Annotated in this window: 54 protein-coding genes, 1 tRNA gene, 2 rRNA genes and 1 pseudogene (2 of these 58 only partly in view); 42 read left to right on the forward strand and 16 right to left on the reverse strand. The window is 63.5% G+C overall.

Going from position 1 to position 54,500, the window contains the following annotated elements; genetic code table 11:
* Positions 1 to 1,224: ribosomal RNA gene (locus RB2654_RS14870) — 23S ribosomal RNA — on the forward strand (it extends 1,606 nt beyond the left edge of the window).
* A gap of 88 nt (positions 1,225 to 1,312) precedes the next feature.
* A 5S ribosomal RNA gene (rrf, locus tag RB2654_RS14875) occupies positions 1,313 to 1,427 on the forward strand.
* 104 nt (positions 1,428 to 1,531) lie between these two features.
* On the opposite strand, the gene RB2654_RS24080 is transcribed toward rrf, so the two are convergent.
* Both RB2654_RS24080 and RB2654_RS14885 read right to left on the reverse strand, forming a co-directional pair.
* Positions 1,532 to 2,143 carry a WD40/YVTN/BNR-like repeat-containing protein gene (locus RB2654_RS24080; RefSeq protein WP_342779686.1) on the reverse strand — a complete coding sequence of 204 codons (612 nt, stop codon included), beginning with the start codon at positions 2,141 to 2,143 and terminating at the stop codon, positions 1,532 to 1,534.
* Between the two features lie 609 nt (positions 2,144 to 2,752).
* Positions 2,753 to 3,970 carry a glycosyltransferase family 2 protein gene (locus RB2654_RS14885; protein ID WP_008333326.1) on the reverse strand — a complete coding sequence of 406 codons (1,218 nt, stop codon included), beginning with the start codon at positions 3,968 to 3,970 and terminating at the stop codon, positions 2,753 to 2,755.
* A 74-nt stretch (positions 3,971 to 4,044) separates the two neighbouring features.
* Between RB2654_RS14885 and RB2654_RS14890 the strand changes: the two genes are divergently transcribed.
* Positions 4,045 to 4,584, forward strand: coding sequence for a dTDP-4-dehydrorhamnose 3,5-epimerase family protein (locus tag RB2654_RS14890; RefSeq protein ID WP_040885043.1), 540 nt, complete (start codon positions 4,045 to 4,047; stop codon positions 4,582 to 4,584).
* Positions 4,585 to 4,668: 84 nt separating this feature from the next.
* A tRNA-Met gene (locus RB2654_RS14895) sits at positions 4,669 to 4,745 on the forward strand.
* A 163-nt stretch (positions 4,746 to 4,908) separates the two neighbouring features.
* Here the strand turns inward: RB2654_RS14895 and RB2654_RS14900 are convergent.
* Entirely contained in the window at positions 4,909 to 6,927 is a 2,019-nt protein-coding gene (locus RB2654_RS14900; RefSeq protein ID WP_008333333.1) for a TonB-dependent receptor plug domain-containing protein, read from the reverse strand.
* 211 nt (positions 6,928 to 7,138) lie between these two features.
* On the opposite strand from RB2654_RS14900, the gene RB2654_RS14905 reads away from it, so the two are divergent.
* From RB2654_RS14905 to RB2654_RS14940, 8 genes are read left to right on the forward strand one after another with little or no spacing between them, the layout of a single operon-like run.
* Positions 7,139 to 8,188, forward strand: coding sequence for a hemin-degrading factor (locus RB2654_RS14905; protein ID WP_008333334.1), 1,050 nt, complete (start codon positions 7,139 to 7,141; stop codon positions 8,186 to 8,188).
* Complete coding sequence (locus tag RB2654_RS14910) at positions 8,185 to 9,018, forward strand: heme/hemin ABC transporter substrate-binding protein (RefSeq protein ID WP_008333335.1); 834 nt, start codon at positions 8,185 to 8,187, stop codon at positions 9,016 to 9,018. The genes RB2654_RS14905 and RB2654_RS14910 overlap by 4 nt, the downstream gene beginning before the upstream one ends.
* A gap of 1 nt (position 9,019) precedes the next feature.
* Entirely contained in the window at positions 9,020 to 10,090 is a 1,071-nt protein-coding gene (locus RB2654_RS14915) for a FecCD family ABC transporter permease (protein ID WP_008333337.1), read from the forward strand.
* Position 10,091: 1 nt separating this feature from the next.
* Positions 10,092 to 10,850, forward strand: a complete 759-nt coding sequence (locus RB2654_RS14920; RefSeq protein ID WP_008333342.1) for a heme ABC transporter ATP-binding protein — start codon at positions 10,092 to 10,094, stop codon at positions 10,848 to 10,850.
* A 9-nt stretch (positions 10,851 to 10,859) separates the two neighbouring features.
* The gene (locus RB2654_RS14925; RefSeq protein ID WP_008333346.1) at positions 10,860 to 11,528 is read left to right on the forward strand and encodes a MotA/TolQ/ExbB proton channel family protein; all 669 of its coding nucleotides are present in this window, start codon (positions 10,860 to 10,862) and stop codon (positions 11,526 to 11,528) included.
* Positions 11,525 to 11,911 (forward strand): ExbD/TolR family protein, encoded by a 387-nt coding sequence (locus tag RB2654_RS14930; protein ID WP_008333347.1) that lies wholly within the window; start codon positions 11,525 to 11,527, stop codon positions 11,909 to 11,911. The genes RB2654_RS14925 and RB2654_RS14930 overlap by 4 nt, the downstream gene beginning before the upstream one ends.
* The gene (locus RB2654_RS14935; protein WP_008333349.1) at positions 11,912 to 12,286 is read left to right on the forward strand and encodes a biopolymer transporter ExbD; all 375 of its coding nucleotides are present in this window, start codon (positions 11,912 to 11,914) and stop codon (positions 12,284 to 12,286) included. It abuts the gene before it with no gap.
* A gap of 1 nt (position 12,287) precedes the next feature.
* Positions 12,288 to 13,100, forward strand: coding sequence for an energy transducer TonB family protein (locus tag RB2654_RS14940; protein WP_008333350.1), 813 nt, complete (start codon positions 12,288 to 12,290; stop codon positions 13,098 to 13,100).
* 68 nt (positions 13,101 to 13,168) lie between these two features.
* On the opposite strand, the gene RB2654_RS14945 is transcribed toward RB2654_RS14940, so the two are convergent.
* Complete coding sequence (locus tag RB2654_RS14945) at positions 13,169 to 16,597, reverse strand: indolepyruvate ferredoxin oxidoreductase family protein (RefSeq protein WP_008333351.1); 3,429 nt, start codon at positions 16,595 to 16,597, stop codon at positions 13,169 to 13,171.
* Positions 16,598 to 16,716: 119 nt separating this feature from the next.
* On the opposite strand from RB2654_RS14945, the gene RB2654_RS14950 reads away from it, so the two are divergent.
* The 11 genes and pseudogenes from RB2654_RS14950 to RB2654_RS23720 all read left to right on the forward strand — a co-directional run bounded on the left by RB2654_RS14950 (position 16,717) and on the right by RB2654_RS23720 (position 26,818).
* Positions 16,717 to 17,187: an Lrp/AsnC family transcriptional regulator gene (locus RB2654_RS14950; protein WP_008333352.1), complete on the forward strand. Its 471-nt coding sequence runs from the start codon at positions 16,717 to 16,719 to the stop codon at positions 17,185 to 17,187.
* Between the two features lie 370 nt (positions 17,188 to 17,557).
* A pseudogene (gene urtA / locus RB2654_RS14955) lies at positions 17,558 to 18,842 on the forward strand (urea ABC transporter substrate-binding protein).
* 60 nt (positions 18,843 to 18,902) lie between these two features.
* Positions 18,903 to 20,882 (forward strand): urea ABC transporter permease subunit UrtB, encoded by a 1,980-nt coding sequence (gene urtB / locus RB2654_RS14960; RefSeq protein ID WP_008333362.1) that lies wholly within the window; start codon positions 18,903 to 18,905, stop codon positions 20,880 to 20,882.
* Positions 20,883 to 20,885: 3 nt separating this feature from the next.
* On the forward strand, positions 20,886 to 22,115 hold the full coding sequence (gene urtC, locus RB2654_RS14965; RefSeq protein WP_008333363.1) for an urea ABC transporter permease subunit UrtC: 1,230 nt from the start codon (positions 20,886 to 20,888) through the stop codon (positions 22,113 to 22,115).
* Positions 22,112 to 22,855, forward strand: coding sequence for an urea ABC transporter ATP-binding protein UrtD (urtD, locus tag RB2654_RS14970; protein ID WP_008333364.1), 744 nt, complete (start codon positions 22,112 to 22,114; stop codon positions 22,853 to 22,855). The genes urtC and urtD overlap by 4 nt, the downstream gene beginning before the upstream one ends.
* A 2-nt stretch (positions 22,856 to 22,857) precedes the next feature.
* Positions 22,858 to 23,553, forward strand: a complete 696-nt coding sequence (urtE, locus tag RB2654_RS14975) for an urea ABC transporter ATP-binding subunit UrtE (protein WP_008333365.1) — start codon at positions 22,858 to 22,860, stop codon at positions 23,551 to 23,553.
* A gap of 58 nt (positions 23,554 to 23,611) precedes the next feature.
* Complete coding sequence (locus RB2654_RS14980) at positions 23,612 to 24,253, forward strand: O-methyltransferase (RefSeq protein ID WP_008333366.1); 642 nt, start codon at positions 23,612 to 23,614, stop codon at positions 24,251 to 24,253.
* Positions 24,250 to 24,873 carry a DUF924 family protein gene (locus RB2654_RS14985; RefSeq protein ID WP_008333367.1) on the forward strand — a complete coding sequence of 208 codons (624 nt, stop codon included), beginning with the start codon at positions 24,250 to 24,252 and terminating at the stop codon, positions 24,871 to 24,873. Before RB2654_RS14980 ends, RB2654_RS14985 begins: the two co-directional genes overlap by 4 nt.
* 246 nt (positions 24,874 to 25,119) lie before the next feature.
* A complete protein-coding gene (locus RB2654_RS23595; RefSeq protein ID WP_161600698.1) occupies positions 25,120 to 25,311 on the forward strand; it encodes a hypothetical protein in 192 nt (63 codons plus the stop codon).
* Complete coding sequence (locus RB2654_RS14990; protein WP_008333368.1) at positions 25,308 to 26,618, forward strand: type IV secretory system conjugative DNA transfer family protein; 1,311 nt, start codon at positions 25,308 to 25,310, stop codon at positions 26,616 to 26,618. The genes RB2654_RS23595 and RB2654_RS14990 overlap by 4 nt, the downstream gene beginning before the upstream one ends.
* Before the next feature lie 32 nt (positions 26,619 to 26,650).
* The gene (locus RB2654_RS23720; protein WP_008333370.1) at positions 26,651 to 26,818 is read left to right on the forward strand and encodes a hypothetical protein; all 168 of its coding nucleotides are present in this window, start codon (positions 26,651 to 26,653) and stop codon (positions 26,816 to 26,818) included.
* On the opposite strand, the gene RB2654_RS14995 is transcribed toward RB2654_RS23720, so the two are convergent.
* Positions 26,815 to 27,198: a nuclear transport factor 2 family protein gene (locus RB2654_RS14995; RefSeq protein WP_008333372.1), complete on the reverse strand. Its 384-nt coding sequence runs from the start codon at positions 27,196 to 27,198 to the stop codon at positions 26,815 to 26,817. The two genes, RB2654_RS23720 and RB2654_RS14995, sit on opposite strands and share 4 nt — an antisense overlap.
* A gap of 71 nt (positions 27,199 to 27,269) precedes the next feature.
* Entirely contained in the window at positions 27,270 to 28,943 is a 1,674-nt protein-coding gene (locus tag RB2654_RS15000; RefSeq protein WP_040885044.1) for an acyl-CoA dehydrogenase family protein, read from the reverse strand.
* Positions 28,944 to 29,088: 145 nt separating this feature from the next.
* Here RB2654_RS15000 and RB2654_RS15005 point away from each other — a divergent pair, with 145 nt between their 5' ends.
* Entirely contained in the window at positions 29,089 to 29,865 is a 777-nt protein-coding gene (locus tag RB2654_RS15005; RefSeq protein ID WP_008333376.1) for a sulfite exporter TauE/SafE family protein, read from the forward strand.
* Between the two features lie 3 nt (positions 29,866 to 29,868).
* Here the strand turns inward: RB2654_RS15005 and RB2654_RS15010 are convergent, their stop codons facing one another.
* Together RB2654_RS15010 and RB2654_RS15015 are read right to left on the reverse strand one after the other, a co-directional pair.
* Entirely contained in the window at positions 29,869 to 30,435 is a 567-nt protein-coding gene (locus tag RB2654_RS15010; RefSeq protein ID WP_008333378.1) for a DUF3859 domain-containing protein, read from the reverse strand.
* The gene (locus RB2654_RS15015) at positions 30,435 to 32,033 is read right to left on the reverse strand and encodes a phosphoenolpyruvate carboxykinase (RefSeq protein ID WP_040885046.1); all 1,599 of its coding nucleotides are present in this window, start codon (positions 32,031 to 32,033) and stop codon (positions 30,435 to 30,437) included. The genes RB2654_RS15010 and RB2654_RS15015 overlap by 1 nt, the downstream gene beginning before the upstream one ends.
* Before the next feature lie 365 nt (positions 32,034 to 32,398).
* Here RB2654_RS15015 and RB2654_RS15020 point away from each other — a divergent pair, with 365 nt between their 5' ends.
* From RB2654_RS15020 to RB2654_RS15050, 7 genes are read left to right on the forward strand one after another with little or no spacing between them, the layout of a single operon-like run.
* Entirely contained in the window at positions 32,399 to 33,100 is a 702-nt protein-coding gene (locus RB2654_RS15020; protein ID WP_008333383.1) for a response regulator transcription factor, read from the forward strand.
* Between the two features lie 31 nt (positions 33,101 to 33,131).
* Positions 33,132 to 34,910: a sensor histidine kinase gene (locus RB2654_RS15025; protein ID WP_008333385.1), complete on the forward strand. Its 1,779-nt coding sequence runs from the start codon at positions 33,132 to 33,134 to the stop codon at positions 34,908 to 34,910.
* Positions 34,907 to 35,350: an HPr kinase/phosphorylase gene (locus RB2654_RS15030; RefSeq protein ID WP_008333387.1), complete on the forward strand. Its 444-nt coding sequence runs from the start codon at positions 34,907 to 34,909 to the stop codon at positions 35,348 to 35,350. The genes RB2654_RS15025 and RB2654_RS15030 overlap by 4 nt, the downstream gene beginning before the upstream one ends.
* Positions 35,347 to 36,240, forward strand: a complete 894-nt coding sequence (gene rapZ / locus RB2654_RS15035) for an RNase adapter RapZ (RefSeq protein WP_008333390.1) — start codon at positions 35,347 to 35,349, stop codon at positions 36,238 to 36,240. Before RB2654_RS15030 ends, rapZ begins: the two co-directional genes overlap by 4 nt.
* Before the next feature lie 30 nt (positions 36,241 to 36,270).
* Positions 36,271 to 36,678, forward strand: a complete 408-nt coding sequence (locus RB2654_RS15040; protein ID WP_008333392.1) for a PTS sugar transporter subunit IIA — start codon at positions 36,271 to 36,273, stop codon at positions 36,676 to 36,678.
* On the forward strand, positions 36,675 to 36,953 hold the full coding sequence (locus tag RB2654_RS15045) for an HPr family phosphocarrier protein (RefSeq protein WP_008333394.1): 279 nt from the start codon (positions 36,675 to 36,677) through the stop codon (positions 36,951 to 36,953). Before RB2654_RS15040 ends, RB2654_RS15045 begins: the two co-directional genes overlap by 4 nt.
* Before the next feature lie 42 nt (positions 36,954 to 36,995).
* The gene (locus RB2654_RS15050) at positions 36,996 to 37,934 is read left to right on the forward strand and encodes a lysophospholipid acyltransferase family protein (RefSeq protein ID WP_008333396.1); all 939 of its coding nucleotides are present in this window, start codon (positions 36,996 to 36,998) and stop codon (positions 37,932 to 37,934) included.
* A gap of 35 nt (positions 37,935 to 37,969) precedes the next feature.
* On the opposite strand, the gene RB2654_RS15055 is transcribed toward RB2654_RS15050, so the two are convergent.
* Positions 37,970 to 38,845, reverse strand: coding sequence for a 3-hydroxybutyryl-CoA dehydrogenase (locus tag RB2654_RS15055; protein WP_040885048.1), 876 nt, complete (start codon positions 38,843 to 38,845; stop codon positions 37,970 to 37,972).
* Between the two features lie 172 nt (positions 38,846 to 39,017).
* On the opposite strand from RB2654_RS15055, the gene RB2654_RS15060 reads away from it, so the two are divergent.
* Positions 39,018 to 39,845 (forward strand): DUF6473 family protein, encoded by an 828-nt coding sequence (locus RB2654_RS15060; RefSeq protein WP_008333399.1) that lies wholly within the window; start codon positions 39,018 to 39,020, stop codon positions 39,843 to 39,845.
* Between the two features lie 94 nt (positions 39,846 to 39,939).
* On the opposite strand, the gene RB2654_RS15065 is transcribed toward RB2654_RS15060, so the two are convergent.
* On the reverse strand, positions 39,940 to 40,866 hold the full coding sequence (locus tag RB2654_RS15065) for an electron transfer flavoprotein subunit alpha/FixB family protein (protein WP_008333404.1): 927 nt from the start codon (positions 40,864 to 40,866) through the stop codon (positions 39,940 to 39,942).
* Positions 40,866 to 41,624 carry an electron transfer flavoprotein subunit beta/FixA family protein gene (locus RB2654_RS15070; RefSeq protein ID WP_008333406.1) on the reverse strand — a complete coding sequence of 253 codons (759 nt, stop codon included), beginning with the start codon at positions 41,622 to 41,624 and terminating at the stop codon, positions 40,866 to 40,868. The genes RB2654_RS15065 and RB2654_RS15070 overlap by 1 nt, the downstream gene beginning before the upstream one ends.
* Positions 41,625 to 41,792: 168 nt before the next feature.
* Between RB2654_RS15070 and RB2654_RS15075 the strand changes: the two genes are divergently transcribed.
* Positions 41,793 to 42,158, forward strand: a complete 366-nt coding sequence (locus RB2654_RS15075) for a VOC family protein (RefSeq protein ID WP_008333407.1) — start codon at positions 41,793 to 41,795, stop codon at positions 42,156 to 42,158.
* A 50-nt stretch (positions 42,159 to 42,208) separates the two neighbouring features.
* The gene (locus RB2654_RS15080; RefSeq protein ID WP_008333408.1) at positions 42,209 to 42,682 is read left to right on the forward strand and encodes a GyrI-like domain-containing protein; all 474 of its coding nucleotides are present in this window, start codon (positions 42,209 to 42,211) and stop codon (positions 42,680 to 42,682) included.
* On the opposite strand, the gene smpB is transcribed toward RB2654_RS15080, so the two are convergent.
* Complete coding sequence (smpB, locus tag RB2654_RS15085; protein WP_040885747.1) at positions 42,683 to 43,159, reverse strand: SsrA-binding protein SmpB; 477 nt, start codon at positions 43,157 to 43,159, stop codon at positions 42,683 to 42,685.
* A gap of 92 nt (positions 43,160 to 43,251) precedes the next feature.
* Here smpB and RB2654_RS15090 point away from each other — a divergent pair, with 92 nt between their 5' ends.
* Positions 43,252 to 44,115: a hypothetical protein gene (locus tag RB2654_RS15090; RefSeq protein ID WP_148912572.1), complete on the forward strand. Its 864-nt coding sequence runs from the start codon at positions 43,252 to 43,254 to the stop codon at positions 44,113 to 44,115.
* A gap of 22 nt (positions 44,116 to 44,137) precedes the next feature.
* Here RB2654_RS15090 and dapA read toward each other — a convergent pair whose 3' ends face one another.
* Positions 44,138 to 45,010: a 4-hydroxy-tetrahydrodipicolinate synthase gene (gene dapA, locus RB2654_RS15095; RefSeq protein WP_008333415.1), complete on the reverse strand. Its 873-nt coding sequence runs from the start codon at positions 45,008 to 45,010 to the stop codon at positions 44,138 to 44,140.
* A 156-nt stretch (positions 45,011 to 45,166) separates the two neighbouring features.
* Here dapA and RB2654_RS15100 point away from each other — a divergent pair, with 156 nt between their 5' ends.
* Positions 45,167 to 47,119, forward strand: a complete 1,953-nt coding sequence (locus RB2654_RS15100; protein WP_008333416.1) for a lytic transglycosylase domain-containing protein — start codon at positions 45,167 to 45,169, stop codon at positions 47,117 to 47,119.
* Here the strand turns inward: RB2654_RS15100 and RB2654_RS15105 are convergent.
* A complete protein-coding gene (locus tag RB2654_RS15105; protein WP_008333417.1) occupies positions 47,094 to 47,990 on the reverse strand; it encodes a DMT family transporter in 897 nt (298 codons plus the stop codon). The genes RB2654_RS15100 and RB2654_RS15105 overlap by 26 nt on opposite strands.
* On the reverse strand, positions 47,990 to 48,655 hold the full coding sequence (mnmC2, locus tag RB2654_RS15110) for a tRNA (5-methylaminomethyl-2-thiouridine)(34)-methyltransferase MnmC2 (protein ID WP_040885058.1): 666 nt from the start codon (positions 48,653 to 48,655) through the stop codon (positions 47,990 to 47,992). The genes RB2654_RS15105 and mnmC2 overlap by 1 nt, the downstream gene beginning before the upstream one ends.
* Before the next feature lie 61 nt (positions 48,656 to 48,716).
* Here mnmC2 and RB2654_RS15115 point away from each other — a divergent pair, with 61 nt between their 5' ends.
* Complete coding sequence (locus tag RB2654_RS15115; protein WP_008333419.1) at positions 48,717 to 49,745, forward strand: NAD(P)/FAD-dependent oxidoreductase; 1,029 nt, start codon at positions 48,717 to 48,719, stop codon at positions 49,743 to 49,745.
* 19 nt (positions 49,746 to 49,764) lie between these two features.
* Here the strand turns inward: RB2654_RS15115 and RB2654_RS15120 are convergent, their stop codons facing one another.
* Positions 49,765 to 50,319, reverse strand: a complete 555-nt coding sequence (locus RB2654_RS15120) for a DNA-3-methyladenine glycosylase I (protein ID WP_008333421.1) — start codon at positions 50,317 to 50,319, stop codon at positions 49,765 to 49,767.
* 84 nt (positions 50,320 to 50,403) lie between these two features.
* On the opposite strand from RB2654_RS15120, the gene RB2654_RS15125 reads away from it, so the two are divergent.
* The 5 genes from RB2654_RS15125 to yddG all read left to right on the forward strand — a co-directional run.
* Complete coding sequence (locus RB2654_RS15125) at positions 50,404 to 51,240, forward strand: EAL domain-containing protein (RefSeq protein WP_008333422.1); 837 nt, start codon at positions 50,404 to 50,406, stop codon at positions 51,238 to 51,240.
* A 151-nt stretch (positions 51,241 to 51,391) separates the two neighbouring features.
* Positions 51,392 to 52,567: an acetyl-CoA C-acetyltransferase gene (locus RB2654_RS15130; protein WP_040885060.1), complete on the forward strand. Its 1,176-nt coding sequence runs from the start codon at positions 51,392 to 51,394 to the stop codon at positions 52,565 to 52,567.
* Positions 52,568 to 52,612: 45 nt separating this feature from the next.
* Positions 52,613 to 53,446, forward strand: a complete 834-nt coding sequence (locus RB2654_RS15135; RefSeq protein ID WP_008333424.1) for a patatin-like phospholipase family protein — start codon at positions 52,613 to 52,615, stop codon at positions 53,444 to 53,446.
* 74 nt (positions 53,447 to 53,520) lie between these two features.
* Complete coding sequence (gene phbB, locus RB2654_RS15140) at positions 53,521 to 54,243, forward strand: acetoacetyl-CoA reductase (RefSeq protein ID WP_008333425.1); 723 nt, start codon at positions 53,521 to 53,523, stop codon at positions 54,241 to 54,243.
* Positions 54,244 to 54,310: 67 nt separating this feature from the next.
* Positions 54,311 to 54,500, forward strand: the beginning of a protein-coding gene (yddG, locus tag RB2654_RS15145) for an aromatic amino acid exporter YddG (protein WP_040885748.1). Its footprint extends 680 nt past the window's final position; the window shows 190 of its 870 coding nt (coding positions 1-190); its start codon is at positions 54,311 to 54,313; its stop codon lies beyond the right edge, outside the window.

Raw genomic sequence — 54,500 nt, forward strand, 5'->3', positions numbered from 1 at the left:
ACCAAGGCGCTTGAGAGAACGATGTTGAAGGAACTCGGCAAAATACCTCCGTAAGTTCGCGAGAAGGAGGCCCAGTTTCTAGGCAACTAGTGGCTGGGGGCACAAACCAGGGGGTGGCGACTGTTTACTAAAAACACAGGGCTCTGCGAAGTCGTAAGACGACGTATAGGGTCTGACGCCTGCCCGGTGCCTGAAGGTTAAAAGGAGGGGTGCAAGCTCTGAATTGAAGCCCAGGTAAACGGCGGCCGTAACTATAACGGTCCTAAGGTAGCGAAATTCCTTGTCGGGTAAGTTCCGACCTGCACGAATGGCGTAACGACTTCCCCGCTGTCTCCAACATCGACTCAGCGAAATTGAATTGCCTGTCAAGATGCAGGCTTCCCGCGGTTAGACGGAAAGACCCCGTGCACCTTTACTACAGCTTCACACTGGCATCAGGCCAAGCATGTGCAGGATAGGTGGTAGGCTTTGAAGCAGTGACGCCAGTCGCTGTGGAGCCTTCCTTGAGATACCACCCTTGCTTTGCTTGATGTCTAACCGCGGTCCGTTATCCGGATCCGGGACCCTGTGTGGTGGGTAGTTTGACTGGGGCGGTCGCCTCCCAAATAGTAACGGAGGCGCGCGAAGGTTGGCTCAGAGCGGTCGGAAATCGCTCGTTGAGTGCAATGGCAGAAGCCAGCCTGACTGCGAGACTGACAAGTCGAGCAGAGTCGAAAGACGGCCATAGTGATCCGGTGGTCCCGAGTGGAAGGGCCATCGCTCAACGGATAAAAGGTACGCCGGGGATAACAGGCTGATGGTGCCCAAGAGTCCATATCGACGGCACCGTTTGGCACCTCGATGTCGGCTCATCTCATCCTGGGGCTGGAGCAGGTCCCAAGGGTACGGCTGTTCGCCGTTTAAAGAGGTACGTGAGCTGGGTTTAGAACGTCGTGAGACAGTTCGGTCCCTATCTGCCGTGGGTGTAGGATACTTGAGAGGAGTTGCCCCTAGTACGAGAGGACCGGGGTGAACGATCCACTGGTGGACCTGTTGTGGCGCCAGCCGCAGTGCAGGGTAGCTATGATCGGAAAGGATAACCGCTGAAGGCATCTAAGCGGGAAGCCCCCCTCAAAACAAGGTATCCCTGAGGGCCGTAGCAGACTACTACGTCGATAGGCCGGAGATGTAAGTGCAGTAATGCATTCAGTTGACCGGTACTAATTGCCCGATAGGCTTGATTTGATCCAGTAGAAGCGAGGTTTCGACCCGCTTGGATAATCAAGAGCATACTATCTACACAACTCTTGACTTGGACGTGTCTCTTTCTTGGTGTGGTGGTCATAGCGCGAGCAAAACACCCGGCTCCATCCCGAACCCGGCCGTTAAGTGCCGTAGCGCCGATGGTACTGCGTCTTAAGACGTGGGAGAGTAGGTCACCGCCACACCTAGTAAGAGACATGTTCGTATCTCTCTGACGATGCTTCAGACGAAAAACCGCCGGCCCTCGAGGCCGGCGGTTTTCGTTTTCAGACCAACGACTTCCGGTACATCACGCTGTTTCGAGTGTCTCCACGCTCAATACGGTCGGCAAATGCTGCGCGATCTCGACCCAGGTCTCACCCGCGTCGGTGGTCGCGAAGATCGAGCCGGTATTCGTTCCGAAATAAACGCCACCGTTTGACGAAGAATCCACCGCCATCGCCTGTCGCAGCACGGTGAAGAAGCAGTTTTCCTGCGGCAACCCCTCACGCATCGCCTCCCATGTCTCCCCCGCATCGGTGGATCGCCAGACCGCGGCCTTCGCATCCGGGGGAAACCGCCCCTGAATGTCGCCGTTCAGCGGAATCGTCCAGATCGTCTGCGGATCTTGGGGATGCACGGCGATCGGAAACCCGAAGGATGATGGCAGGCCTTCGGTGATGTCGTGCCAGTTCTGCCCGCCGTCGTTCGAGCGGAACACGCCGTGATGGTTCTGCTGGTAAATCAAACCATCGTCGGACGGCGCGCGCATCATGTTGTGCACGCAATGACCTATTTCGCGCGTATGTTCGTGATCGTGCTGCTTCGGGTTCTCAGCATTGTCGAGCCGATTGGACCGTTCCCACGTTTCGCCGTCGTCTTCAGTCGTAAAGACACCGGCGGCCGAAATCGCGATGGTCATGTGACCCGGCTTGGTCGGGTGGGGAAGCATTGTGTGAAGCGTCAGCCCAGCACCACCGGGGTTCCAGCTTTCGCGAGTCGGATGATTGGTGAGCCCCGGGACACGGTCCCATGTCGCACCACCATCGGTGGATTTGAAAAAATGTGCCGGTTTGGACCCCGCGTAAACCGTCCCATGGGCGCAAGTCAGCGACCAGATCGACACGAGGTCGTTGGGAAAGGGCGCTTCTGGCGGCACCCCGCCGATCATTTCCGCAAAGCCGGGATCGTTCGCAGCCCATTCGGCCATCATGCCGTTGGACAGTTGCGACAAGGTCCATGTCTCCCCGTCATCGGTCGAGCGCCAGATCCCGGCCCCCGTCCACTCGCCACCTCCTCCGGCCCAGAGGTGGCCGGTCTTGGGGTCGCCGACGACGTGGTTGATAGGCCATAGATCGCAATGCGGCCCGGTCAGTGACCAAGTCTTGCGGTCGTCGGATGAGGTCAAAATGAACGCGCCCTTCGTCGTCCCGACCAGAACCCTGTGTCTCACCGAAAATCCTCCAGAAAATCGTTATAGGCGGAGCGTAGCACAGAACGATTTTCCAGCGGTGCCATTCTTGCATGGCCCCTACAAGAACGGGCGGGATCGCATGATCCGCAGGCCCGCTCGACGAAAGTGCCCCGGCGGGCGCGCGGCACCGCCTTCCCGTTCGAGCTGATCCAGACTTTCATGCACCCGCTGGGCAAGCTCCGGCCGACCGGAACGCGATGCAAGCGCGTCGGCCCCCGCGCGGGCGAGGTCGATCCGGGCGTGCGCCAAGATCGTCAGCGCATGAAATATGCGACTGTCCGGGTGTCTGCCGACCGCCGTGTAGGCCGCGAACGTGTCGGCGTCGACCGGACCACGGCAAAGCGCCCAAGTCAGACCGCACTGATCCATCTGCTCCGGCGTGAGCGGCAGTGTCATACGCTCGCCCGAGTGCGCGACCGAAAACGCGTCCTCCGGCCCGACGGGTTCGATGCCGATCCGCCTCAACGCGGCCGCGGGATAAGCTGCGCGCCCTGCGTCGAGCACGGCCATCGCCTTTGGCACGGTCCCGAAAATCTCCGCCTTCCGCCGCAGGGCGTCGAGCGCGCCGGGTACGTTGATCCGTTCCAACCATGGCCTCAATTCCTCGAGCCGGTCGTCGGGCGTCATGTCGTCCCGCCCCAACTGCGACTGAAATTTCAGGTGTGTCGGTGCGGCGAGCCCGGCGACCCTCACACGCGGTTCGTTCAAGAATTTCAACCACATACGGAAGTCCGAGCCTGTGCCGGGTGGCCCCGGGGCCCAGCCTTCGGACAAGTTCAGATAGGCGCTGCGGCGGAATGCGACGGGGTTCAACGCGGTGAAGACCAGTGGCCGAGGGAGATTGCGACTCTTTCGGGCAAGCCCGGGCCACGCGTAATTCGCCATCCGCCAACTCACGAACCCCTTCACCCCGATACGGATATCGCCACCGATGACCCAGTCGGCCCGGTCTAACGCGCCGGTCAGGGTCCGCAGGTGACTTTCATGCCAGATGTCGTCATCGCCCAGATGGCATACGAATTCGGCGGAGGAGCCTCGAACGACAGGGTCGCGATAGGCTTCGCCATATGCCTTGCCCTTGGGGTGCGGCAGATACCGGATGCGGTCGTCAGAAGCGGTCAAATCCGCCATGATCTCGTCGGTGCGCGCGGGCGCTCCGTCCCCGATCACGACCAGTTCCCAATCCGGATCGGTCTGAGCTTGAACACTCGGGATCGCGGCAAGTAAGGTGTCCGCATGCGAATGCGTAGGGCAAATGATGAGTGTCCGGGCCATATCTCAACCTATCCAGCAGGTGCTCCGGTTCAATGGAAAAACCCAACAGTCTGAACGCTCTACCCCGTCTGGGCATGACGATCGAGCGTCGGACGATCAAGGGGTTGTGGCGGCTGATCCCGGAACCAGCGGGGGATGAACGGGGCTTTTTCGTCGAGACGTTCCGCCAAAGCCTGATCGCGTCCGAGATGGGTCGCCCCTATGTCTTCGCGCAAAGCAATCATTCCCGTTCGGTCGCGCGGACGTTGCGCGGGTTTCGCACGGAACCATGGGACAAGGCGATCTACGTCACGCGCGGCACTGCGCTGGTGGTCGTCGTCGACCCCCGCCCGGACAGCCCGACGTATCGCGAGCATGAGACATTTCTGATCGGCGATGCCCCGGGCGACCGACACCGGATCGTCGTCTCACGTGGGTTGGCGAACGCGTTCTACTGCCTCACCGATGTGGATTACGTGAACGACGTGTCGGAAGAGTACCGACCCACGGGACGCCGCGGGTTCCACTGGTCCGCTCCCGGACTGGGCATCGACTGGCCGGACACCACCCCGATTCTCTCCGACGCCGATGCCAACCTGCCCTCGTTCGACGTGTTCGTCGAAGACCGACGTTAAGCGACGGAAAAAAGCGGGAAAATTAATCGCTTCTCCCCCCTTGCGGCCCGAAGCGACAAGGCATATTACACCCGAACGAATTGGCGCGGGGTGGAGCAGCCCGGTAGCTCGTCAGGCTCATAACCTGAAGGTCGTAGGTTCAAATCCTACCCCCGCAACCAAAAAAACCGAACGCCCGGTGGCCGCAAGGCCCCGGGCGTTCGGCTTTCTTGGGCAGGCGCATATGTGACGATGCCTGATCGCAACGACCGCTTTCAACGACTTCGGCACGAGAACAGAAACGCCCCCCGGAAGCGGGCGGCGTTTCGCAGGCATGACCCGGCCTTAGAACGTCTTCGCGACCGTGAACTTGAACGTCCGACCCGGCGCGGCGCGCGTGGCCAGATGCGGGGTATAGTTCAGGTCAAACAGGTTCTCGACCCCGAGCCGGAACTCGGCCCCGCCGAAGAACCCGTCCTGCGGCGCATAGGTCGCGCGCAGATTGTGGACGAGCGATGCGGGCGTCGGGGTCGTCGCGCGGTTCATCGCAAAGTCATAGACCGCTTCCCAGCTCAGGTCGTATTCCTCGCCCCAGCGTTTTCCGACCGTGACGCGAAGCTGGTCCGCCGGTGTCCCGGCCCAGTTCCCGCCCGCGCCCGGCGTCGTGTCCATCCCGCGTGAGAAGTTGGCGTTCACGTCCGTATAGAACCCGCTCGCCATCGAATAAGACCCTTCCAGTTCCACGCCATAGAACATCGCGTTGGTGATGGGTGCGGCTGTCGCGGTCGTGTAGGAGGTGATGTCGCGGACATTGGTCCGATACACGTTGGCTTTCAGGCTCAACTGGTCGCCATCCAGGAACACCGATCCACGGTCGAAGGACAACCCCGCCTCGTAGCTGACCGCTTTTTCCGACTGGGTCATATAGGCCGGGTTGGTGAGGTCATCCATGATCGGCAGGTTCTCGGTATAGGCCGCCGAGGCGAAGACCGCGAAGCCGGAGTTGCCGAATTCGTAGCGTGCCGTTGCGCCCCCCATGAAGGCATCGTTGGTGTAGTAGGCATAGGCCGGTCCACCCACGCGCTGCGTTTCATACCGCACCGCGGGGGTGAAGGTCAGGCCGCCCCATGTCATGTCATCCACTGCGAACACGGCGATGCGGCGGTCGGTGCCACCCGGCGCGGACGAGGCGTCGAGCCGTTCCTTGAAGATGTATTCGGCCCCGATGCGCAGATCGTGCTGGATCATCCCGGTCGCGAACAGCGACTGGTTCTTCAGGGTCAGTTTGGTTGTCTCATACCGGTGGTCGGCATCGACGAGGGGTTGAAGGAACGGGAAGGTGGGTGTGCCCTCCAGCGGGGACGACCCGGCGACATAGGCGCTGTCGATCTGCTGGTCGGCATAGGACAGGTTGGCCGAGAAATTGATTAGGTCGGTCGTGGGCGAGTCGTATTCATAGCGTAGGGTCGCCGTCCGCGAATGCACGGTCCTATCGACGTTCCCGAACATTCCACCCGTGGTCGCGAAGGAATCGTAAGGCGTGTCCAGCTCGGTCGAGTTGGTGTCGGAATAGGTCGCGCGGATCGAATGCTCGTTGGCGTTTCCGAAGGTATAGAGCATCCCGACAGAATAGCTGGGCAGCGCATAGCCCTGCGTCGTGATCGGCGCACCGCTGCCGTCCACCGGAATGTCCTGCATCCGGTAGGTGTAGTTCCCGATGACGCCGAAGTTCTCAGTCGGTTGCCAAGCCGCGATGGTGGACGAGGCAAGCTGCGAACCGTTCGTGCCATACTGAATCGTCTGGCGCAGTTTGAACCCGGTCTCGCCGCCGGTGATGTCGATGGCGTCCTTGGTTTCGGCCCGGATCAGACCGCCGATGATGCCGGAGCCGTATTCGAACGTCCCCGCGATGCCGCGAATGACGCTGACTTGCTTGTAAAGCTCGGGGTCGGTGTAAAGCTGGGTGCCGATCCGGTAGAGCTCCTCGGACCCGACATTCGCACCGTCCAGCTGGATCGCGACCTTCTGGTCCGTGCCATAGGTGCCGTTCGCGCCGAAGCCGCGGATGTTGATGCCGGAGCCCTGCGGCGTGTTGCCGTTGATCAGGTTCACGCCCGGCACGGTTTCGACCAGTTCGGCGATGGTCCCCGCCTGACGGTCGTCCATCTCTTCGCGGTCGATCTCGGTCTCAGCGATGGCGGTGTCGGTCTGCACCTCGCGTTTGGATTCGGCCAGAAGCACGGTGTCGAGTTCGAATGTCTCCTGCGCGAACGCGGGCAGCGAGACACAGGTGGCAGCACTGGCAAGCAGCGCCGCGCGCAAGCGTACATGCGCGGTCATGGTCATCCCTTCCATGGTTTTCATGATGTGTGGCTGGCGTGCATATCGCGGTGCTGGCGGGGCGTTTTCGCCCGATCTTTGCGACCGGATCGCAAAGGACTTGCATCTGCTATTTTAGCTTAGTAATTTAGTCAACAATTCGGACAGGAGCGTCCGAGCATCCGAGCAAAGCGCGGCAAATCAGCCACAGCTAGCCAGGCAATCACTTACAATCAAAGGAAAAAGGAGCGTCCGCATGGCGGATACGGCTTCCATCTCTGCGCGTGACATCCGGGCTGCTGTTGAGCGGAATACGGGTCTGAGAGCGCGGGATCTGGCGGAAACGATCGGTGTCTCCGAAGGTGAACTCGTGGCTGCGAAAATCGGGCACGGCACGGTCGCCATCTCGGCCCATCCCGACGACATCATGGGCGCGGTCCCGGCACTTGGGGAGGTCATGGCGCTGACCCGCACGCCATCCGTCGTGCATGAAAAGGTCGGAACCTACGGTAACTATCAATCCGGCGCCCATGCCGCGATGGTTCTCCACGACGCGATCGACCTTCGGATCTTTCCGAAGCATTGGGTCTTCGCCTATGCCGTCGAGACCGTGACCGAGGCCGGCCCGCGCCGGTCGATCCAGGTGTTCGACGCAGCCGGGGATGCAGTTCACAAAATCCACCTGCGCGATGCCTCGCACCACGATCAATGGGCCACCCTGATCGAAACGCTCGCGCTGCCCGAGCAAAACGACCGCCCCACGGTCGAGCCGCGCGTTCCCCCGTCGCCTGCGCAAGAGCGCCCGGACAGGGCCGAAGACCTGCGCAAGGCGTGGAGCGAAATGACGGACACGCACCAGTTCATGCAGCTGACCAAACGGCTGAAGATGAATCGCCTTGGCGCCTACCGCGTGGCCGGTGCCCCCTTCGTCCGGCGGCTCGACCAGACGGCGGTGGATACGCTGCTCGACCGTCTCGCCAGCACGGCCGTCCCGGTCATGATCTTCGTCGGCAACCACGGGTGCATCCAGATTCATTCGGGTCCGGTTCACACGCTGAAACAAGTCGGTCCGTGGAACAACGTCATGGACCCGGGCTTCAATCTGCACCTTCGCTCAGACCATATCGCCGAGGTCTATGAGGTTCGCAAACCCACTAAGCGGGGCGAGGCGCTTTCGGTCGAAGCCTTCGACAAGGATGGCGTCATCATCCTCCAGATTTTCGGGATGCGGACCAAGGACGCCGATCATGTGGCGGACTTCGGCGCGCTGGTTCAGGGACTCGCAGGGGCCGAGGTGCAGGCATGAAGCTCAGTACATTTGCGTTTGCGGCGGCCCTGACCGTCACCCCGGTCGCCGGACTGGCCGACCGTGTGTTGTCGATCGGCGGCTCGGTGACCGAGATCGTCTATGCGCTGGGCGAAGGCGACAGGTTGGTCGCACGCGACTCGACGTCGAACTTTCCCGCCGAGGCGGTGGAATTGCCCGATGTCGGCTACATCCGACAATTGTCCGCCGAGGGCGTTCTGTCGGTTGCGCCCGACCTTATCTTGATGGAGGGCGGCGCGGGCCCCGCAGAAACCATAGACCTGCTGCGCGAGGCGGAAATCCCGATGGTCGAGGTCGCCGATGGCTATACGCCGGAAGCAGTTGAAGACAAGATCCGCGCCGTTGCGAAGGCACTGAACGTGCGGGACAAGGGCGAGGCGCTGGCGGCCGAAGTGCGCGCCCAGATCGCCGAAGCGCGCGCGACGGTCAGCGAAGGCGTGCCGCGCGTCCTGTTCGTCCTGTCGCAGGCATCGGGTCGCATCATGGCTGCGGGTGAAGGCACCTCGGCCGAAGCGATCATCGAATTGGCGGGGGGCGAAAACGCACTCACCGGTTTCCAAGGCTACAAGCAGATTTCGGAGGAGGCCGTCATGGCCGCCGCGCCGGACGTCATCCTGATGATGGATCGCGAGGGCGACCACGCCGTCGCGAATGACGAACTGTTCAGCCAACCGGCGTTCGCGTCCACGCCAGCCGCCGAGGGCGAGCGCGTGGTTCGCATGGACGGGCTTCTCCTGCTCGGGTTCGGGCCGCGCGTGGGCGAGGCGGTTTCGCAACTCGCCGCAGCCCTTCACGGCGACGAGGGTTGAGATGGTCGCGATGACCGAAAGCACCGGGCAGTCGGCTGGCGACAGGCAACCGCTTGCTCGCCACGCCACCCTCGCCTTGCTCGTGCTTCTGTTGATGGTGTCGGTGGCAAGCCTGTTCGTGGGCGCCACGGGTATCTCGCCGATGGAGGTGATCGGTGCGGTTCTGGCAGGCGAACCGATTGAAACGTCGGCGCGTGTCGTGATCCTCGACATACGGCTTCCGCGCCTGGCGATGGGCGCGCTCGTGGGTGCGTCCCTCGCCGTGGCCGGGGTGGTCATGCAGGGCTTGTTTCGCAATCCGCTGGCCGATCCGGGCATCGTCGGCGTGTCCGCAGGTGCCGGGCTGGGCGCGATCACCGCGATCGTTCTGGGTGGCCTGCTGCCCTCAACGGTGGGGGCGGCGCTGGGCTATGCCCTCGTCCCGGTCGCGGCGTTCGTCGGCGGCGGGGTCTCCGTCGTCCTGCTCTACATCGTGTCGACGCGGAACGGGCAGACCTCGGTCGCGACAATGCTTCTGGCCGGGATCGCACTCAGCGCAATGGTCAGTGCCGTTTCGGGCGTGATGATCTATCTGGCCGACGACGCGCAGTTGCGTGACCTGACCTTTTGGGGCTTGGGTTCGCTCGCCGGGGCGACGTGGTCCAAGCTGCTGGCCGCGATGCCGCTGATGGTGCTGGGTCTCCTGGGCGCGCCGCTTCTGGCCCGCAGCCTCGACACATTGGCGCTGGGCGAAATCGCGGCGCAGCACATGGGCATCGATATCCAGCGCATGAAACGGCTCGCGGTGGTGATCGTGGCCGCCTCGGTCGGTGCGGCGGTCGCGGTATCCGGTGGGATCGGCTTCGTCGGTATCGTCGTGCCGCATCTTCTGCGCCTCATGACGGGGCCATCGCACGCGCCGCTCATCCTCAATTCCGCTCTGCTCGGCGCTTCGATCCTGCTGCTGGCCGACATGATCTCCCGCGTGATCGTGGCACCTGCCGAGCTTCCCATCGGGATCATCATGGCGCTGATCGGCGGGCCGTTCTTCCTTTGGGTGCTCATCAAGCGCCGTGGCTTCGCGGGGGTATGACATGCTGAGCGCAACAAACCTTCGCGTGACGATCGATGGGACGACGATCCTGCACGGCGTCGATTTCATCGCGGAGCCGGGCGAGGTGACGGCCATCGTCGGCCCCAACGGCTCCGGCAAGTCGACGCTGCTATCCGCCCTGACCGGGACACAGACCTTTGACGGCGAAGCACAGATGGGCGCGCTGGACCTTGCGACCGCGAAGCCCTGGGAACTGGCGGCGCGGCGTGCAGTTCTGGCCCAGTTCACCTCGGTCGCCTTTCCGTTCACGGTATCCGAGGTCGTGCGCATCGGTGGGGGGGAGCCGGACCTCACCACTGCGGCGCTGGCGCGTGTCGGTCTGGGCACCTATGGCACGCGGCCTTATCACGCGCTCTCCGGTGGGGAACAGCAGCGCGTCCAACTCGCCCGCGTGCTCACGCAGGTCTGGCGACCGATGGATGCGGGCGTTGCGCGGTGGCTGATCCTCGATGAGCCGGTGTCGAGCCTCGATATCGCCCACCAACTCGACGTGATGGAAATCGCGCGGGATTTCGCGCGCGCCGGCGGTGGGGTCGTCGCGGTCATGCACGATCTGAACCTGACGGCGATGTTCGCGGACTCGGTCGCGCTCATGTCGAAGGGTCAGGTCGTTCGGCAGGGTGCCGTTCACGACGTGCTGACCGATGAGACGTTGTCCGGCGCCTATGGGTGCCGGGTGCAGGTGAACATGGCGCCGAGGGGCGGGACATTCGTTCTGCCGCAAGCGTCACAGGCATAGGATACAGTGATGTTTCATGACCGTTGGGACGCGATAATCGGGTTCATGGACATGGGCGGTATCGCGATCTGGGTGATCGCCGCCCTTGCCGCCGTCACGGCCGGATTGATCGTCTGGAAAATCCTGCGACTTGGGGCCTCCGGCACATGGCGCCCGCGCCCAGCCGAGCGTGCCGTGCGTCTTTGGCAATCCGGGCAGCGTGCCGAGGCCCGGCGTCTCGTCGACGGCAGGCGCGGCGTCTACGCCACCCCCGTCCGCGCCGCGATCGAGGGGATGGGGCGCGACGATATGACCCCCGAAATGACGCGGGAAGAGATTTCGCGCGTGGCGGCGGGCGAGTTGTTTCGCCAGCGCAAGGGGCTGCGCGCGCTTGAACTGGTGGCGACCATCGCGCCGCTCGTGGGCCTTCTCGGCACCGTGTTGGGGATGGTCGCGGCGTTTCAGGCGTTGGAGGCCGCCGGAAGCCGTGCCGATCCGTCCGACCTCGCCGGCGGGATATGGGAGGCTCTCTTGACCACGGCGGCCGGGATGGCCGTGGCGATCCCCGCTTCCGCCGCGCTGACGTGGTTTGAAAGCATCGCGGACCGCGCGCAGGGCCGGATCGAGGATATGGTCACGCGGCTCTTGCTGACTCCCGCGACGGGCGGGGAGCGTCGCATCCTCGAGGTCGCGGAATGACCACGCTTTCGCTGCCCGCCCCGCGCCGGTCGCGCAGGCCGAGCCTGACCCCGATGATCGACGTGGTGTTCCTCCTTCTCGTGTTCTTCATGCTCGCCTCGCGCTTCGGCGCGGAAGGCGCGATTGCGATCAGCGGGGCCACGGGTGCCGATGGAAGCTACGACGGCCCGCCCCGGTTGGTCGACGTTCTTCCAGAAGGCGTGCTTCTGAACGGGAGCGACATCCGCGAAGAAACGCTGGCGACCCAGCTTCGCAAATTGATGCAGAACCCCGGCGACACCATCGTTCTGCGCGCGCGTGACGGGGCGCAGGTTCAGCGTGTCGTCGATGTGATGCAGGTGCTGTCCGATGCGGGATACCCGGCGCTGGTTCTGGTGGACTGAATGCGGATTGCGACCCATCGACAACCGCGCAAGCCAGCCGAGAACGTGATCGCCATGATCAACGTGGTCTTTCTGCTGCTGGTGTTCTTCCTTATTTCCGCGCGGATCGCCCCGCCGCTCCCGGTTGAGGTCGAACTGCCGACCGCCGAGGGTGGCGAGTTGTCGGGCAGTCCGGATACCATCGTGATCGGGCCGGACGGAACGCTTCACTTCGCAGGCGTGACGGGGGCGGAAGCCACCGCGAGACTGGCCGATACCGATATGCTACTGACCTTGCGGGTCGATCGTGGGCTGGACGGCGCCGCCTTCGCGCGGGCCTTGCGGGACATTTTGGCGGTCTCCGACGCGCCCCTGGACCTGATCGTGGAGCCCTGACATGCGCGACGGTGCGGAAGTTCTGGCCCTTTCAGCGATGACCACTGTGCTTGCGCTCCTGCTGGTGCCGGTGCCCCGGCAGGAGGGCGAAGCAAGCTCGGGGGCAGGCGGCGAAGCGGTCGTGACGGTGGCCGCGTCCTCGGCATCGGTCGAGCAGATGGTCGAACGGTGGGAAGCGCCGCCGGAGGCCGCCGTCGAAACCCCCGCGCTGGACGCCCCGCCACCCATCGAAGCCCCGGCGACACCCAGCACACCGCCGCAGCCGACACCGACCGCGCGGCCCCTGCCCATCGCGCCCACGGTGCCGACTTCGCCCGTGCCGCCCGAAACCGATACCGCCGCCCCCGCGCCTCGACATGCCCCTGATCGGTCGTTGCGCCCGCCGCGCCGCCCTGCCGCCGAACCTCAAAGGCCCCCCGCACAGGTGGCCAATCAGGCGTCGCAGGCACAGAACCAACAGCGGGCGCAGGGGCAGGGTCACACGGCCAACGCCGGGCAACGTCAGCCGTCGCAATCCACCGCCACGGTCAGCGAGGCGAACAAGCGATCCCTGATGTCGCAATGGGGCGGTCAGATCCAAGGCGCGATTGCCCGCCGCGCGCCGCGCGGTGCGGGAAGCGGCACGGCGGTCGTGCGGCTTACGGTGACGGCGAACGGCGCGCTCGCCGGGGTCACTCTCGCGCGCTCGTCCGGCAATCCGGCCATCGACCGTCTCGCGCTTCAGGCGGTGCGCTCGGCGGGGCGTTTCCCCGCCGCGCCTGCCGGTCTGGGCGCAGGCCCGTTTTCCTTCTCGGTGCCGATCCAGTCACGATAAGGGCGGGCCGACCCATCGGCCGACCCGCCCTTGGTGCGGCGGTTGGACGCCGCGCGATGTTCGCGGTGTCAGGCGAGCGCGGCGAGCCGCTCTTCCGCCTTGGGTTTTTCCACCTTCACCGCGTCCTCCCAAACCGGGCCGTACCCGCGCATTTCCATCGGCGCGCGCAGAATATCTATGCAGGCCTGGGTGTTCTCAGCCGTGGCCTTGTCGACGACGGTATCCATCACGCCCTCGAACCACCCGATCATCTCACGCTGCATGCGGCGCTCTTCGCCATAGCCGAAGATATCCAAAGGCGTGCCGCGCAGCCCTTTCAACTTCGCCATCACCCCAAGCGCTGGGCGCATCCATTGGCCAAGTTCGACCTTGTTGGGCCGCCCGCGTTCATCCTTGCCAAGCGGGAGGAGCGGCGGGGCCATGTGGTAATGCACCTTGTAGTCGCCCGAGAACGCTTCTTTCAGCTCGTCCTCGAAGCCCATCTGCGTATGCAGTCGCGCGACCTCGTATTCGTCCTTATAGGCCATCACTTTGAACAGCGATTTGGCGGCCTGCGTGGCGAGCGGTGCCTCGGTCCCCTCCGGCAAAGCAGCGCGGAAGGCGGCCATCCGGTCGCGGTAGCGCTGGGCATAGCCCTCGTTCTGGTAGCCGATCAGGAACGTCGCGCGCTCGTCGATGATCTCGTCCAGCGTCGGTTCGCGATCTTCGGGCAGGTCGAGACCGCCGAGGATGCTCTCCGGCGCGTGGGCCATGATCCGGCCGATGGCGAAGGCGCGTTTGTTGCCCTCGATCGCCACGCCATTGAGTTCGATCGCGCGGTCCAGCGCCCAGAGATCGACGGGGATCAGACCCTTCTGCCACGCGAAGCCCATCATGATGGTGTTGGCGAACACCTGATCGCCAAGCAGCTTTTCCGACAGCGTGTTGGCATCCAGCGCGGTCAGGTTATCGGCGCCCACCGCCTTGCGGATGGACCCTTCGCGCACCTTGACCATCAGGTCGGCATCGCGCCGCAGAACGATGTCGCCCGTGGGCATTTCAGCGGTGTTGAGCGCGACTTTGGTGCCCTTGCGGTAATGCGCCGAGGCTTTGGGCGAGGAGGACACGACCACGTCGCAGCCGATCACCGCGTCCGCCGCGCCATCACCGATCCGCACCTGATGCACGTCGGCGGGCGAGGCGCCGAGGCGGATATAGCTCAGGACGGTGCCGAACTTCTGCGCGAAGCCTGTGAAGTCGAGCACGGACGAGCCAAGCCCCGACAGGTGCGCCGCCATCGTGATGACCGCGCCCACGGTGACGACGCCGGTGCCGCCCACGCCGGTCACGAGCAGGTCGAAGGGATCGTCGAGCGCGGGCAGGATGGGCGCGGGGATGTTCGCGACCATGCCGTTCACGTCCAGATCCGCCTCGGCCCGCTTGGCGCGTTCGCCGCCTTCGACAGTGACGAAGGAGGGGCAGAACCCGTCGAGGCAGGAAAAGTCCTTGTTGCAGGTCGACAGGTTGATCTTGCGCTTGCGGCCGAACTTGGTCTCGCGCGGCTCGACCGACAAGCAGTTGGATTCGACCGAGCAATCGCCGCAACCTTCGCAGACCAGCGGATTGATATAGGCGAAGCGTTTCGGATCCTCCATCGTGCCGCGTTTGCGGCGACGGCGCTTTTCGGTCGCGCAGGTCTGTTCGTAGATCAGAAGCGACACGCCCTTCACCTCACGCAATTCGCGCTGGAGCGTGTCCATCTGGTCGCGGTCGTGGAAACTGGTCTCGGGTGGGAAGTCGGACTTGGTGAACTTGCCGATGTTGTCCGACACCAGCGCGATGCGCTGAACGCCCTCGGCGCGTGAGGACCAAGCGATGTTCTGCACGCTCACCGGCCCGTCGACGGGCTGACCGCCGGTCATCGCCACGGCATCGTTGTAGAGCACCTTGTAGGTGATGTTGGCACCCGCCGCGACGGCCTGCCGGACCGCGAGCGAGCCGGAGTGATACCACGTGCCTTCGCCGAGGTTCTGGAACTGGTGCTTGCCCCCGTTCCACTTGGACGCGACCGACCACGGCACGCCTTCGCCCCCCATCTGGGCGAAACCGGCGGTGTCGCGGTCCATCCAGCTTGCCATGACGTGACAGCCGATACCCGCGCCTGCGGTCGAGCCTTCGGGCACGACGGTGGACGAGTTGTGCGGGCAGCCCGAGCAGAAATAGGGTGTCCGGGTCGCGCCGGGCGTGTTCAGGATCGGCGGCTCTTCGGCGGTCAGCGCACGGGCCTTTTCCGGCAGGTTCTCGCCCGGGAAAAACGCGTCGAGCCGCGCGGCGATGATCGGGGCCAATTGGCGGGCGGATAATTCGCCCGTCCACGGCACCAGATCGTTCTCGGCGGCGGCGTCATGTTTGCCGACCATTTTCTCGGGCTTCTCGCCGGGCCAGTCGTAGAAGTATTCCTTGAACTGGCTTTCGATGATCCCGCGCTTTTCCTCGATGACGAGAACTTCTTTCTTGCCCTTCACGAAGGACAGCGCATCGCGGCGCGCCAGCGGCCAGACCATACCGACCTTGTAGATGTCGATGCCAAGCGCGCGGCACTTCGCTTCGTCCAGACCCAGAAGGCGCAGCGCCTCGAGCGTGTCGAGGTGGCCTTTGCCCGTCGTCACGATCCCATAGGGCGCATCGGGCAGGCCGTAGATCGTGCGGTCGATGGGGTTGGCTTCCACGAAGGCCTCGACCGCCCGCAACTTCGCGCCCATGCGCACCTCGATTTCGGTCGAGGGCGGATCGCTCCGGCGAATGTGGATGCCGCCCGGATAATCCTCGCGCTCCGGGTAGACGAAGGTGCGGTCGTCGTGCAGCTCGACCGAGCGCCCGGATTCCACGGTTTCCGAGATCGCCTTGAACCCGACCCATGTCGAGGAATAGCGGCTGAGGGCGAAGCCGTATTCGCCGAACGTCAGGTATTCCTCCACCGAAGCCGGGTTCAGCACCGGCATGAACCACGCAAGGAACACGGCATCCGACTGGTGCGGCATTGAGGATGAAACGCAGCCGTGATCGTCGCCGGCCACGACCAGCACACCGCCCTTGGGGTCGGTGCCATAGGCATTGCCGTGGCGCAGCGCGTCGCCCGACCGGTCGACGCCGGGGCCTTTGCCGTACCACATGCCGAACACACCATCGACTTCGCAGTCCGGGTGCAGCGTCGCCTGCTGGCTGCCAAGAACGGCGGTCGCGCCCAGATCCTCGTTCACGGCGGGCATGAAGGTGATTTTGTCCTGATCCAGCCGTTTGCGGGTCTTCCACAGTTCGAGGTCCAGTCCGCCCAGCGGCGAGCCGCGATAGCCCGACACGAAACCCGCGGTGTTCAGCCCGGCGGCATGATCGCGTCGCGCCTGATCCAGCATGACGCGGACGAGCGCCTGCGTGCCGGTCAGAAAAACCCGTCCTTCGGTCAGGTCGTAGCGGTCGGTGAGCTTGTAATCGGGCGTGGTCGCTGGCGCGTGCAACATGGCTTGCGGTCCTCCTGTTCCCCGCGAGTGTAACGCCCGAAACGTGAATTCCTGTTCCAGATTTGGCGGCGCAACGGTGAAGTCTGGAACAAGAATTCGATTTGATTTACAGATTCGGAATGGAGAACCAGATTTCAATCAGTGAACGGGACCGCAGGATCGTTTCCCTGCTTCAGGCGGACTCGCGGATTTCCAACGCCGATCTGGCGGAGCGAACGGGCATGTCCACCTCGGCCTGCTGGCGGCGGGTCAAGGCTTTGGAAGAGGCGGGCGTGATCGCGCGTTACGGCGTGGTCGTGGATCAGGAGCGGCTTGGCCTGAGGTTTCAGGCCATCGTCGAGGTGCAACTCATTCGCCACGATCCCAACGAGGTCTCGCAATTCATTCGGGCGCTTGAGGCGCGGCACGAGGTGCAGGAATGCTGGGCGACGACGGGCGACGCCGACTATCACATGCGTGTGGTGTGTGAGGATATCGCGACCTACAATCGGTTCCTCGAGGAATTCCTGTTTCGTCAAAGCGCCGTGCGGGCGGCCCAGACCAACGTGGTTCTGAAGTCGGTCAAACGCGCGAGCGGCCTGACGATCTGAAATGCGCCGGGGCGGGGTCGGTCAAACCGCGACTGGGCACCTGAGTCGTCACGGCGATGAGCGGCGCCAAGCGCGTTCTTCACCGAAGCGCCGCTCAAGAAATGAACGACACCACCCAAGAGCGCACAATTATTAGGCTGTTTCCCCGTTCGAACCGCAATTTGGCGGGGAAAATTTGCCCAATCCCGCCCATGCTCAAAAGGTATGCATGCCCAACGCCACGCGGGGACATCGCGTCAGGGGGTGTGTGACGGCCCACCATTTGCAACCGGAGGCCGCCACACGGATGCAACGAAGTTGCGGGGACAGACATGGGGAGCGAATGCCCGTTGGGCAAGTGCGACCTGACGTCCCTGCTTGGGAGAGTCTTATGAAATTCATGAAATCCGTTCTTGCCGGCGGCGCTGCCACGCTCGCTCTGTCGACCGCTGCCATGGCGCAGGATTGCCCGATCAAGGTCGGTGTGCTGCACTCGCTGTCCGGCACCATGGCCATCTCGGAAACCACGCTGAAAGACACGATGCTGATGCTCGTCGAAAAGCAGAACGAGGCCGGTGGCCTTCTGGGCTGCGATCTGGAAGCTGTCGTCGTCGACCCGGCTTCGGACTGGCCGCTCTTTGCCGAAAAGGCGCGCGAGCTGCTGACCGTGCACGAAGTCGACGTGATCTTCGGCAACTGGACGTCAGTGTCGCGTAAATCGGTTCTGCCGGTGATCGAAGAACTCAACGGCCTTCTGTTCTACCCGGTGCAGTACGAAGCGAAGAATCGTCCAAGAACGTGTTCTACACCGGCGCGGCCCCGAACCAGCAGGCGATCCCGGCGACCAACTATTTCCTTGACGAACTGGGCGTCGAGAAATTCGCGCTGCTCGGCACCGACTATGTCTATCCGCGCACCACGAAACAACATTCTGGAAAGCTACCTGAAGGATAAGGGCATCGCCGGAAGAGGATATCTTCGTCAACTACACCCCCTTCGGCCATTCTGACTGGTCCAAGATCGTCGCTGACGTGGTTGCGCTGGGCGCGGACGGCAAGAAGGTGGGCGTGATCTCGACCATCAACGGCGACGCCAACATCGGCTTCTACAAAGAACTCGCCGCAGCCGGTATCTCGGCCGACGATATTCCGGTCGTCGCCTTCTCCGTTGGTGAAGAAGAGCTTTCGGGCCTCGACACATCGAACCTCGTCGGTCACCTCGCCGCCTGGAATTACTTCATGTCCGCCGACACCGAAGCCAACGCCGAGTTCATCGCGGACTGGCACGCCTTCATCGGTGACGAAGCCCGCGTGACCAACGACCCGATGGAAGCCCACTACATCGGCTTCAACATGTGGGTGAACGCGGCCACCGAAGCCGGCACCACCGATGTCGACGCCGTGCGGTCGGCCATGTGGGGGCAGGAATTCCCGAACCTCACCGGCGGCACCGCCGTGATGGGCGTGAACCACCACCTCGCCAAGCCGGTTCTGATCGGTGAGATCCTTGAGGACGGTCAGTTCGACATCATCAGCCAGACCGAAGAAGTGCCGGGCGACGCCTGGACCGACTTCCTCCCGGAATCGGCGGTCCTGACGTCGGATTGGAAAGATCTCGAGTGCGGTATGTACAACACCGAGACCGAGACCTGCGTCCAGCTGACCTCGAACTACTAATCCCAAAGACTGGGGCGGCGGGCTGACCTGCCGCCCCGACAACCCATCGAGGTGAGGTCGATGCTGAAGCGACTTGTGGTGGTCGTGCTGGCGCTTGTGTGTCTGGGAACCCAGATCGTCGCGCAGGACACTCAGAACGGCGACACGGAAACTGGAACAGACCTAGGCCCGATGCAGCAGGTGTTGCAGGCCAATGCCGAGATTATCGTCGAAAGCTCGCGCCGCACGATCCAGCCCGCCATCGACGCGGTCGCAAATTCGGGGCTGGAGGCAGCGCCTTTCGTCCTTGGTACATGGCAGGACCGCGATATGTGGCAGCGTGTGTCCGACGGTCTGTTCTTCAAGGTCGAAAAATCGGGCAGCGATTACGAACTGACCGATTTTGACACTGGCGAGGTTTTGGCGAGGGTCACGAAGGACGATATTGAACAGATCAAGCCGAACTCCGGCATCCGGGGGCTGATCGCCACCGCACTCGTCACCTTTCAACTGAACGATCCCGATCCAGCGAAACGGCGCGAGGCGCTGGATTCGCTTGAGCGGAACGCGAATGCCGACCTATTGGGCCCGCTGCGCGACTCCATCGAAACGGAAGACAACCCGACGATCCGCGCCCGCAAGGAACGGCTCGAAAAGCTCATCACGATCACCTACGGCGACGACCCCGAGGCGCGGATCGCGGCGATCGAGGCGATGGCGGGCGATCTTGGCGTCGATGTGCGCGCCGCTCTGAACCCATTGGTTGCGACCCGCACCCGTGCCTTCGACGGCGAGGTGCCGGAGAGCGTGAACGTGGCCAAGATCCTGCGCCCCGGCACCGATGATCTGAGCCGCGAAGACGCCTATGCCCTGACGGACGGCGAGCCGCTTTTGACGGACGACGCGCTGCGGGGTGTGCTTCAGGCCAATATCGTGGATGGTCAGGTGGGCGGTATCCCGGTCGCGGAACTGTCCGATCCGGCGCGCCGCATTGCCGCCTTCGAGGCGCTGGAAGCCGCCGGAACCGTGCCCGCCGCCGCGACCGAGGCGGACGTGGACGCCGCCATCGCCACCAAGGTTTTCGCGTCCGTCTATGCCGAGCCAAACCCCGACATCACCGCCGCCGCGAACCGTGCGCTGGGCCGGATCGAAACCAAGGTCGGTTTGAATCAGGTGCTGGATCTTGGGCTGGACGCCCTGTCGCTCGCGTCGATCTACTTTCTGGCCGCCATCGGGCTTGCCATCACTTTCGGCGTCATGGGGGTCATCAATATGGCGCATGGCGAGTTCATCATGATGGGCGCCTATACCGGCTACGTGGTTCAGCAGATCATTCCGAACCACACGACCTCGATCATCGTCGCCATACCGCTCGCCTTCGCCGTGACCTTCGCGGCGGGCGTGGCGATGGAGCGGCTGGTGATCCGCTGGCTCTATAACCGCCCGCTCGAGACGCTGCTCGCCACCTTCGGCATCTCCATCGCGCTGCAACAGCTGGCCAAGAACATCTTCGGCACGCAGGCGCGTCCGCTCACCTCCCCCGACTGGCTGGGCGGGGCATGGGTGCTGAACGACGTCGTGTCGATCTCGACCGTCAGGATCGCGATCTTCGTGCTGGCGCTCATCTTCCTCGCCGTCTTCCTGTTCATCATGAAGCGCACGCGGCTGGGTCTGGAAACCCGCGCGGTGACGCAGAACCCCGGTATGGCGGGCGCGATGGGGATCAATCCGGGCCGGGTGAACATGCTGACTTTCGGCCTTGGCTCCGGCATCGCGGGCATTGCGGGGGTCGCCATCGGGCTTTATGCGCAGGTCACGTCCGAGATCGGGCAGGCCTATATCGTGCAGTCGTTCATGACCGTCGTGGTCGGCGGCGTCGGCAACATCTGGGGCACGCTTCTGGGCGCTGGCCTGATCGGGTCGCTGCACAAGGGGATCGAGTGGTTCAACCCGTCCAACACGCTGGCGGCGCAGACCTACATGATCATCTTCATCATCATCTTCATCCAGTTCCGGCCCCGAGGGATCATCGCCCTCAAGGGCCGCGCGGCGGGGGATTGAGCCATGCGCAACACCTTCATCGGTCGCAACCCGTCGATCCTGATCTTCCTCGCCGTGCTCGCGGTGTTCACTATCGCGATCACCTTCATGTCGGAAGCCTTCGGGGCCGGCGTCATCTCGACCTCGTTCGTCAAAACGCTGGGCAAGACGCTGTGCCTCGCACTCGTCGCCGTCGCGATGGACCTGATCTGGGGCTATGCGGGCATCCTGTCGCTGGGACACTTCGCCTTCTTCGGGTTGGGCGGCTACATGATCGGCATGTGGCTCATGTACGAGCGCACGAAAGAGATCGTGGCGGGTTCCATGGCGGGCAACCCGATCCCGCCGACCGAGCAGGAAATCGTGGACGGCATCGGCACGCAGATTTTCGGCGTCGTCGGGTCGTCCGAGTTTCCGATCATCTGGATGTTCGCGGATAGCCTGTTCCTGCAACTTGCGCTTGTCGTTCTGGTGCCCGGCCTGTTGGCGCTCGTCTTCGGCTGGCTGGCTTTCCGTTCGCGCGTCACCGGCGTCTACCTGTCGATCCTGACGCAGGCGATGACGCTGGCGCTTTCACTCTACCTCTTCCAGAACGACAGCGGGTTGCGCGGCAACAACGGCCTTTCGGGGCTTCAGAACCTGCCCGGCGTCACGGCCAGTCAGGACTTCGTGTCGATCTGGTTCTTCTGGGCCTCGGCGCTCGCGCTCGCCGTCGGTTACATCTTCGCGGCTTGGATCGTGTCGGGCAAGTTCGGCAGCGTCATTCGCGGCATTCGGGACAACGAGGCGCGGGTGCGATTCCTTGGTTACTCGGTCGAGGGCTACAAGCTGTTCCTTTTCACCGTCACCGCCATGATCGCGGGCATCGCCGGGGCGCTCTATTACCCGCAGGCGGGCATCATCAACCCGGCGGAAATCGCACCGATCGCGTCGATCTACTTGGCCGTTTGGGTCGCCATCGGCGGGCGCGGGCGGCTTTACGGTGCCGTGATCGGCGCGGTGTTCGTGTCGCTCGTCTCGACGTTCTTCACGGGCGGTCAGGCCCCCGACATCAACCTTGGCTTCTACACGATCCAATGGGTCGACTGGTGGACCATCCTTCTGGGCCTGTCCTTCGTCTTCGTCACGCTGTTCGCGCCCAAGGGCATCGGCGGGCTGTTCGACCTGATCGCTGACCGCCGCCACCCGGACCGTCACGGTGCCGACCTTGGGCCGGACAAAGGCTCGCTTCAGGAACGGGAGGCGACGGAATGAGCAGTCAGCTTCTGGAAGTGAACGGGATTTCCGTCACCTTCGACGGGTTCCGCGCGATCAACAACCTGTCGTTCAACATCGGTTCAGCCGAGTTGCGGGCGATCATCGGGCCGAACGGCGCAGGCAAGACGACTTTCATGGACATCGTGACCGGCAAGACCAAGCCCGACGAGGGCAAGGTGCTTTGGGGCGAGATGTCGAAGAACCTGATCGGCATGAACGAGGCTAAGATCGCGCAGGAAGGCATCGGGCGGAAGTTCCAAAAACCAACCGTGTTCGAGGATCAGTCGGTCGAGGACAACCTGCTGATGGCGCTGAAAAACAACCGAAAATCTTTTGCGGTGCTGTTCTGGAAGCCCACGGATGCCGACATGAACCGGGTGTCGGACCTGGCCGCCGAGATCGGGCTGTCGAACGAGTTGAAGCGCAAGTCGGGCGAACTTAGCCACGGGCAGAAGCAATGGCTCGAGATCGGGATGCTGCTGGCGCAGGAGCCGCGGCTGTTGCTGGTCGATGAACCGGCGGCGGGCATGACGCCTGAGGAGCGCGAGCATACGACCGACATCCTCGTCGAAGCCGCCAAGACCCGCGCGGTCGTTGTGGTCGAGCATGACATGGAATTCGTGCGGCGGCTCAATTGCAAGGTGACGGTGCTGCACGAAGGCTCGGTTCTGGCCGAGGGGTCATTGGACCATGTGACCGCGAACCAGCAGGTCATCGACGTTTATCTGGGGCGCTGAACATGCTGACGATCCGCGATTTCACATTGCACTACGGCCATTCCCAGATCCTGAACGGGATCGACCTTGATGCTTCGACGGGTGAAATCACCTGTGTTATGGGAACGAACGGGGTGGGGAAGACTTCGCTCATCCGGGCGATCTGCGGGCGGCACAACCGTTCGGGCGGAACGATGGAGCTGGACGGCGAGGCGCTGGGCGTGCTCCCCGCGCATGTGCTGGCGCAGAAAGGCATCGCGCTGGTGCCGCAGGGGCGCGAGATTTTCCCGCTTTTGACCGTGCGCGAGAATATGGAGACGGCGTTCGCCTGCCTTCCGAAAGGCGAGCACGAGGTGCCGGAGGCCATGTTCGAGCTCTTCCCCGTGCTCAAGGAAATGCAGAACCGGCGCGGCGGCGACCTCTCGGGTGGGCAACAGCAGCAGTTGGCCATCGCCCGCGCGCTGATCACCAAGCCGAAGCTTCTGCTTCTCGACGAGCCGACCGAAGGCATTCAACCCAATATCATCCAGCAGATCGGGCGTGTCATCAAACTCCTGCGGGACGAGGGCAATATGGCCATCGTGCTGGTCGAGCAGTTTTTCGACTTCGCGCATGATCTTGGCGACCGCTTCGTCGTGCTGCGGCGGGGCGCGGTCACGCTGGCGGGGCCGAAGGGCGAAGTCACGCGCGAGCAGCTTCTCAAGGGTGTTTCGGTCTGACGACCTTTCACTGGGCCTGATCCGTGGCTAACCTTCGCAAAAGCCGAAAGGACGCCCGATGGTTCAGACAATTCCCGCCGGTATCGCCAAGGTGCTCGACCGTCTTCATACCGAGGCCGCCGAAGATGCCGGGCGCTGGCAGGCACGCGTCGGCACGACCGACCCAGCCACGCTCAAGGCGGGGGGCGGCGATCTGGTGCGGCTTGGGGAGTTCTACCTTGCCGTCACGCCCGACGAAGGGCGGCTTCTGCATATTCTCGCGCGCACGAAGGGGGCGGCGAACGTCGTGGAGTTCGGGGCGTCCTACGGGTTGAGTTCGCTATACCTCGCCGCCGCGCTGACGGGGCGGGGCGGGCGGCTCACGACGACCGAGGTGCACCCGGACAAATGCGCCGCCCTGCGCCAGACATTCGACGAGGCGGGAGTGACCGATACCGTCACCCTTCTCGAAGGGGATGCGCGCGAGACGCTGGCCGATGTCGAAGGACCGATCGACATGCTGGTTCTGGACGGCTGGAAAAGCATGTATCTGCCCGTGCACGACCTTCTGCGCCCGCGCCTTGCCCCCGGTTGCCTGATCGTCGCGGACAATATCGACCACGAGGCCGCCGCCGATTACCTCGCCTTCGTGCGTGGTCCGGACAGCGGGATGATGACCACGGTGATCGGCGATCTTGCGTTGAGTTACGTGGTTCAATGAGCGTCGAGGCGGTTCTGTCCTATTGCTTCCCGGATGGTCTGGACGCGGACCTCGACCGGCATCTGGACTACTGGGGCTGGATGATGCGTGGGGGTGCGGATGCGGGTATCGTGGAGCGGTTCGCCCATCTCGTCCCGGATGCGGCCGAGGGGGCGCTCGATGACTGGGCCGCGACACCGCGGGGGCGGCTCGCTCTGATCCTCGTGCTGGACCAGTTTCCGCGCTCTCTCTACCGCGACGACCCGCGCGCCTACGCGACCGACCCGTTGGCGCTGGCGCTTGCCGAGGACGGGATCGCCAACGGGGATTTCGCCGCGCTGGAACATCCGTGGGAGCGGACGCTGTTTGCGCTTCCGCTCGTCCATGCCGAGGGGCCGGATCACGCGGGACGTGCGGCTTTGAACGAACGTCTCGCGCTTGAAACGCTCGACATGGCGCCAGAGGTGCTGAAACCCGCCTACGCGTTCTGTCTGGCGCAATCGCGGCGTCACCGCGCAGTGATCGACAGGTTCGGACGCCACCCGCATCGGAACGCCGTCCTCGGGCGCGAAAGCACACCGGACGAGGCGGCCTATATCGCGGATGGGACGTTCCCGCACCAGCACGCCATCGACGTGTGATCCGAATCGCGGTCACGACAGGCGCTAACCCGACCCCCCTGAGCCCCTCTCGAGTGACGATCTCCTGCCAGTTCCGCGTGTGAGCTTGGCCGCCGAAACCCGGTTGCCAGGTGCGATGAAAATTTGTGCGCCTGCCTCGGCCCGGCAAGTTTCGCAGATATTTCCGAAAGGTAGTCGGGGGCGCGTTCCGCTTCCGCATATGCCCCGAAATTTGACGCTGGACGCGTGCGAGTCTGGTGGTCCAGAGTGGCCTACGGCTGGGAGCAGCCATCAAACAAAATCAACCGGCAGACGCGGCGAGGCGTGATTGAAGAGGCGAAAGTTATCGCTTTTTCAATGCGTTATTTCTGCGCCTGCCAAGGACCGGTGACGGCCGGGGGCCGCCTTTGGGGCGCATGGAACGCCGTTGCCAAAGCACTGGGGGACCCACTCACATGACGCTCATTCTCGGCTGGCCCGACGCCACCGAAAACACCCGCCGGATCGGCTTTCGCCCGGCTGCCAAATCGCAGCGCAAGACCGATGCGCCGGTGCGGGCGAACAACGGTGAAAGCCATTGGCTTTGCGCCGCCCCGACGGGCGCGGGAAAGACACGCGGATTCGTCATTCCCCAACTGCTCGACTACCCCGGATCCGCCGTGGTCGTGGACGTGAAGGGCGAGATTGCGCAGGTCACGGCTCGCTACCGCCGCCAAATCGGTGAGGTGCTTGTCATCGACCCATTCAAGACCGTCACGCAAGGCGGCGACACCTTCAACCCGCTCGCCCATCTGGACACCGATGACCCGGATTATGCCGACGACATCTTCACGCTGTCGGATCTGTTCAACAATCAGACGATCGACAAGGACCGGTTCTGGGACGACAGCGCGCAGAACGTGATCGCCGGGCTGATGGCGGCTGTCGTCCATCTCGCCAAGAAAAGCGGCAAGGACGCGGCGTATTTTCACGAGATTCATGAGAAGTTCCACACCGAGAACCGGATGTACGAGCTTGCCAAAATGCTCGACCTGAACGGCGACCTGCCACCGCTGGCCAGTGCCTTTATCGGGCAATTCCTTTCCACGAACGAAACCACGCGCGCCAGCATCGCGGCGGTCGTGGCGCAGCAGTTGCGGATGCTGGCGAGCCCCGGCGTGCAGCACAGTTTCGCGGGCGATACCGGCGCGGTGGATCGCTTGATCGAAGGGCGGCCCGTCACGGTCTATATCGTTTTGCGGCCCGACCGCCTGTCCTCACATTCCGGGTTTGTGCGGATCATCCTGACCGCGATCATGCAGCGGCTGATGCGCCGGATCACGCGCCCGCGCCATCCGACCCTGTTCCTTGTCGACGAGGCCGCACAACTCGGCAAGCTGGCCAGTCTGGAGACGGCTGTGACGCTGGGGCGTGGCTATGGAATCCGCGTCGCCATGCTGGTGCAGAGCCTGTCGCAACTCGAACGGGCCTATGGCGAGGGCCACAAGGTATTTCTCGAGAACATGGCACTGATGACGATGGGACCGCCGAACAACATGGCCGCCTCGCGCGCATTGGCCGAATTCGGTTTCGGAGACGCCACAGCCGAGGCGGTTCATGCGCTGACGCGCGGGCAGGTGATGGTCAAGGACGCCGGTGTGCCGACGCGCCGGTTGAGAAAGCTTGATTACCTCAGCGACAAGGCGTTCGCGGGCCGGTTCGATCCGAATCCGGCCTATGGTCCGCCCTGCGACAATTCGGGCGAACAGCTACGGCTGTTCGGGTGATACGATGGGGCCGTGGCAACACGGGGGACGTCATGGCGAAAGACAAGGTGATCGTTCAAAGCTCGCTCGGGATACTGTGGTTCGCGGGGTGGCTGTTCACCCTCGGCTTCCTGCATCTCGGCTTCTTCAAGGGCATCCTCGCCCTATTGCTCTGGCCTTACTACATCGGGATCGAGATGGCGCCGGGCGGCACGGATTAGAACATCCCGTTCGGGTTCGCGCTCTCGCTGGGCAGGACCTGAAGCACATCCCAGTGCTCGACGATCTTTCCGTGTTCGTCGAGCCGGAAGATGTCGATCCCGGCGTATTCGAGGCCTTCGGGCCAGATCTGGTGGCAATGCAGGATCACCCGGTCGCCCTCGGCCCAGGCGCCTTTGAACAGGACTTCCTTGCCCGGATAGTCACGCGCCATGCGTTCGAAATAGGCGATGAAACCGTCCTTGCCGGTCGCGACGTGGGGATTGTGCTGGATGTATTCCACGCCGACGTATCGCTCGATCGCCTCGCGGGGGCGGCAATCGTTGAACATCATGGCGTAGAACTCCATGACGTTGCGCTTGTTCGTGTCGAGGTCGGGCATATCGGCTCCTCCGGGTCTGCCCGACCCTAGCACGTTTCCGGGGTCAGCCCAGAAGGCGCCTTGCGATGGTGTTATCCAAGAAGCCGTCTCGCAATCACTTGTGCCTGAATCTCGGCGGCACCCTCGAAGATATTCAGGATGCGCGCGTCGCAGAGGATTCGGCTGATCTGGTATTCCAGCGCAAAACCGTTGCCGCCGTGAATCTGAAGCGCGTTGTCGGCGCAGGCCCAAGCCACGCGGGCACCCAGCAGCTTTGCCATCCCGGCCTCGAGGTCGCAGCGGCGGTCGTTATCCTTTTCCCATGCCGAGAAATAGGTGAGCTGGCGCGCCACCATGATCTCGACCGCCATCATGGCGAGCTTGCCGGCCACACGGGGGAAATTGATGAGCGACTTGCCGAACTGTTTGCGGTCGATGGCATACTGCATGCCCACTTCCAGCGCCGATTGCGCCACGCCGATGGCGCGGGCGGCGGTCTGGATGCGGGCGGATTCGAACGTCTGCATGAGTTGCTTGAAGCCCTGACCCTCTGCGCCACCCAGAAGGTTGGCGGCGGGCACCTTGAACCCGTCGAAGCCCAGTTCGAATTCCTTCATGCCGCGGTAGCCCAGCACCTCGATCTCGCCGCCGGTCATGCCCTCGGTCGGGAAAGGGTTTTCGTCCGTGCCCGGCTCTTTCTCGGCCAGGAACATCGACAGACCCTTGTAATTGTCGGTCGACGGATCGGTGCGGGCCAGAAGCGTCATGACGCTCGCCCGTGCGGCATGTGTGATCCACGTCTTGTTGCCGGTCACGGTGTAGGTGTCGCCGTCCTTGACCGCCCGCGTGCGCAGGCTGCCGAGGTCCGATCCGGTGTTGGGCTCGGTGAACACGGCGGTCGGCAACACCTCGCCCGAGGCGATCTTGGGAAGCCATGTCGATTTCTGCTCGTCCGTTCCGCCCGCGAGGATGAGTTCCGCCGCGATCTCGGACCGGGTGCCCAATGAGCCGACTCCGATGTAGCCGCGCGAAAGTTCCTCGGACACGACGACCATCGAGGCCTTGGACAGGCCGAGGCCGCCGAGGTTTTCCGGGATGGTCAGGCCGAAGACGCCCATTTCGGCCAGTTCCTCGATCACTTCCATCGGGATCAGATCGTCCTTCAGGTGCCACTCATGCGCGTGCGGCACGACTTTCTCGTCCGCGTAGCGGCGGAACTGCTCCCGGATCATCTCGAGCTCTTCGTCCAGCCCCGAGGCGCCGAAGGTCGCGTGGCCGGCGTTGTCCTGCATTAGCTCGACAAGCCGCATCCGCGCGGCCTGCGTGTTGCCCCCAGCCACCAGCGTCATGACGGCGGGCTGCATCATCGCGCCGATGTCCTGCGGGGCGAGGCCCATGTCGATCAGCTTGGCGGTTTCATTCTGGCTCATCGGGATGCCGCCCTGAATCTGCCAGAGGTATTCTCCGAAAGCGATCTGAAGCAGAAGTTGCTCCATTTCGCCGAGCCGTCCCTCGCCGTCCAGTTTGACGGCCCAGGCGCGGGTCTGGCGCAGCGCCTCGACATAGGTGGCGAGCCACGCGAGTGCATGAGCGGCGAACTGGTGTTCCTCAAGCAGAGCCGCCGACACCTTTCCGTCTTGCGAAACCGTCTCGCGCACCTTGGCGGTCGCGGCCTCCAGAACGCCCTCGACCGGGGCGAGCGCCTCGCCGGTCAGGGTCAGAAGATCGTCCAGCAGCGGCTTTGTCATGGCGGCGTCCTTGGGCATGTCAGTCTCCGGTGAATCTATCTCGTCGGTGATATGTAGTTTGCAGGTGCAGCGCAACATTAATTCGCGAACGCTTGTCCAATGGTATGAAAATGTCGCGGATGAATTGGGCTGCATGTGGCCGGCAACCAGCGTAGGAGGAGGCATGGACCTGTTCGATGTGTTCTCAGACATGGCCGCGACCACCCTGATCGCGGCGACGCTCATCATCCTGTTCGCGGGCTTCGTGAAAGGCGCGGTCGGCTTCGCCATGCCGATGATCATGATTTCCGGGCTGGGGTCCATCCTGCCGCCCGAAACGGCGCTGGCCGCGTTGATCGTGCCCACGCTGGTCACGAATATCCGGCAGGCCTCACGCGGCGGATGGGCCGCAGCTTGGCAATCGGTGAAGGATTATCGCGTGTTCCTGATCGCGATGCTGATCCTGCTGGTCCTGTCGGCGCAGCTTGTCGGCGTGATTTCTTCCAAGGCCCTGTTCCTCGTGATCGGCGTGCCGCTGGTCGCGTTCGCCGTTCTGCAACTCGCGGGCTTCGCGCTCCGCCTCGATCCCGAAAACCGGACCCGTGACGAGGCTTTGATGGGGGGATTTGCGGGCTTTCTTGGCGGTATGTCCGGCATCTGGGGGCCGCCGACGGTGATGTATCTGACGGCCACCGATGCACCCAAATCGGCCGCGATGCGGGTGCAGGGGGTGATATACGGCATCGGGTCGATCGCGCTTCTGCTCGCACATCTTCGGTCTGGCGTGCTGAACCCCTCGACGCTCCCGCTGTCGATTGCGGCGGTCGGGCCTGCACTGATCGGCATGTGGATCGGCTTCAAGCTGCATGACCGGATGCCGCAGGCGACCTTCCGGCGGGCGATGTTGCTCGTGCTGGTCGTCGCCGGATTGAACCTGATCCGCCGTGGGTTGTTCGGTTGAACCTCAGCTCATCAAGGCCGGGCCTCGGCACATATCGGCGCTGATGAAGCTGTCTTCCGGCGGGACGATGGTGAATTCCTGCGACAGCACCATTTCGCCGTCGATTTCGACCCCGATGGTCCAGGTGCCGATGGCGACCTCGTACGGGAAATCGAAAGTGAACAGGGAGGCGTTCGCGCTGTCGTCGTAGACGGTCGTCGCGTAACGCTCCACCGTGACCGGAGGGGAGCCGAACGGCGGGTGCTCGGTGACGATATAGGCGGTGCGCGCGCCCATCCCTTCCTGCAACTGGAACCTCACACCGAAGCCGATGCCCAGTTCGCCGGGGATGATCGTGGTGTGAAAGTCGGCGGTCAGCTCACCGTCGATCAGGTCGATGTAGCCGCGTTCGGTTCCCGGCGCCTCTTCGCGGCCCGAGGCTTCGCGGGGGCAGAAGATGCCGGCCTCCACGAAAATCATCGGGTCTTTCACGACGCGTGCGTTCTCGGCCCAAGCGCCATGGGCCAGAAGCGCGAACGCCCCGCCGGTAAGGGCGAGGCGTCCGACAGATCTGGTTGCACCGATCAGCATCAGCCGATGGCGGCGGCTTTGACGTCGTCGTCGATGTATTCGAGGTATTGTTCGAAGTTCTCGGCGAACATCTTGACCAGTTTCTCGGCCTGCGCGTCGTAGGAGTTCTTATCGTCCCACGTGCGGCGCGGGTCGAGCAGAACCTCGGCGACGCCGTCGACGTATTTCGGCACCTCGAACCCGAAGTTCGGGTCTTTGCGGTATTCGGCGTCCGACAGCGAGCCATCCAGCGCCGCGGCGAGCAGAGTGCGGGTCGCCTTGATCGGCATGCGCGAACCAACGCCATAGGCGCCGCCGGTCCAGCCGGTGTTGACGAGCCAGCAGGTCGCGCCGTGCTTCGCGATCTTGTCCTGAAGCAGCTTGCCGTATTCCTCGGGACGACGCGGCATGAACGGCGCGCCGAAACAGGTCGAGAAGGTCGGGATCGGCTCGGTCACGCCCACTTCGGTGCCCGGCGTCTTCGAGGTGAAGCCTGACAGGAAGTGATACATCGCCTGCGCCGGGGTCAGCCGCGCGATCGGCGGCAGGACACCGTAGGCGTCGCAGGTGAGCATGATGATGTTCTTCGGGTGCCCGCCCAGCGACGAATTCGACGCGTTCGAGATGTAGTGCAGAGGGTAGGCGCAGCGCATGTTGTCGGTGATCGAGTTGTCCTCGAAGTCGAGTTCCTTGGTGTCCTCGTCGTAGACCATGTTCTCGATCACGGTGCCGAACATCGAGCAGGTGGCGTAGATCTCCGGCTCGGCCTCGGCGGACAGGTTGATCGTCTTGGCATAGCAGCCGCCTTCGAAGTTGAAGGTGCCGCGATCCGACCAGCCGTGTTCGTCGTCACCGATCAGAACGCGGGTCTCGTCGGCGGACAGGGTCGTCTTGCCGGTGCCCGAGAGGCCGAAGAAGATCGCGGTGTCGACCGGGTTGCCCGGTGCGTGGTTCGCCGAACAATGCATCGCCATGATGCCCTTTCCGGGCAGGATGTAGTTGAGAAGCGTGAAGACCGACTTCTTGTTCTCGCCCGCATATTCGGTGCCGCCGATCAGGATGATCTTCTTGGCGAAGTTCAGCGCGATGACGGTTTCCGACCGGCAGCCGTGCTTGTCGGCATCCGCCTTGAACGACGGGCAGTTGATGATCGTGAACTCGGGCACGAAATCATCCAGCTCGTCGCGTTCAGGGCGCCGCAGCATGTGGCGGATGAACAGGTTGTGCCAGGCAAGCTCGGTCACGAGGCGCACGTCCAGACGGTTCGCGGGGTCCGCGCCACCGAACAGGTCCTGCACGAAATAGTCGCGGCCCTTCATGTGCTCGATCATGTCGGCGTAGAGCACATCGAACTTGGCCGGGTCCATCGGCTTGTTGTTCTCCCACCAGATCGAATCCTCGACGTCCGGGGTGCGGACCACGAACTTGTCCTTGGGTGAACGACCTGTGTGCTTGCCGGTCTCGACCAACATCGTGCCGCCCTTGCCGAGGTGGCCTTCGCCACGCTTCAGCGCTTCTTCGATCAGCGAGGGTTCGATGAGGTTGTAATAGACGTTGCCAAGCCCCGTGATGCCTTGCTCCTCCAAACGGTACGAAGGGTTCACCCGTCCAATGGTCATCTCGTGTGCTCCTGTTACCGGCCCACCGCCGGCCTTTATGATAGTGCTAGGGGGCCCATACGCCTAACGGGAAAAAGAGCCTCCACCACGGTGCCGGTGCAGCAGCGTGTGGAGCGGCTATAACATGCAGTTTTCGTGTAGGAACAGGGCGCTTTGTCGCGTTAGCGCAAGCAATGCGGCTGTTTGCGCAACCACCAGTGGAACCGTCTCCGGACCCGCCACAAATCAGCCAAAATTAACCCCTATTGGTGCTGAATAGACGCATTCCGGTGGCCGATTCGCACTTGGGAGTTGATTCTGCACGAGAAAGTGGATTCTATGAGTGCAAAAAATTGGCAGAAACGAGCAGAACAAGGACATCTCAAATGTCGAAGATTGCCCTGGTGGACGACGACAGGAATATCCTGACGTCGGTTTCCATTACACTTGAGGCCGAAGGCTTCGAGGTTGAAACGTATAATGACGGTCAGCAGGCGCTCGACGCCTTCAACAAGGCGCTTCCGGACATGGCCGTGTTCGACATCAAGATGCCGCGCATGGATGGCATGGACCTGCTTCAGCGGGTGCGCCAGAAAACGAACATGCCGGTGATCTTCCTCACCTCCAAGGACGACGAGATCGACGAAGTGCTCGGTCTGCGCATGGGGGCCGACGATTACGTGAAGAAGCCGTTCTCGCAGCGTCTTCTCGTCGAACGCATCCGCGCGCTCCTGCGCCGTCAGGAGGCGATCGAGGGCGTGGTCATGCCCGACACCGAAGAAAACAAGGTCATGCAGCGCGGCAACCTGTCGATGGACCCGCTGCGCCATGCCGTGACGTGGAAGGGCAAGGACGTGTCTCTGACCGTCACTGAATTCCTTTTGCTTCAGGCGCTTGCACAGCGTCCGGGCTTCGTGAAAAGCCGCGATCAGCTGATGGACGTGGCCTATGACGATCAGGTTTACGTGGACGACCGCACCATCGACAGCCACATCAAGCGGCTGCGCAAGAAGATGCGGACTGTGGATGACGAGTTCTCTGCAATTGAGACGTTGTACGGCATTGGGTATCGTTACAACGAAGAATGATGGCTAGGCGGGGGGCAACCGCCCGAGCGGAGTGAACTTGGTGCGTGACACCGACACCGTATCTGACGGCGCTGACGTGGTGCTGGGCGAAGACTGGGTCGATCCCCAGTCTTCGGTCGACGTCGAATTGCGCGACTCCCGCCGCCGGCGGAAGGCGATTTCCGTCAATCGTTCACCGCTCGCCCGCAAGATCATCACATTCAACCTGCTCGGCCTCGTCGTTCTCGTGGCCGGGGTTCTGTACCTCAATCCGGTGCGCGACAGCCTCGTCGCGCAGCGGGAGCGGGCCTTGGTCAGCACCGCCGAGCTTCTGGCCGAGGTGTTCGTCGTTCAGCAGTCCGTGGGCATCGCGCCGACCGTTCCGGGCACATCCCCCGATGCGGCCGATGCGCCGGACACCCAGCCCGAAGTCGATGGCGGCCTCACACCCGAACTTGTGCGGGACATTCTGGCCGAAACCAATATCTACGACAGCGGCGACATCGTCGTCTTCGATGCCGCGGGTGAGGTGCTGGGCACGAACGAAGGCATTCCGCGGACCGACCGCCCGGCGGTCGTCGGGCTGGAAAGCGACGAACGATCCACCATCATCACCGATTTCCTCTCGAAGGTGTGGGAGGCCGTTGCGGGCCTGATCGCCGCGCAATCGACCGAGCCGCCGATGCCGGTGGACAGCGTGGCGCTGGCGAAGGAATTGCTGCCCGACGTCTACAACGGCAACACGCGGATCAAAGGCGGGCAGGACGCGAGCGGGGCGACCCGATTCACCGTCGTCACGCCGATTACCGTCGACGGCGCGGTGCGTGGCGCGGTTGCGCTGACGTCCGTGGGCGGGGAACTGGACGCGCTGGTGCGGGCGGAACGCGAGCAGGTGCTCCAGATGTTCGTGATCGCCATCCTCGTCTCGATCGGCCTCTCGCTGGTCCTTGCTTCGACCATCGCGAACCCGCTGGCCGATCTGGCCGCCGCCGCCGAGATCGGGCGCGACAAGAATGCTCAGGCCGCCGTGAACGCAGGCCGGGTGCGTATCCCCGACCTGTCGGGCCGACCTGACGAAATCGGCCGCCTGTCCAAAGCGTTGCGCGGCATGGTCTCGGCGCTCTACGACCGGATCGACGCGAACGAGCAGTTCGCGGCCGACGTGGCGCACGAGATCAAGAACCCGCTCGCCTCGCTCCGCTCCGCCGTCGGCACCCTGCGGCTCGCCCGCAAGGACGAACAGCGTGAACGCCTGCTGGACGTGATCGACCACGACGTGCGCCGACTCGATCGTCTGGTGTCCGACATTTCCAACGCCTCGCGGCTCGACTCTGAGCTTGTGAAGGAAGAGGAAGAGCCGTTCGACCTCATCAAGATGATCCGCAACCTGACCGAATACCTCGGCAACGAGGCGGAAGGGAAAGGCGTCGACTTCATTTCCGATTTGCCGTCGGAAAGCATCGTGATCCACGGCCTCGAAGCGCGGCTCGCACAGGTTTTCGTCAACCTCATCACCAACGCGCTGTCGTTCTGTGAAGAAGGCGACGCGATCCGCGTCTGGGCGCGCCACCGCGACAACCGCGTTCTGGTGGTGGTCGAGGATACCGGCCCGGGCATCCCGGAAGAGGCCCTGACCAAGATCTTCAACCGCTTCTATTCCGAACGCCCCGAGGGCCAGTTCGGCAACAACTCCGGTCTCGGCCTCGCCATCTCCAAGCAGATCGTCGAGGCGCATGGCGGCGTGATCTGGGCCGAGAACATCCGCCCGACCGATGCCGACATCACCTCGGAACCGTTGGGCGCACGCTTCGTCGTCGGTCTGCCGGTTTGACCCCGGCGCCTCCGCGCCAATCCAAAGACATCCTTCACGCCACCTCGGTCGCGGTCGACGGCAAGGCCGTCCTCATCACCGGCCCGTCCGGCAGCGGCAAGTCGGGACTGGCGCTCGACCTGATCGCCTACGGCGCGGTGTTGATCTCGGACGACCTGACCCGCGTGACCTCGGACGAAGGCGGCTGGCCCGTCGCGCTGGGCACCGGCCGGATGACCGGCGTCATCGAAGCGCGCGGCATCGGTCTTGTCACCGTCCCGCACGCAGTCAGTGCGCCGATTTCCCTGATCGTCGATCTGTCGCACACCGAGACCGCGCGCCTGCCGGCGCCGCGCCGGACCGAGCTTCTGGGATCACGGATCGTCACGGTGTCGCGGGTTGACACCCCGCACTTCGCCGCATCCATCATGGCCCTGATGAAAGGTGGGTTGGTTCAATGAGCGATCAGGGTCCAGGCGAGGTTTCGCCCCGTGTCGTGCTCGTCACCGGGCCATCCGGTGCCGGGCGGACGACGGCGCTCAGGGTGTTCGAAGACCTCGGATACGAGATCATCGACAACCTGCCCATCAGCATGATCCCGCGCCTGTTCACCGGCGCGGCCCCCGAGCATCCCATCGCGCTCGGTATAGACGTTCGGAACCGCGATTTTTCGACCCATGCCATTCTCGACCTGATCGATGCGGGCGAAGCGGGCTGGTCGGACCGAATTCAGGTTCTGTATCTAGATTGCCGCCCCGATGTTCTGGTGAACCGCTATTCGGAAACCCGACGGCGCCATCCCGTTTCACCGAACGAGACGCCTGAGGCCGGGATCGCCAAGGAAATCGACCTGCTGCAACCGATCCGCATCCGGGCCGACGTGCTGATCGACACGTCCGAAATGTCTCCGCACGACCTGAAATCCGAGCTGCTTGCGGTCTTTGAGGCAGGCGAGGACGCGAACCTCTCGGTGTCGGTGCAGAGCTTTTCCTACAAACGCGGGGTTCCGCGCGGTCTGGACCTCGTGTTCGACGTCCGTTTTCTGCGCAATCCGCATTGGGACCCGACCCTTCGGGGGCTCACCGGCCAGTCCGAAGGTGTCGTCGACTATGTGACCGCCGACGAGCGGTTCGTGCCGTTCTTCGACAAGACCCGCGACCTGATCGAATTCCTGCTTCCGGCCTACCGGGACGAGGGGAAATCTCACCTCGCGATCGGCTTCGGATGCACCGGCGGGCGTCACCGTTCGGTTACCCTTGCGGAAAGAATGGCCAAGGCCCTTGCAGACAAGGGCTGGCAAGTGTCAATTAGGCACCGGGAGCTCGAGCGTCAGGGGGGCGGTGGCGCATAGGGCAAGGGATCAGAACTCGAGGTTCATCGCGTGATCGGAATCGTGATCGTTGCGCATGGCGGCCTTGCCGGTGAATACCTGTCTGCGGTCGAACACGTCGTCGGTAAACTTGAGGCCGTGCGGGCGATAAGAATCGCCGCCGATTGCGACCGTGGTCGCAAGCGGGCCGAGATCATGGCCGCCGCCGATGCGGTCGACCACGGCGATGGCGTGATCGTTGTCGTGGATATGTTCGGTGGATCGCCGTCGAACCTGTCGTTGCCGGCTTGTGCGGGGCGCAACCGCAAGATCCTGTACGGCGCGAACCTTCCCATGCTTGTCAAACTGGCGAAAACCCGCCACGGAACGGTGGAGGAGGCGACACGGGCAGCATTGGCCGCCGGTCGCAAGTACATTGACGCCATCGACGGCGTGCAGGCGGAGGACACGCATCCATGAGCACGTCGCTCGCACGCAAGATGAAGATCGTGAACGAAAAGGGCCTGCATGCCCGCGCATCCGCGAAATTCGTCGATGTCGTCGAAAACCACGATGCGCGCGCCCGCGTCTCCAAGGACGGGATGGAGGCCGAGGGCGACTCGATCATGGGTCTGCTCATGCTCGCCGCGTCGCGGGGGAGCGAGATCGAGGTCGAGACCTCGGGGCCACAGGCCGAGGCGCTTATGGAGGCGCTCGATGCGCTCGTGGCTGACAAATTCGGCGAAGGCATGTAGAAACACGTCTTGCGCGAGTCGAGAACAAAGGGGGCATCCCGTTTGGATCAATCTGTAAACACCGTTGCGCGGGCCCGGGCGGCCCGCCGTGCCGCATCCGATCGGAGTGATGCGGCCAGGCAGGGTGAGCAGTATTCGCCTGAAAAGCCTGCCCTTGGACACACCTATACCAAGCGCGACCTCAGCTACGCCGACACCTTCGACAACAAGGTGCAGGCCCGTCTCATCCGCTGGATGGAAATGCTGACCGGCAAGCTGATGATCTTCCACATGATCAACAAGTTCGAGAAGCTCGGCGCGCCGACCGGTATCGACTTCTGGTCCGGTGCGATGAAGGCGATGGGGATCGACGTCAACACGCCGAAAGAGCAGTACCTGAACATCCCGAAAGAGGGCCCCGTGGTGGTCGTGGCCAATCATACGCATGGCCTTGTCGACGGTATGGTGCTGGGCGACATGATCTCGCGCGTGCGGCCGGACTTTCAGATCCTGACGCGCTCGGTCCTGACCGGGCTTGACGAAGTCGCGTCGTCCTTCCTGATCCCGGTTCCGTTTCCGCATGACCCGGATGCGCAGGAAAAGGGCAAGGAAATGCGGGCGCAGGCGCTGGAACGACTCAAGTCCGGCGGTGTCATTGCGGTGTTTCCGTCAGGTGTCGTCGCGGCGTCGGAAACGTGGTGGGGACCGCCCGTCGAGGCGGAGTGGAACCTGTTCACGGCGCAGTTGATCCGTAAGACGGGCGCGACGGTCGTTCCGATCAAATTCCATGGTCGCAACACCCGCGCCTACAACATCGCGAACAAGGTGTCCGCGACGATGCGGCAAGGGCTCTTGATCCATGAGATCGTCCGGGCCTGCAATCAGCCACATGCCCCGACGATCGGCAAGGCGATCACGCCGGACGAGGTCGACGAGAAATGGACGAGCCCGCGCGAGTTCATCAAGTGGCTGCGCGAGCATACGCTGTCTTTGAAATCCTGAGGTTCGGGGCGCGCGCGGCCTGAACGCCGCTTCGGTCAGCGCGTCGGGACCGGCACGTCGCCGCGATAGTCGTAGAACCCGCGCCCGGTCTTACGCCCGAGCCAACCGGCCTCGACGTATTTCGTCAGCAGCGGGCAGGGGCGGTACTTGGTGTCCGCCAGCCCGTCATGCAGCACGTTCATGATCGCCAGACAGGTGTCGAGACCGATAAAGTCGGCCAGTTCCAGCGGCCCCATCGGATGATTTGCGCCCAGTTTCATCGACTGGTCGATCGACTTCACCGAACCGACGCCTTCGTAAAGCGTATAGACCGCCTCGTTTATCATCGGCATCAGGATGCGGTTCACGATGAAGGCCGGGAAATCCTCGGCGCTCGCGGCGGTCTTGCCAAGGTTCTCGACCACCTCCTGACAGGCTTCGAAAGTCGCCTGATCGGTGGCGATCCCGCGGATGAGTTCGACGAGCTGCATGACCGGAACCGGGTTCATGAAGTGGAATCCCATGAACTTTTCCGGCCGGTCGGTGCGCGAGGCGAGGCGCGTGATCGAGATCGACGAGGTGTTGGACGTCAGGATCGTCTCGGGTCCGAGATGCGGCAGCAGATCCTCGAAGATCGCCTGTTTGACCGTTTCACGCTCGGTCGCCGCCTCGATAATCAGGTCGGAAGGGCCAAGGTCGGTCAGCGTCAGCGTCGTCTTGATGCGGGCCATCGCGGCGTCCGCGTCCGACTGCGAAATCTTGTCGCGCGACACCTGCCGTTCGAGGTTCTTGCGCACGGTGTCGAGTGCGGCGTCGAGCGCATCCTGGCTGATGTCCGTAAGCAGAACGTCGTACCCGGCCAGTGCCATCACATGCGCGATGCCATTGCCCATCTGCCCTGCGCCGACCACGCCCACCGTCTTGATTGCCATTTGCGACCCTTCCACTTGTCTGACGGACCATAGGCGCGGGCGGGTTCAGGGGGCAAGACCCCGCCGTTAACCGTGCCGCCAGAAAAGACCCCTCCCGGCCCGGCTGTCTTTAAGTGTTTGGCAACGAGTCCCTGACAGATTGTCTGTCGGGTGAAAAAATGGAGTGGGTGGAATGGCCTATGAAAACCTGGGCGAGAGTGCCCTTGACTATGTCCCGTGCCGGTACGGGAAATCCAAACTGTTGTTCCGGGGACCGAAGCGCAAGTTGACGGCGCCTTACGTCGCGATGATCGGAGGGACCGAGACCTACGGAAAATTCGTCGAGACGCCGTTTCCGGCGCTGACGGAAAGCGTGCTCGACATGCCGGTGGTCAACCTTGGCTGCGTCAATGCAGGGATCGACGTGTTTTCGCAGGACCGGACGGTCGTGGACATCTGTTCCAAGGCCGAGGTGACGGTCGTGCAGGTTACCGGCGCGCAGAATATGTCGAACCGGTTCTACGCGGTGCATCCCCGGCGCAACGACAGGTTCCTGCGGGCCTCGAACCTGCTGAAAACGATCTACCGCGAGGTCGATTTCACCGAGTTCAACTTCACGCGCCATCTGCTCACGGCACTTCGCGCGACCTCGGCGGAAAAGTTCGCCATGGTCGAGCAGGAATTGCGCGAGGCGTGGGTCGCGCGGATGAAGACGTTGGTGTCGCGGATCGACAGCCGGGTGGTGCTTCTATGGCTTTCGAGCCATGCGCCGGACCGGGCCGAGACTGACACTGCGGACGGGGCCGACCCGCTTTTCGTCGACAGCGACATGCTGGATGCGGTGGCCCCGTTCGTCGAGGAGATCGTCGAGGTGGTGGTGACACCGGAAGAAATCGTCGATGGATTCGCGGGCCTTGCCTTCAACGAGTTCGAGGAACCCGTGGCGCGCGGCATGCTGGGCACCGTCGCACATGCAAGGGCGGCCGCCGCGCTGGATGCGTCGCTCCGGCGATTGCTCTGATCCAATCAAAAAAGGCCCGCCGATCCGGCGGGCCTTTTCGTTGTGCATGTCGCCTGCGCGCCCTGTGCGGAGGGCGCAAGAACGCCTTTCCGGCTCAGAGCTTTTCGATCATCTCCGGGACGGCGGTGAAGAGGTCGGCGACGAGGCCGTAGTCGGCGACCTGGAAGATCGGGGCCTCTTCGTCCTTGTTGATCGCGACGATGACCTTGGAGTCCTTCATGCCCGCGAGGTGCTGAATGGCACCCGAGATGCCGACGGCGACGTAGAGTTCCGGTGCGACGACCTTGCCGGTCTGGCCCACCTGCCAGTCGTTCGGGGCGAAGCCCGAGTCGACCGCGGCGCGCGAGGCACCGACGGCGGCGCCCAGCTTGTCGGCCAGCTTTTCGATCAGCGCGAAGTCCTCTTCCGAGCCGACGCCACGGCCGCCCGACACGACGATGCCCGCCGAGGTCAGTTCCGGGCGGTCGCTTTCGGCCACCTTGTCCTCGACCCATTCGGATTTGCCCGAGGCATCCGGCGCGCCGATGGTCTCGACACTCGCCGAACCGCCGTCGCCGGCCGCGTCGAAGGTCGAGGTCCGGAAGGTGATAACCTTCTTTTCATCTTTCGACTTTACGGTCTGGATCGCGTTCCCGGCGTAGACCGGGCGTTCGAACGTATCGGCATCCACAACGGCGGAGGCATCCGAGATCACCATCACATCCAGAAGCGCGGCCACGCGCGGCATGATGTTCTTCGCGTCCGTCGTCGCGGGCGCGCAGATGTGCGAGTAATCCCCGGCGAGCGAGACGATGAGGTCCGCGGTCGCCTCGGCAAGGCGGTGGCCGAGGCTGTCGCCTTCCGCGACCAGCACCTTGGCCACACCGTCGATCTTGGACGCGGCCTCACCGGCGGCAGCGGCCGAGGCGCCGGCGCAGAGCACGGTCACATCGCCAAGCGCCTTGGCGGCGGTGACGGCTTTCGCGGTGGCGTCCAGCGCGAGTTCGCCGGAGTTGACTTCGGCAAGAAGCAGAACGGCCATCACACGACCCCCTTTTCTTTGAGTTTCGACACGAGCTCATCGACGCTCTCGACCTTGATGCCCGCCGACCGCACCGGCGGCTCGGCGGTCTTGACCACCTCGAGGCGGGGCGCGACGTCGACGCCGTAATCGGCGGCGGTCTTTTCGTCCAAGGGCTTCTTCTTGGCCTTCATGATGTTGGGCAGCGACGCATAGCGCGGCTCGTTGAGGCGCAGGTCGGCGGTGACGATGGCGGGCAGGCCCACCTTGATCGTCTGGAGACCGCCATCGACTTCGCGCGTCACGGTGGCCGCGTCGCCGTCAATGTCGAGCTCCGAGGCAAAAGTCGCCTGACCCCAGCCGAGCAGGGCGGCCAGCATCTGGCCGGTCGCGTTCATGTCGTTGTCGATCGCCTGCTTGCCGGCGATGACCAGCTTGGGCTGCTCTTCGTCCACGATCGCCTTCAGGATCTTGGCGACCGCAAGCGGCTCGATATCGGTGTGAACGTCGTCGGCCGCCACCACGAGGATCGCGCGGTCAGCCCCCATCGCCAGCGCCGTGCGCAGCGTTTCCTGCGCCTGTTTCACGCCGATCGAAACCGCGACCACTTCCTCGGCCTTGCCCGCTTCCTTCAACCGGATCGCCTCTTCCACCGCAATCTCGTCGAAGGGGTTCATCGACATCTTAACATTCGCAAGATCGACACCGGAGCCGTCGGACTTAACCTTCGCCTTCACGTTGTAGTCGATCACGCGCTTCACAGGCACAAGCACCTTCATGAGCGTTCTCTCCCGTTGCGCCCCACCGGGGCAGTTGTCTGGGGCATGGTGTAGCGAGAATGTCGGGGGCGTCACAATGCCAAAGCGACCAAAAGTTGCGCTGCGACGCCGCGTTTCGGGGAATTGTGATACGGTGGCGTGACGTCAAATCGGCATGGGAGCGCAAACATGGAGAAGGTCACGGGAATCGGGGGCGTGTTCTTTCGGTCGAACGATCCGACCGCGCTGGCGAACTGGTATCGCGACATGCTCGGCGTGAACCTCGTGCCGCAGGATGCCGATGGAATGCCGTGGATGCAGGAGGCGGGGCCGACCGTGTTCGCACCTTTCGCCGCCGACACCGATTACTTCGGTCGCGACAGCCAGCAATTCATGCTGAATTTCCGCGTGGCCGATCTGGATGCGATGCTCGCCCAGTTGCGTGGCGCGGGGATCGAGGTCAGCCACGAACAGGCGATGGACGGCATCGGTCGTTTCGCGCGCGTGCACGATCCGGAGGGCAATCCGATCGAGTTGTGGGAACCCGCCGGCTAGGGGTTTAGGTTCGGCAACAGCCGCGCTACCGTCCGCGTCAGGAGGTGCCCATGGTCACATTGCCGAATGCCGCCATCGTCGAATCGCGTGCCAAACTGATTATTGGTCTGGTCGGTGACTATTCGTTGGATACCCGGGGCGAGATCCCGAAACTCTACGAGCAGTTCTTCGCCATTCGGGACGGGATCAAGCATCGCGTCTCGGACGTGCTGTACGGGATTTCGATGGGCGCAAAGCCGGATGGTTCGTTCCGCTATGGCGTGGGGATCGAGGTCGAAGAGGCCGAAGATCTGCCCGAAGGCGCGTGTGAAATGCACCTCGTCGATGGCGAATACGTCGTCTTCTCGCAGCGCACGCCGATTGCCGAACTGCCCGCGCGCTTCGACGCCGTCTTTGCCGAGTGGTTGCCGCAGTCGGATTTCGTGCAGCGTGAGGGTGCGGTGTTCGAATGCTATCCGGACGACGACAGCCCGGAAGACGGCAAGATGCTTTACGAGATCTGGGTGCCGGTCGCGCCGAAGTAATCAGCCCTGCTGTTTCAGCAGGCGCTGTTTCTGGCGATTCCAGTCCTTCTTGGCGGTATCCGCGCGCTTGTCGTGGACCTTCTTACCTTTCGCGATGCCGACCTTCATCTTCGCGATGCCGCGATGGTTGAAGTAAAGCACCAAAGGCACGATCGTCATGCCCTTGCGTTGGGTGTCGTTCCACAGGCGCGCCAATTCCTTTTTTGAACACAGAAGCTTGCGGCGCCGACGCTCTTCGTGCCCAAAGGTCTTGGCCTGCTCGTAGGGCGCGATATAGCCGTTGACCAGCCACAGCTCTCCGTCCTCCACCGCCGCATAGCTTTCGGCGATGTTGGCGGAGTTCACCCGCAGGCTTTTCACCTCGGACCCTTCCAGCACGATGCCGACTTCGAGATCGTCCTCGATCGCATAGTCGAAACGCGCCCGCCGGTTCTCGGCGATCACCTTGTAGTTCTTGTTTTCATCGGTCTTGGCCATCGACCCCATGTAGGCGGGCGCGCCTCGCCTGTCCAGAGTGGCGCCGGGATGGTATGATCGGGGCTATTGGAACAGAGATTTCGGGGGGAGCCATGTTCAGGAGGTTATTTCTTGCGGCGAGTGCCGCGTTGCTCGCGGCACCGCTCTGGGCCGAGGAAAATCCGGCGCCCGCCACGGCGGACGGTTTCGACTTCGACAGGGTCAGCCCCATTCAGGTGCGCTATTCCGGTTCGCTCGCGGATGGGACGTTCACGATCACGATCCTGCCGGGGTGGGTCGCCGTGAACGGCGGGACGGATGGGGCGATCTACGGCGATTTCGCAGGCGGAGACATCTGGATCGCCGACGACAAAAACGGACGGTTGATTTCGCTATCGGGCGCGGCGGCGATACGTGATGCGACCGGCGGCGACGAGATCAGATCGACGCAGGCGTTGGACGAAGCCTTCGCAGAGATGGAAGCCATCCTTCAGGAGCGGCTGGAGGGCGTGCCCGAGGATCAGAGGCCCGCGATGGAACAGGCGATGCGCGACGCGATGGGCCTGCCCCCGATGATCGAAACGGTGGGCGGGGAAGCCATGTCGCTCAACATCTACGAGCTATCGGATTTTCAGGACGATCAGGGCCGCGACGTCTATCGGGCCGAGGCCCGGTCGGGTGGAGAGCTTGCCCGAAGCTTCGAGCTTGTCGGGCTGGGCGATGTGCCGGAGGCCGGGAATGTCGTGAAAGCCGTGGCGCTGCTGGTCGCGATGCACAGGCAGATCATGGGGGATGACCTGCCGGGCGAAAGCCTGATCCTCGACCTTCTGGCCGTGGGGGCCACCTATTTCATCATCTCGGCCACGGACCATCGGTCCGGCGAAAGCTGGAAGCTGGAGGGGATCAGGCCCTATGCGCTGGGTGCGGCCCCGGGTGGCGCCGATGCATTGCACAAGGCTATGGCCAGCGACGGGTGATCGCTGGCCGCAGCGCGTGAAATCAGTTCAGAAGGCCCGCGTGACGCATGGCGCTGTCCATGGCCGCCTTGGTCTCGTCCGACAGGGCCATGAGCGGCAGACGCACGTCCTCTTCGATAAGGCCAAGCTTGGACATGCCGTATTTCGCGCCCGACACGCCCGGCTCCATGAAGATCGCGCGATGCAGCGGCATCAGCCGGTCCGCGATTTCCAGCGCGGTGCCGTAGTCGCCCGCCAGCGTGGCGTTCTGCATCTCGGCACAGAGTTTCGGGGCCACGTTCGCGGTCACCGAGATGCACCCGACTCCGCCCATGGCGTTGAAGCCGTGCGCCGTCGCATCCTCGCCGGAAAGCTGGATGAAATCCTTGCCGCAGAGGTCGCGCTGCCAGGCCACGCGGGCCAGATCGCCCGTCGCGTCCTTCACGCCCACGATCATCTCGTGCTTTGCCAGTTCGGCCATGGTCGCCGGGGTCATATCGACCGCCGAGCGTCCGGGGATGTTGTAGATGATGATCGGCAGGCCGACCTCGGCAATGGCGAGGAAATGCGCGATCAGCCCGGTCTGGGTGGGCTTGTTGTAGTAAGGCGTCACGACGAGCGCGGCATCCGCCCCGGCCTTTTTCGCGTGCTCGGTGAAGTGCAGCGCCTCGACCGTGTTGTTCGATCCGGTGCCCGCGATCACTTTGATCCGGCCATCGACGGCTTTGACCACCTCGTCGACCACCATCAGGTGCTCTTCGTGCAGAAGCGTGGGGCTTTCGCCGGTCGTGCCGACGGGGACGAGCCCGTGCGAGCCTTGCTCGATATGCCAGTCCACGAGCCGTTTGAGCGCATCGACATCCACCTTGCCGTCCTTGAACGGCGTCACAAGGGCCGGAATCGAACCTTTCAGCATGTCACGCTCCTGTTGCTATCTTCGTCCGTGGAAGGGCACGCGAGTCGCGCCCTGGTAAAACGCGGCGGAAACTAGCCGCAGTTGAACCAAATGCCAAGAATGTGTGTTGCGAGAACGATTTGGCGGGCTAGGTATGCGGACATGACGAGACGAGCCATGAATTTCGCCCGCCTTTTCCGCCGTTTGTTCCTTGTTCTCGTGGTGCTGTCCGCGCCTGCCCATGCGCAGGATGCCGCTGACGTCGCCGCGTTGAAGGAAGGACTTTCCCTCATGCGTGAGGGCAAATGGGACGACGCGCTGGAGGCCGCAGGACCGCCGGGCGCCTTGCCCCGCGACATCATCGAATGGAACCGCCTGCGGGCGGGCAAGGGCACTTTCGCCGAAAGCGTCGAGTTTCTGAGCCGGCATCCCGACTGGCCGGGCGAGGATCTGCTGCGCGAACGGACCGAAAGCTCGATTCCGCGCGATGCGGTCGTTCAGGATGTGCTGACCTTTTTTCAGGACGTGAAGCCGCAATCCGGCACCGGGGCGATCCGCTATGCGCGGGGCCTTTGGGAATCGGGCTACAAGGAAGAGGCTCAGGCCGAAGCGCGGCGCGCGTGGACGACCATGTCGCTCTCCCAGTCGCAGGAAGAGCAGTTCATGCACGACTGGCCCAAGACGCTCGCGGATTATCACTGGGAGCGGATGGATCATCTGCTCTGGCTCGGCCTGACGGACGAGGCCGAGCGGCACATGGCGCGCGTCTCGACCGATCAACAGATTCTCGCCCGTGCCCGGATCGCGCTGCGCAACACCGACCCCGGCGTGGATGCGATGATCGAAAAGGTGCCCGAGGCGCTTCAGGATGACCCCGGCCTCGCTTACGAGCGGATGCTCTGGCGGCTCCGCAAGGGCCGGATCGACGACGCGATCGAAATGGTCCTCGAACGGTCCACCTCGGCCGAGGCGCTGGGCCGCCCGGTGATGTGGGGCGACGAACGCCGCCGTTTCGCCCGCGAGAAGATGCGCGGGGGCGAAGCGCAAATGGCCTATGACCTCGCCGCGAACCACTACATCGACGAGGCGGTCTGGGACCGCGAGGACAACGAGTGGATCGCCGGGTTCGTGTCGCTCAGGATGCTGGACGACGCCGAAACGGCGCTGAAGCATTTCCAGTCGTTCCGCGAATCCGTCGACACGCCGATCAGCCTTGGCCGTGCCGGGTACTGGGAGGGCCGGGCATTCGAGGCGCTCGGACGCGAGGACGAGGCGCAGGCCGCCTATGCCTTCGGAGCGCAGCATCAGACTGCCTTCTACGGCCTTCTGGCCGCCGAAAAGGCAGGCCTGCCGATGGACCCGAAACTCGCCGGGACCGAGGAGTTTCCCGATTACACCGAAGCCAGCTTCTGGGGCACTCCGATCATGGAGGCCGCGCGGCTGGTCGCGGCGCTGGACGAATACTACCTGACGCAGCGCTTCGTCGTGCATCTGTCCGAGCGGCTCGATCGCACCGAAACCGGGCAGTTGGCCGATTGGGCCGAGGATGTCGGGCTGCCATACGTCATGCTCAAGATCGCCAAGCATTCGGTGAACTTCGAAAAGGTGCTCGAACGCGCCTATTTCCCGACACCGGAGATCGGAAGCGGCAATCCCAACGTGCCGCGCGCGCTGGAGATGGCGATTTCCCGGCGCGAGAGCGAGTTCAACCATACGGTCCGCTCCCATGCCGGGGCGCTGGGGCTCATGCAGCTGATGCCCGGCACCGCGCGCGACATGGCGAACCGTCTGGGCATCGACTATGCGCCGGCCAAGCTGACCACGGACATGGAATACAACGCGCGGCTGGGCTCGGAATACCTCGCCTGGCTGATGGAGCGGTTCGGGGACAATCCGGTGCTGATCGCGGTCGCCTATAACGCGGGTCTCGGGCGCGCCTACAACTGGTCCGAGGAACGCGGCGACCCACGCGACCCGGACGTGGACGTGATCGACTGGATCGAGATGATCCCCTTCGACGAAACCCAGAACTACGTGATGCGGGTGACCGAAACGCTCCCGATCTACGAGGCGCGGCTCAAGGGGGAGGTCGGCGAGTTGAACTTCACCGCAATGCTGAAGCGCCGCTGACCTTGCGGCCCTTCTGCCGTTCGCGCCAAGCCGTGAACAGCCCGGCGCCGACCACGATGGTGGCGCCGAGCGCCACGTTCCATTCGATGGATTCGCCGAAGAACAGGATCGCGATGATCGAAACGAAGACGAGCTGGAAATAGGCGAAGGGCTGAACCGCGCTCGCCTCGGCCACCTCGTAACAACGGATCAAAAGGTAGTGCCCGAGCGCGCCTGTGATGCAGAGCATCGCCATCCAGATCCAGTCGGGGCGCTCCATCGGTTCCCAGTGGAACGCGCCGACGGCGGTGATGGCCACGACCCCCGCGATCCCGGTCCAGAAGAACGAGGTCTGCGCGCTGTCCTTGCGCGCGGCATAACGCGTGGCGAGCCCGTAGATCGCGAAGAGAAGCGCGGCGGCGACTGCGATCAGCGCCTCGGGCGCGAACACGGCGAACCCCGGTTGCAGGATGATGAGGATGCCGACGAACCCCACGCCGATGGCGAGCCACCGGCGCGGCCCGACGGTTTCCCCAAGCACCGGACCGGAGAGCGCCGCGATCATCAGCGGGTAGGAGGCGAAGATGGCGTGCGTCGGGATCAGGCCCAGCACCACGAAAGCATAGATCGTGACCAGTACCTCGACGATCAGGATCACGCCCCGGAACGATTGCAGGAACGGCTGGCTGGTCGCGACCGCGCGGCGGAGCCCCCCGGCGCTGCGGGCCGCCATGACGGTGACGAACAGCGCGAAGAACCAGTAGCGGATCATCACGATCAGATAGACGTTGTACTTGTCGGCGAGCAGCCGCGAGACCCCGTCCTGCACCGCGAAGGTGAAGACCGCGCCGAGCATCAGGATGATGCCGGCCTTCGTGTTCTGAACCGCCATCAGACGCCCTTTCGTGCCACGGTCATGTGGCGTTTGTGGCCGTAGCCGGGTCGACGCTCGACGGCGAACCCCGCATCCGCCAGCCCCCGGCGCACGAAACCCGCCGCAGTATAGGTTGCCGCCGTGCCGCCCGAAGCCGTGTGGCGCCAAACCTCGGCCATCATTTCCGGCGACCACAGTTCCGGGTTCTTGGCGGGCGAGAACCCGTCCAGAAACCACGCATCCGCTTCGCCGGGCCACTTGGCCAACGTCTCGCGCGCGTCGCCTTCGATCACCTCGACCGTCACCGGGCCGACCGTGAAGAACCGGACCCCTTGATCCCAGACGTCAAGGAACGGGTCCGCGACCGAACGCGCCTCGGGAAACGCCTCGAGTGCATGGGCAATATCCTCGCCGCTCATGGGAAAGGCCTCGAACGAGGTGAAGCGGATCGGGATATTCGTTTCACGCAACGCGAGAACCATCGCCAGCATGTTCAGCCCGGTTCCGAAGCCAAGCTCGGCGACGTGGAACCCCGGTACGCAGCGGTCGGGCAGCTCGTTCCCGTCAAGGAACACATGCCGGGTTTCGGCCAGCCCGTTCGCGATGGAGAAATAGGGGTCGTCGAACCGGGTCGAGACCGGGATCGCCCCGTCGCGCCATTCCAACGTCGCTCTCTGGCTCATTTCCAGCCGATCCCCTATCAGTTTGCCAAACGATCCATGACGGAGGGCCTCTGGCTTGGCAATGGTAGACGTGACCGTGCGTGGGGCGGGCGCTTTCGGCCTGTCCGTCGCCTATGCCTGCGCGGCCCGTGGCGCCCGTGTCCGCGTGGTCGACCCCAACGGCGTCGGCGGCGGGGCCTCTGGCGGCATCGTCGGGGCGTTGGCCCCCCATGTGCCGGAAAACTGGAACCCGAAAAAGGCATTCCAGTTCGCCGCGCTGGACATGGGCGAGGCGTTCTGGCGCGCCGTCGAAGAGGTGGGCGGCGTTCCGTCTTCCTACGCGCGCACCGGACGGCTCCAGCCGATTGCCGACGATCATGCGCTTGCCTTGGCGGAAGCGCGGGCCGAGACGGCGCGCGCGCTGTGGGAGGGGCGCTATGTGTGGGAGGTGGTCGAGGCGACCGGTGCTTGGACACCCCTTTCACCCACGGGCAGGCTGATCCACGACACATTGACCGCGCGGATGTTCCCCCGTCACGCCTGCGCCGCCCTCGCGGCCGCAGTTCGGGCGCTGGGCGGTTCCATCGTGTCGGACGCGTCGGACGAGGGCGCGGTGGTCTGGGCGACGGGAGCGGCCGGGCTTGAGGCCCTGAGCGCCGAACGGGGGCGCATGGTGGGGGTGGCCGTCAAAGGGCAGGCGGCGCTCCTCGATGTCGACGCCCGCGACTTGCCGCAGATTTTTGCGGACACCGTGCATATCGTGCCCCATGCGAACGGCACGACCGCGATCGGCTCCACCTCCGAACGTGACTTCGGCGCAGCGGATACCACCGATGACCAGCTCGACGCGGTGATTGTCCGCGCCCGCGCTGCCGTGCCCGCGCTTGCCGATGCGCCGGTTCTCGAACGCTGGGCCGGGCTGCGCCCCCGTGCCCGCACCCGCGCGCCGATGCTGGGCACATGGCCCGGCAAGCCGGGACATTTCATCGCCAATGGTGGCTTCAAGATCGGGTTCGGCATCGCGCCGATGGTGGGGCAGGTCATGGCCGATCTGATCCTCGACGGTCGCGACACGATCCCCACCGAGTTCAGACCCGAAGCCAGCTTTTGATCCTTTCTGGCCCGAAACCTCAGACCTGCCGCGCCGGGCATCCTACGATATGGTCATTCACCAATCCGCAGGCCTGCATCCACGCATAGACGATGGTCGGGCCGCAGAAACGGAACCCGGCTTTCTTGAGGTCTTTCGAGATCTGCGTCGATAGCGGTGTCGAGGCAGGCACTTCGCCGAGGGACGCGAAGTCGTTCACCAAGGGCGCGCCGCCGACATAGCCCCACATCCGATCCGCAAAGGCCTGCGTCCCGCCCATGTCGAGATAGGCTTGCGCATTGCCGATGGTCGCTTCGATTTTGCCGCGATGGCGAATGATGCCTTCGTTGGTTAACAGTTGCGACACTTCGGGTTCTCCCCAAGAGGCGATGACCTCGGGTTCGAATCCCTCGAAGGCCGCGCGAAAGTTCTCGCGCTTGCGCAGGATCGTGATCCAACTCAGCCCCGCCTGAAACCCGTCGAGGATGAGCTTTTCCCACAAGGCGCGCCCGTCGTATTCCGGCACGCCCCATTCCGTGTCGTGGTAGGCCACATAAAGCGGGTCGTCCCCGCACCAGCCACAGCGTTCACCCATCGCGATTTACCTCGAATCCGAAATTTTACTGCTTCTTAGCAGGTCTGGCGCAATGGTGGCGATGCATTGGCGTTTGAGGTTGGTATGCGCTTTGAAATCCCCGACGAACCGGATGTCGTCCTGTCCAGTCCGCTGACCATCGCGATCCAGCAACGGGACCGCGATACGATGGCCATGGTGCGCCGGGCCGTGCAGACGAAACAGGTGATGCTCGCCTTTCAACCCGTGATGCGTGCGCAGGCCGCCGATACGGTGGCGTTTTACGAGGGGTTGATCCGCGTTCTCGACCACACGGGCCGGATCATCCCGGCCAAGGATTTCATCGACGTGGTGGAAGAGCAGGAACTGGGGCGCATCATCGATGCCCTCGCGCTCGAACTCGGTCTGGCCGCGTTGGAGGAGGAGCCTTCGCTCACGCTGTCGATCAACATGTCGGCCCGGTCCATCGGCTATCCGCGTTGGAAGACGGTGCTCAGGCAGGGGTTGGAGCGTGATCCCACGCTGGGCGAGCGTCTGATCCTCGAAATCACGGAACGCACCGCCATCGTCATGCCCGATCTGGTGCAGGTCTTCATGTCCGAGATGCAGGCCGAGGGTATCTCGTTCGCGCTGGACGATTTCGGTGCGGGCTATACCGCGTTCCGCTATCTGCGCGACCTCTACTTCGATATTCTCAAGATCGACGGCGAGTTCATTCGCGGCATTGCCGACAACCCGGACAATCAGGTGATCGCGCAGGCCATGCTGTCGCTCGCGCGGCATTTCGACATGATGACGGTGGCGGAATGCGTCGAGACACTCGAGGACGCGCAGTTCATGGCCGACAACGGCTGCGACTTCCTGCAAGGCTACTTCTTCGGGGCGCCGACCATACGCCCGTGGTGGAAGGGCGAGGGGCTGGAACAGCGCCAACGCGCGTGACGCTGCGTCACTGTCAACCTTGATTCATTCTGCCGTGCAGCATAATGGTACGACCGACGCGGATGCGGGGGAGAATCGTGCGATTGCACGATCTGCATCGGCGAACCCCATGCACCGGCCCCTGCCGGATCTGACCTGGAGAGGACATACCATGACGAATGTCGTAATCGCTTCGGCTGCACGCACACCCGTGGGCAGCTTCAATGGCTCGTTTGCGAACACCCCTGCCCACGACCTCGGATCGGTCGTTCTGGAGGCGCTGGTCGCGCGTGCCGGGATCGACAAGTCCGAAGTAAGCGAAACGATTCTCGGTCAGGTTTTGACCGGCGGCCAAGGTCAGAACCCGGCCCGTCAGGCGCATATCAACGCTGGTCTGCCGAAAGAAAGCGCGGCTTGGAGCATCAACCAAGTCTGCGGTTCGGGCCTTCGCGCCGTCGCGCTGGCCGCCCAGCACGTTCAGCTCGGCGATGCCGATATCGTCGCTGCGGGCGGGCAGGAAAACATGAGCCTCAGCCCCCACGTCGCGCATCTGCGTGCCGGTCACAAGATGGGCGACATGAAGTTCATCGACTCGATGATCAAGGACGGGCTGTGGGATGCCTTCAACGGCTACCACATGGGTCAGACCGCCGAAAACGTCGCCGAACAGTGGCAGATCACCCGCGACATGCAGGACGAATTCGCCGTGGCGTCCCAGAACAAGGCCGAGGCGGCCCAGAAGGCCGGCAAGTTCGCGGACGAGATCGTTCCGTTCGTTGTGAAGACCCGCAAGGGCGACATCACCGTCGATCAGGACGAATACATCCGTCACGGCGCGACGATGGACGCGATGCAGAAACTGCGCCCGGCCTTCACCAAGGACGGCTCGGTGACCGCCGCCAACGCCTCGGGCATCAACGACGGTGCGGCTGGCGTGCTGGTCATGTCGGCGGACGATGCCGAGAAGCGCGGCATCCAGCCGCTCGCCCGCATCGCCTCCTACGCGACCGCCGGTCTCGACCCGTCGATCATGGGCGTCGGCCCGATCTACGCGTCGCGCAAGGCGCTGGAAAAGGCCGGGTGGAAGGCATCGGACCTCGATCTCGTAGAAGCGAACGAAGCCTTCGCCGCCCAAGCCTGCGCGGTGAACAAGGACATGGACTGGGACCCGGCCATCGTGAACGTGAACGGCGGCGCCATCGCCATCGGTCACCCGATCGGCGCATCCGGCGCCCGCATCCTGAACACGCTGCTGTTCGAGATGCAGCGGCGGGACGCGAAAAAGGGCCTTGCCACGCTTTGCATCGGTGGCGGCATGGGCGTTGCGATGTGTCTCGAACGTCCGTGACGGAGTAGACTTGGAACCGGGCCCTGAGGGGCCCGTTTTCATATCATGGCCAAGCGACCCGATAACCCTGCGCAGATCGTCTTTTCCGGCGGTGGCCTTCGCTGTTTCTGGCAGGGCGGGTTCATGACGCGACTGGCTGAGGCCGGAGTGAACTATACGCCCGAACGCGTCACCGGCGTGAGCGGTGGGGCCCTTGCGGGGGCGGCCTGGCTTGCCGGATACGAGCGAAAGCTGCTGGACGAGATGTGCGCGGCCTTCGAGAAACGCGATACGAACTTCGATCTGTTCGCCGCCGACGCGGACGGCATCACACCACATCAGGAGCTTTACTGTTCGGTCGTCGATCGGGTCATCGACGCGAGCGCCGCGAAAAAGATCGCCGCGGGCCCGGCGTTTCAGATCCTGATCGGACATCCACCGGAGACGGGGCTTCCAACCATGACCGGTGCGGCAATGGCCTTGGCCTATGAGGCCGAATTGCACACGATCAATTCCCCCCATTTCAATTGGGCCGAAAAGATGGGGCTGACCGCCGAACTGGTCGACGCGAACGACGCGGCACGAAACGGGAAGCTGGTCGAACTCGTGAATGCGGCGGCCGTGATTCCGCCTGTGTTCGAGCCGCCACTTTGGAACGACAAGCGCGTGGTGGACGGCGGCATGGCGGATCAGGCGCCGATGCCGGAGCCGAACGAGGGCGAGACGCTGGTGCTGCTGACGCGGCCCTATGAACGCCTGCCCGACATCGAAGGGCGGGTCTATGTCTGGCCGAGCGAAGAAACGCCTGCCGACAAGATCGACTTCACCGACCCGCAAAAACTGCGGAATACGTGGGCGCTGGGCGAGGCCGACGCCGAAAAGTTTCTGGCACAGGGCTAGGTAATATTGTTGCGCTATCTTGGTGTATTGAGTAACAGAGTTACCGGACTGAAATGACAATTGGAGGACATCTTATGGGCAGAGTGGCACTTGTGACGGGGGGATCCCGCGGCATTGGCGAGGCCATTTCGAAGGGTCTCAAGGCGGCGGGATTCGACGTCGCGGCGACCTATGCGGGCAATGACGAAGCCGCGGCGAAATTCACCGAAGAGACCGGCATCAAGACCTACAAATGGAACGTGGGTTCCTATGAGGAATCGAAGGCCGGGATCGAAAAGGTCGAGGCCGAGATCGGGCCGATCGACGTGGTCGTGGCGAACGCCGGCATCACCCGCGACGCGCCGTTTCACAAGATGACGCCGGAACAGTGGCAGCAGGTGATCGACACCAACCTGACGGGCGTGTTCAACACCGTTCACCCGGTCTGGCCGGGGATGCGCGAGCGCAAGTTCGGGCGCGTGATCGTCATTTCGTCGATCAACGGTCAGAAAGGCCAGTTCGGTCAGGTGAACTACGCAGCCACCAAGGCCGGCGACCTCGGCATCGTCAAATCGCTGGCACAGGAAGGTGCGCGCGCGGGCATCACCGCCAATGCGATCTGCCCCGGCTATATCGCGACCGAGATGGTGATGGCGGTGCCGGAAAAGGTCCGTGAATCGATCATCGCGCAAATCCCGGCTGGCCGGCTGGGCGAACCGGAGGAAATCGCGCGTTGCGTGGCGTTCCTTGCGTCCGATGACGCCGGGTTCATCAACGGCTCGACCATTTCCGCGAACGGCGCGCAGTTCTTCGTCTGACGCGCCTTCTCTGGGAGGAGAGGAAACCGGCCTTTCGGGGCCGGTTTTTTCGTGGCAGATGGTGCGCATGACGCAATCCCGTGCCACCTTGATCGGCTTTACCGCCGTGCTGCTCTGGGCGCTTCTGGCGCTGTTCACCGTTGGCACGGCGCCGGTTCCGCCATTGCAGTTGAACGCGATCTGCTTCGCCATCGGTGGGGTGATCGGGTTGGTGTGGGTCAGCGCGACCGGGGGGTGGGCGCGGCTTCGGGCGGTGC

Origin of the sequence: Maritimibacter alkaliphilus HTCC2654 (assembly GCF_000152805.1) — a bacterium.
GTDB lineage: Bacteria > Pseudomonadota > Alphaproteobacteria > Rhodobacterales > Rhodobacteraceae > Maritimibacter > Maritimibacter alkaliphilus.

What these genes read in the sequence shown, in the direction of transcription:
- RB2654_RS24080 (WP_342779686.1), bottom strand. Translation starts at nt 2,143, where the DNA reads ATGACCATCGCGATTTCGGCCGCCGGTGTCTTTACGACTGAAGACGAC.
- RB2654_RS14885 (WP_008333326.1), bottom strand. Translation starts at nt 3,970, where the DNA reads ATGGCCCGGACACTCATCATTTGCCCTACGCATTCGCATGCGGACACC.
- RB2654_RS14890 (WP_040885043.1), top strand. Translation starts at nt 4,045, where the DNA reads ATGACGATCGAGCGTCGGACGATCAAGGGGTTGTGGCGGCTGATCCCG.
- RB2654_RS14900 (WP_008333333.1), bottom strand. Translation starts at nt 6,927, where the DNA reads ATGAAAACCATGGAAGGGATGACCATGACCGCGCATGTACGCTTGCGC.
- RB2654_RS14905 (WP_008333334.1), top strand. Translation starts at nt 7,139, where the DNA reads ATGGCGGATACGGCTTCCATCTCTGCGCGTGACATCCGGGCTGCTGTT.
- RB2654_RS14910 (WP_008333335.1), top strand. Translation starts at nt 8,185, where the DNA reads ATGAAGCTCAGTACATTTGCGTTTGCGGCGGCCCTGACCGTCACCCCG.
- RB2654_RS14915 (WP_008333337.1), top strand. Translation starts at nt 9,020, where the DNA reads ATGGTCGCGATGACCGAAAGCACCGGGCAGTCGGCTGGCGACAGGCAA.
- RB2654_RS14920 (WP_008333342.1), top strand. Translation starts at nt 10,092, where the DNA reads ATGCTGAGCGCAACAAACCTTCGCGTGACGATCGATGGGACGACGATC.
- RB2654_RS14925 (WP_008333346.1), top strand. Translation starts at nt 10,860, where the DNA reads ATGTTTCATGACCGTTGGGACGCGATAATCGGGTTCATGGACATGGGC.
- RB2654_RS14930 (WP_008333347.1), top strand. Translation starts at nt 11,525, where the DNA reads ATGACCACGCTTTCGCTGCCCGCCCCGCGCCGGTCGCGCAGGCCGAGC.
- RB2654_RS14935 (WP_008333349.1), top strand. Translation starts at nt 11,912, where the DNA reads ATGCGGATTGCGACCCATCGACAACCGCGCAAGCCAGCCGAGAACGTG.
- RB2654_RS14940 (WP_008333350.1), top strand. Translation starts at nt 12,288, where the DNA reads ATGCGCGACGGTGCGGAAGTTCTGGCCCTTTCAGCGATGACCACTGTG.
- RB2654_RS14945 (WP_008333351.1), bottom strand. Translation starts at nt 16,597, where the DNA reads ATGTTGCACGCGCCAGCGACCACGCCCGATTACAAGCTCACCGACCGC.
- RB2654_RS14950 (WP_008333352.1), top strand. Translation starts at nt 16,717, where the DNA reads ATGGAGAACCAGATTTCAATCAGTGAACGGGACCGCAGGATCGTTTCC.
- urtB (WP_008333362.1), top strand. Translation starts at nt 18,903, where the DNA reads ATGCTGAAGCGACTTGTGGTGGTCGTGCTGGCGCTTGTGTGTCTGGGA.
- urtC (WP_008333363.1), top strand. Translation starts at nt 20,886, where the DNA reads ATGCGCAACACCTTCATCGGTCGCAACCCGTCGATCCTGATCTTCCTC.
- urtD (WP_008333364.1), top strand. Translation starts at nt 22,112, where the DNA reads ATGAGCAGTCAGCTTCTGGAAGTGAACGGGATTTCCGTCACCTTCGAC.
- urtE (WP_008333365.1), top strand. Translation starts at nt 22,858, where the DNA reads ATGCTGACGATCCGCGATTTCACATTGCACTACGGCCATTCCCAGATC.
- RB2654_RS14980 (WP_008333366.1), top strand. Translation starts at nt 23,612, where the DNA reads ATGGTTCAGACAATTCCCGCCGGTATCGCCAAGGTGCTCGACCGTCTT.
- RB2654_RS14985 (WP_008333367.1), top strand. Translation starts at nt 24,250, where the DNA reads ATGAGCGTCGAGGCGGTTCTGTCCTATTGCTTCCCGGATGGTCTGGAC.
- RB2654_RS14990 (WP_008333368.1), top strand. Translation starts at nt 25,308, where the DNA reads ATGACGCTCATTCTCGGCTGGCCCGACGCCACCGAAAACACCCGCCGG.
- RB2654_RS23720 (WP_008333370.1), top strand. Translation starts at nt 26,651, where the DNA reads ATGGCGAAAGACAAGGTGATCGTTCAAAGCTCGCTCGGGATACTGTGG.
- RB2654_RS14995 (WP_008333372.1), bottom strand. Translation starts at nt 27,198, where the DNA reads ATGCCCGACCTCGACACGAACAAGCGCAACGTCATGGAGTTCTACGCC.
- RB2654_RS15000 (WP_040885044.1), bottom strand. Translation starts at nt 28,943, where the DNA reads ATGCCCAAGGACGCCGCCATGACAAAGCCGCTGCTGGACGATCTTCTG.
- RB2654_RS15005 (WP_008333376.1), top strand. Translation starts at nt 29,089, where the DNA reads ATGGACCTGTTCGATGTGTTCTCAGACATGGCCGCGACCACCCTGATC.
- RB2654_RS15010 (WP_008333378.1), bottom strand. Translation starts at nt 30,435, where the DNA reads ATGCTGATCGGTGCAACCAGATCTGTCGGACGCCTCGCCCTTACCGGC.
- RB2654_RS15015 (WP_040885046.1), bottom strand. Translation starts at nt 32,033, where the DNA reads ATGACCATTGGACGGGTGAACCCTTCGTACCGTTTGGAGGAGCAAGGC.
- RB2654_RS15020 (WP_008333383.1), top strand. Translation starts at nt 32,399, where the DNA reads ATGTCGAAGATTGCCCTGGTGGACGACGACAGGAATATCCTGACGTCG.
- rapZ (WP_008333390.1), top strand. Translation starts at nt 35,347, where the DNA reads ATGAGCGATCAGGGTCCAGGCGAGGTTTCGCCCCGTGTCGTGCTCGTC.
- RB2654_RS15045 (WP_008333394.1), top strand. Translation starts at nt 36,675, where the DNA reads ATGAGCACGTCGCTCGCACGCAAGATGAAGATCGTGAACGAAAAGGGC.
- RB2654_RS15055 (WP_040885048.1), bottom strand. Translation starts at nt 38,845, where the DNA reads ATGGCAATCAAGACGGTGGGCGTGGTCGGCGCAGGGCAGATGGGCAAT.
- RB2654_RS15060 (WP_008333399.1), top strand. Translation starts at nt 39,018, where the DNA reads ATGGCCTATGAAAACCTGGGCGAGAGTGCCCTTGACTATGTCCCGTGC.
- RB2654_RS15065 (WP_008333404.1), bottom strand. Translation starts at nt 40,866, where the DNA reads ATGGCCGTTCTGCTTCTTGCCGAAGTCAACTCCGGCGAACTCGCGCTG.
- RB2654_RS15070 (WP_008333406.1), bottom strand. Translation starts at nt 41,624, where the DNA reads ATGAAGGTGCTTGTGCCTGTGAAGCGCGTGATCGACTACAACGTGAAG.
- RB2654_RS15075 (WP_008333407.1), top strand. Translation starts at nt 41,793, where the DNA reads ATGGAGAAGGTCACGGGAATCGGGGGCGTGTTCTTTCGGTCGAACGAT.
- RB2654_RS15080 (WP_008333408.1), top strand. Translation starts at nt 42,209, where the DNA reads ATGGTCACATTGCCGAATGCCGCCATCGTCGAATCGCGTGCCAAACTG.
- smpB (WP_040885747.1), bottom strand. Translation starts at nt 43,159, where the DNA reads ATGGCCAAGACCGATGAAAACAAGAACTACAAGGTGATCGCCGAGAAC.
- RB2654_RS15090 (WP_148912572.1), top strand. Translation starts at nt 43,252, where the DNA reads ATGTTCAGGAGGTTATTTCTTGCGGCGAGTGCCGCGTTGCTCGCGGCA.
- dapA (WP_008333415.1), bottom strand. Translation starts at nt 45,010, where the DNA reads ATGCTGAAAGGTTCGATTCCGGCCCTTGTGACGCCGTTCAAGGACGGC.
- RB2654_RS15100 (WP_008333416.1), top strand. Translation starts at nt 45,167, where the DNA reads ATGAATTTCGCCCGCCTTTTCCGCCGTTTGTTCCTTGTTCTCGTGGTG.
- RB2654_RS15105 (WP_008333417.1), bottom strand. Translation starts at nt 47,990, where the DNA reads ATGGCGGTTCAGAACACGAAGGCCGGCATCATCCTGATGCTCGGCGCG.
- mnmC2 (WP_040885058.1), bottom strand. Translation starts at nt 48,655, where the DNA reads ATGAGCCAGAGAGCGACGTTGGAATGGCGCGACGGGGCGATCCCGGTC.
- RB2654_RS15115 (WP_008333419.1), top strand. Translation starts at nt 48,717, where the DNA reads ATGGTAGACGTGACCGTGCGTGGGGCGGGCGCTTTCGGCCTGTCCGTC.
- RB2654_RS15120 (WP_008333421.1), bottom strand. Translation starts at nt 50,319, where the DNA reads ATGGGTGAACGCTGTGGCTGGTGCGGGGACGACCCGCTTTATGTGGCC.
- RB2654_RS15125 (WP_008333422.1), top strand. Translation starts at nt 50,404, where the DNA reads ATGCGCTTTGAAATCCCCGACGAACCGGATGTCGTCCTGTCCAGTCCG.
- RB2654_RS15130 (WP_040885060.1), top strand. Translation starts at nt 51,392, where the DNA reads ATGACGAATGTCGTAATCGCTTCGGCTGCACGCACACCCGTGGGCAGC.
- RB2654_RS15135 (WP_008333424.1), top strand. Translation starts at nt 52,613, where the DNA reads ATGGCCAAGCGACCCGATAACCCTGCGCAGATCGTCTTTTCCGGCGGT.
- phbB (WP_008333425.1), top strand. Translation starts at nt 53,521, where the DNA reads ATGGGCAGAGTGGCACTTGTGACGGGGGGATCCCGCGGCATTGGCGAG.